This is a genomic window from Pseudomonas sp. SbOxS1, assembly GCF_013416725.1.
Taxonomy (GTDB): Bacteria; Pseudomonadota; Gammaproteobacteria; order Pseudomonadales; family Pseudomonadaceae; genus Aquipseudomonas.
Genome location: NZ_JAAVXC010000046.1, coordinates 1 through 57,125, shown reverse-complemented (window position 1 = coordinate 57,125; position 57,125 = coordinate 1). Strand labels below are relative to the sequence as shown.

Here is a 57,125-nt window from a genome sequence, read left to right as displayed (position 1 = left end):
CCGGTATTGCCGGGCCGACCGCCGGGATCGATGCGATAACCGAAGAAGAATGGCAGCGCACCATCGACATCAACCTCACTGCCCAGTACCGCTTTGCCCATCACGCGGTGCCACTGCTCAAAGCGTCACCCAACGCGCACCTGATCCACATCGCGTCGGTGGCCGGCCGCCTGGGTTATGCCTGGCGCACGCCGTACGCCGCGACCAAGTGGGCCATCGTCGGCTTGATGAAATCCCTGGCATCCGAGCTTGGCGAAAGCGACATCCGCGTCAACGCCTTGCTGCCCGGCATCGTCGAAGGGCCGCGCATGGACGGTGTGATCCGCGCCCGTGCCGAGCAGATGAACGTGCCTGAAGCCGAGATGCGTGAGGAGTACCTGAAAAAGATCTCGCTCAAGCGCATGGTCACCGCCGAGGACGTTGCCGCCATGGCACTGTTCCTGTGTTCACCCGCCGCACGCAACGTGACCGGCCAGGCCATCAGCGTGGATGGCAACGTCGAGTACCTGTAAGCACCTCGACCCCGATCGCAACAACGGCCGGACAAACGTCCGCGTCGAGTGACCCCAATAACTTTCTCGCCAAGAACAAGAACGGAGAACACTCATGTCCAAAAATCGCCCGATCATCATCACCTGCGCCGTCACAGGCGCCATCCATACGCCCTCGATGTCGCCGCACTTGCCGATCACGCCGCAGGAAATCGCCGACGCCGCCATCGGTGCCGCCGAAGCTGGCGCATCGATCGTTCACCTGCATGCCCGCGACCCTATCGATGGCCGGCCCAGCCAGGATGTCGACCTGTTCCGTCAGTTCCTGCCGCAAATCAAGGCCAAGAGTGACGTGGTGATCAACATCACCACCGGCGGCGCGCCGACCATGGGCGTGGAGGAACGCCTGCAGCCGGTGGCGCAACTCAAGCCGGAGCTGGCGTCCTTGAACATGGGTTCGATGAACTTCGGGTTGTACGAAATGCTCGACCGCTTCACCGAGTTCAAGCACGACTGGGAGCGCCCCTATCTGGCCGAGAGCGATGACCGGATCTTCCGCAATACCTTCCGCGACATCGCCCACATCCTCAACGCCTGTGCCGAAAACCGTACGCGCTTTGAAATCGAATGCTACGACATCGGCCACCTGTACACCGCCGCGCACTTCCTGCAGCGCGGGTTGCTCAAGGCGCCGATTTTCATCCAGTCGGTGTTCGGTCTGCGCGGCGGCATCGGTGGACATCCTGAAGACCTGGCGCACATGCGCCGCACGGCCGACCGTCTGTTCGGCGACGCTTACCAATGGTCGATCCTGGGGGCTGGGCGCAATCAGATTCCGCTGGGCACCATGGGCCTGTCGATGGGCAGTCATGTGCGCGTCGGCCTTGAGGATTCGCTGTGGGACGGGCCGGGTAAACTGGCCGCGTCCAATGCCGATCAGGTCAAGCGCATTCGCACGGTGATCGAAGCCCTGGGCGGGCGCGTGGCGACCCCGGATGAGGCGCGGGAAATGCTCGACCTCAAGGGCAAGGACCAGGTCGACTTTTAAGATCGCACCGCTCTGGCTCGGCTTCCAGTCTTGAGCGCTCGCGCTCGAGACTGGCTCATGACAACTCGAAAAGGTTAGTCCGATGACAATAATAAATAAAACCGACGCGCTTTCCGAACCTCGCGACTCCGCGACGTTGAACAGGTTGATGTTTGTAAAACTCATGCCGTTGCTGATTGCGGCCTACGTGCTGAGCTTTCTCGACCGGACCAACATCGCGTTGGCCAAGCATCACCTGGATGTCGACCTGGGCATTTCCGCTGCCGCCTACGGGCTGGGCGCCGGGCTGTTCTTTCTCACCTACGCACTGTCGGAAGTGCCCAGCAACCTGATCATGCACAAGGTCGGCGCGCGGTTCTGGATTGCGCGCATCATGGTCACCTGGGGCTTGCTCTCGGCGGCGATGGCGTTTGTCCAGGGCGAAACGTCGTTCTACGTGCTGCGCTTGTTGCTGGGCATCGCCGAAGCGGGCCTGTTCCCCGGCGTCATGCTGTACCTGACGTACTGGTTCGGCCGCGAACAACGGGCCCGGGCGACGGGTTACTTCCTGTTAGGTGTGTGTTTCGCCAACATCATTGGCGGGCCACTGGGTGCCGTGCTCATGCAGCTGGACGGTGTGTGGGGCTGGCGTGGCTGGCAGTGGATGTTCATGCTCGAAGGCTTGCCGGCGGTGTTCTTCGCCATGGTGGTGTGGAAAAAACTGCCGGACCGTCCAAGCAAGGCGCCCTGGCTGAGTGCCGCTGAAGCCGAGCAGATCGAACAGCGCTTGGCAGCGGAATCGGAGGAGGGCGCTGGCAAAGGTGGGCACTCGTTCAAACAATGCCTGACACCGCAGATCCTCTTGGCCATCCTGGTCTACTTCTGCCACCAGATCACGATCTACACGGTGATCTTTTTCCTGCCCGGCATCATCGGCAAGTACGGCGACCTGAGTACATTGCAGGTTGGATTGCTCACATCCCTGCCTTGGTTGGCGGCGGCAGCGGGCGCCATTGCATTGCCCCGATTCGCCACCACGCCGGCGCGTTCCCGGCAAATGCTGGTAGCGGGTTTGCTGACCATGGCCGCGGGACTGGCGATCGCCTCGCTGGCGGGGCCGGTGATCAGCCTGCTGGGCTTCTGCGTGTCGGCGGTGATGTTCTTCGTCGTGCAGTCGATCATCTTTCTCTACCCTGCGTCGCGACTCAAGGGCGCAGCGCTCGCTGGAGGGTTGGGGTTCGTCAACTCGTGCGGCCTGCTGGGCGGTTTTGTCGGCCCGTCGGTCATGGGCTTGATCGAGCAAAGTACCGGCAATGCCATGAATGGCATGAAGATCGTGGCGGTTATCCTGGTCGTCGCGGCATTGGCTGCATTGCGTCTGCGCCAGGGCCATGAGCAACAGGTGGGTAAACAACGGCTGCAAGGCCGGCGACAGCCTGTATGAGTGCGCGCTGACAAAAAATGCTGTGCCTTCGGGTGGAAAGGTCGTGGTATCCAAGACCTTTCCATCCGTTTCTAGTTTTCCTCGATGTTATCGATGTGCTTGAAGCGTTCGATCAAAAAGTCGATCAGGCAACGCACTCTCGCCGATAAATGCAGCTGTTGCGGATAGACCGCATACACGTCGGCGCGGGTCGGTGTCTGGTCTTCCAGCACCAGGCGCAAGCGGCCACTGCGCACATAACGTGCGATGTCCCATTCGGCCCGCAGCAATATGCCAAAGCCATCCAGCGCCCAGTTCAGCGCCACCTCGCCATCGTTGCAACCCAAGGCGCCATGCACCTTGATGTTGTCCTTGCGCCCGCCGTTGTTGAAGCTCCAGACGCCATAGGGTGACTCATTCTGGCGGATGAAAATGCAGTTGTGATCCTGCAACTCGGCGAGTTTTTTGGGCGTGCCGTATTTGTCCAGGTAGAGCGGCGAGGCACACAACAGGCGGCGGTTGGAGGCGATCTTGCGCGCATGGAAGGCGGCGTCCGGAAGGGTGCCGAAACGTATGCCCAAATCAAATCCGTGGGTCGCCAGATCCAGCGGGTGGTCGCTGATTTCCAGCTGTATTTCCACCTCCGGGTATTGCGCGAAGAACGCCGCCAGGGCAGGGCCGATGTAGCGTCGGCCAAAGCCCAGGGAGGCATTGACCCGGATCAGCCCCTTGGGGGTGGCGCGGCTGCTGCTGACCAACTGCTCAAGCTCGTTGATCTGGGTGAGGATCCGCGCGGCGTGGGAGAAATACAGCTCGCCTTCCGACGTCAGGCTCATCGACCGCGTGGTGCGATTGACCAGGCGTGTGCCGAGCCGTGCTTCCAGGGCGGTCAGGCGTTTGCTCACGGCCGGCGGCGTCACGCCCAGCTCTCGAGCCGTTGCTGCCAGGCTGCCTTTGTTGGCCAGCAGGTAGAAAAAAGACAAATCCAGGGTCTGGTCCATTCGTAACTCTAATTCATCTATGTAGTTATTTTGGGTAACTCACGCTCATTTACTCACTACATATACTCCGCTCACCCCCTGATTGAACACCCCGTTCAACAGGCACAACAAAAACATGAAGAGAGTGGAGTTGATGATGAGCGCATACAAAATTGCTGCGGTTCCAGGTGACGGCATCGGTGTTGAAGTAATCGAGGCGGGTGTCGAGGTGCTGCAGGCCCTGTCAAAAAAATCCGGCTTCGAACTGGATTTCAAGCACTTCGACTGGAACTCGGACAACTACCTGAAAAACGGTTACTACATCCCCGAAGGCGGGCTGGAAGAACTGAAAACCTTCGACGCGATTTTCTTCGGCGCCGTCGGTGCGCTCAACGTACCTGACCATATTTCCCTGTGGGGCCTGCGCCTGCCGATCTGCCAGGGCTTCGATCAATACGCCAACGTGCGTCCGGCCCGCGTGCTGCCCGGGGTGAAAAGCCCGCTGCACAACGGCGACCAGATCGACTGGGTGGTGGTGCGTGAAAACTCCGAGGGCGAATACTCCGGCAACGGCGGTCGCGTGCACCGGGGCTTGCCGGAGGAGGTCGCCACCGAGGTCTCGGTATTCACCCGTGCCGGGGTGGAGCGCATCCATCGTTTCGCATTCGAACTGGCGCAAAGCCGGCCACGCAAGCACCTGACCATGGTCACCAAGTCCAACGCCCAGCGGCATGGCATGGTGTTGTGGGACGAGATTTTCTATGAAGTCGCCAAGGACTTCCCAGACGTGAAGATCGACAAGGAACTGGTCGACGCCGTGACCACGCGCATGGTGCTCAAACCGTCGACACTGGACGTGATTGTCGCCACCAACCTGCACGCCGATATCCTCTCCGACCTGGCCGCTGCCTTGTCCGGCAGCCTGGGCATCGCGCCGACCGCCAACCTCAACCCGTCGCGCAAATTCCCGTCGATGTTCGAACCGATCCACGGCTCGGCCTTCGACATCACCGGCAAAGGTGTCGCCAACCCGATCGCGACATTCTGGACGGCGGCGATGATGCTCGAACACCTGGGCGAACCCGCTGCGGCCAAGCAGCTGATGTCGGCCATCGAAGCCGTGACTGAAAGCGGCCTGCATACCCCGGATCTGGGCGGTGCCGCCACCACCCGACAGATCACCGAGGCCATCATCGCCTTGATCAACCGCTGATATTTTCCAGCGATTCAAAGAGTACTGCGGCACAACGCCGAGGGGCGGACCACTGGGTCCGACTCCTCGGCATTTCCTGACAACAATAAAAAATCAGGGCCCTGTCATGAAAAGAATATTTGGCAAACTCTACGTACAAGTGCTCATCGCCGTCATTCTCGGCGCCATCGTCGGGGTGTTCATTCCCGAGACCGGCACTGCGCTCAAGCCCTTGGGCGACGCGTTCATCAAACTGATCAAGATGCTCCTGGCCCCGGTGATCTTCCTGACCGTGGTCACCGGCATCGCCAAGATGGAGAACATGAAGGAGCTGGGTCGCGTCGGGTTTCGCGCCTTGATTTATTTCGAGGTGGTTTCCACCCTGGCCCTGGTGGTCGGGTTGGTGGTGGTCGATGTCTTCAAGCCTGGCGCCGGCATGAACATCGATGTCGCCACCCTCGATACCTCAAGCCTCGCCACCTATACCACCGCGGTCAAGCACGCCTCGTTCATGGACTTCATCATGAACATCATCCCCGACACCATTGTCGACGCCTTTGCCAAGGGCAATGTCCTGCAGATCCTGCTGTTCTCGATACTGCTCGGTGTCGCGCTGGCGTATGTGGGGCCACGCGGAAAAGTCTTCGTCGACACCCTCGATAGCCTGATGCAGGGCATGTTCCGCATCGTCAACATGGTAATGCGCCTGGCGCCCATCGGTGCATTCGGCGCCATCGCGTTCACCATCGGCAAGTACGGCTTCGGCTCGCTGTTCTCCCTTGGCAAACTGATGGCCTGCGTCTACCTGACCTGCGCGGTGTTCGTGATCTTTGTGCTGGGGCCGATCTGCCGCTACAGCGGTTTCAGCCTGTGGAAGTTCCTCAAGTTCATCAAGGAAGAACTGTTCACCGTGCTCGGCACCAGCTCTTCGGAATCGGTGTTGCCGCAGATGATCGCCAAGATGGAAAAGGCCGGTGTTTCCAAGCCCGTGGCCGGGATGATCATTCCCTCGGGCTTGACCTTCAACCCGGACGGCCAGGCGATTTACTACACCATCGCCGCGATCTTCATCGCCCAGGCCACCAACACCCCACTGACCCTGACCGATCAGTTGATCGTGCTGGCGGTGTTGATGTTTACCTCCAAGGGCTCGGCGGGCGTCACCGGCTCAGGCTTCATCATCCTGGCGGCCACGCTCTCGTCACTCGGCACCATTCCTGTAGCGGGCATGGTATTGCTGCTGGGTGTCGACCGGTTCATGTCGGAAGCGCGGGCGATCACCAACACCATCGGCAATGGCGTGGGCACCATGGCCATCGCCAAATGGGTCGGAGCGCTGGATACGCTAAAAATGCACAAGGCCCTCAATGGCGACGCCGAAGACCGAGCGCCCGAGGCAGCGCCGGTAGAGAGTGCCGCCGTGGCGCCATCGTTAGCCATCAACCCTTTGCGCGCGAATATGGAGAAAGCCACGAGGGCGTAAGGGGCAGCGGGGCGCTCAAGCCCGAATGAATGCTGCAATCGCGAAGATCGCCCCGCGATGGACCCTGTACCGGACCATCGCGGGGCGATTTTTTACAGGTAAAGACGATGGATGACCTGGCGGCTGTCCTGGGGATCATTGTACGTCTCGAAGTGCAGCACTTTGGCCAGGTCGCGCATGGGAGTATTGCTGGCGGCATCCACCGAATACATCTGGCGGTAACCGTTGCGGCGGGCGGCCTTGATCAAATGCGCCATCAGCAATAGGCCCAGGCCCAGATGCGTCCAGTCATCGGCGACCGTGACGGCGCATTCACATTCATGTTCTCCGGTGGCCGCGTAACGACTGACGCCGATCTCGACCAGCTCACCGTTGTCGTGGGCCAGGGCGATGAAGGCCACGCGCTGTTGGTTGTCGGTGTCCATCAACTGGTCGAGCAGCGCAGCGCCAGGCTCGTTGACCTGCGCGAGAAAGCGCATGTGCCGGGATTCGGGAGACAGGCGCTTGATGAAAGCATACTCACGCTCACGATCCTTTTGCGCCAGCGGCCGGATCAGCACATGGCGGCCATCCTTGAGCGCTTCGATCCAGTAGTGGCCGTCGACGGCGGCGTAGGCGGCCGCGGCCCGATCATTGTGGTCTTTGACGGTGAGCATGGGGTATTCCTCCAGTGCGGTTTGAAGGGTGCCAAGCGGAAAAAAACGACCGTGTTTGATTCCTTTCTACGCCGCTGTCTGCACTGGAGTTTGATCCAGATCAATTCGCACGAGGTACAAGAGCGCAATGTTGAAGCATGCCGGCAGGTGATGACCGGGATCGAACGGAGGTGTGTGATGGGCCAATATCAACGGTTGTTGCTGATCGCCGATCAAAGCCTGCGGCAGTCCCCCGCCATGCAGCGTGCCGTCGCCCTGGCCAAGGCCGCCGGGGCTGCGCTGGATGTGCGGGCTTTTGTCGAACCGGCGCCAGTGGCGCGTTTGTGGGAGGAAAAAGTCGACGACGCAGAGCAGCAGCGCTATTGGCGTCGTTACCGCCGCTGGGAGGCCGAAGAGTTCGATCGACTCAGCGACCTGGATCTGGAGGTGACGGTCAAGGTCGTCTTCACCACCCATCCGCTGTTGGACATCTTGAAGACGGTGGAAGACCTGAAGCCCGACCTGCTGATCAAGGATGTGACCCTTGAACCCGCGTTGAAGCGGGTGTTCATCACGCCACTCGATTGTCACTTGTTGCGCGAAAGCCCGGTTGCCGTGCACCTGGTCAACCACGTCCGCTATAGCTTGCCCCACCGAATCGTGGCAGCAGTGGACCCGTACGATTCGACGGCGCAAATCAGCGGGTTGAATGACACCATCATCCAGACGGCCAATGCCCTGGCGCTGCAATGCGATGCGCCGTTACACCTGTTGTACGCCTATGACTTGTCGCCCATGTTCAACAGCGACGCGTCAATGGCCGGGGGCGGTTGGGGCGTGGACTGCGTCGAGGAGATGCGCCAATCCTTGCACCAGGCGTTTATCACACTGGCGGAGCGCTACGACGTGCCGCCAGAGCGACGCCATTTCGTCATGGGGCTGCCGGTGCCGGTGATCAGTGAATTCGTCGAGGAGTTCCTGGCCGATGTGGTGGTGATGGGCACTGTGCACCGGGTGGGGCTCGAACGGCTGATCGGCAGCAATACGGAGCGGGCACTGTACTCGGTGCCGGGAAGCCTGCTGGCGGTCAGGCAGCGTGCCAGCTTTGAATAATGATCTGACTGGAGACCTGTCATGAGCCAATATCAGCGGTTACTGCTTATCATCAACCCGGCCCTGCGCCATCCCTCAGCCATTAACAGTGCTGCAGAGCTGGCCAAGGCCAGTGGCGCGAGCCTGCATGTTGCGGCGCTGATTCCCTCATTCAAATGGCTATCGCTGCTTGAAGAAGGCGATCGAAAACTGGCTCGGGAGCGTTATCTGCAGGACCATCGCGACTGGCTTGAGGCCCAGGCAAAACATCTGCGGGGCGCAGGTATCGATGTGACCACCGAGGTAGTTTGGGCCGAGGATATGAAACAGGACATCCTTGATCACGTCGCAGAGCTGCAACCCGACCTGTTGGTCAAGGAAATTGAGCATGAATCGGCGCTAAAAAGGGCCTTTTTCACGCCTTTGGACTGGCATCTGTTGCGCCATTGTCCAGTACCGGTGTTTCTGCTGCGTCGCAGTGGCGCCGTATTGCCACGCAGGGTGGTGGCAGCCGTCGAGGTGTCGGACAGTGAGTCAGCCGACAACGCACTGAATGAGCGGATCATCAAGCAGGCCGCAAGCCTTGCCCTGCAGTGTGAAGCCGAGTTGCATCTGTTGTACGCCTGCGATATCGCGGCTGATTACCTGGCGGACATGGGCGGTCTGGCGCTCGGCGACCTCACCAGGACGCTACGCAAAGATCTGGAAAAGTCCTTCCTGAGGTTGGCCGGCCACTTCGGTGTTCCCTCTGATCGTCGACATTTCATCCAGGGGCATCCGGTTTCGGCGCTTAGCGAGTTCGCCAATGAGCATGACGTGGATGTCATCGTGATGGGCAGGGTCCAGTCCCATGGGGTGGGCAAACTTCTGGGTAGCACCACCGAGCATATCCTGTATCAAGTGCCGTGCTGCGTTCTTGCGGTTTAGATCGAATGGAGGCGTGAATTGATCGCACAGTGCCTGCTACGCCTGGCAAACGTGATTATTTGCGCTTCCAGTACTTCTGCATTTCCAGAAAGAGGAAGGACGCGGTCCACGTAATCAGTACCAGCCCGGTCAGGGCCTCAAGCCCGGTCAGGTACTTGAGGTCGCCCAGCGGTGAAATATCGCCGAAGCCAATGGTCGTGTACGTGGTGAAGGAAAAGTACACGCAGTCCATCAGCGAACCGTCGAAGTTGCCCGTCAGGCTGCCCCATTTGCCGGAGTGCACCATCAGGTAATAGACCAACGCGAAGCACCAGACCTCTATCGCGTGGGCCAGCAGGGCACCGAATACCCCGACGACAATCCTGAAGCGGCTCCACAGCTTGAGCCGGGGCAGCCAGTCGTTGAGACGCAGCAGGCATTCGTAGTGGATCACGACGGCGAGGATCACCACCAGTGCATTGATCAGCGTGACAGCCAGCATGGCCAATCTCCCGGGGGCCGATCCAATTGGAGCCGGCAGCTGATAAAAATCAACCGGCCTTGAGCCAAGCGTAGCGATCAATAGCCTCTTCACCTTCAGACTTCGTTAAGAAATCCCTTTGATACTGCTCCCCAATTGATCCGGGGGAGGGGTTTTCCAATGTCCGAATTCAACTGGAATGTACAGTTGCCGCTGTATTTCGGCCAAGCCGAAACACCGCCCATGAGCCTGCTCAGGGCCTTGCCCGGCGACGCGCAGCGGACCGTTTTCGAAAGCTTCATCCAGCAGCGTTTTCGCAAGGCCCACGGCGCCGACATCCGTCATTTCATGCCAGAACTGTTTGGCATGAGCGATGCGTCCGGTGCCTTGTGTGCGGTGGCCGGGGTGCGACTGGCAGGCACGCAACCGCTGTTTCTGGAGGGCTATCTGGACGAGCCGATCGAGCCGCTGATCAGCGCCGCAGCGGACCGGACCGTAGAGCGCTGCGCCATCGTCGAAGTCGGCAATCTGGCGGCCGCCGACACGGGCAGCGCGCGCATGAGCATCATCGCGATGACCTACGTGCTGGCCATGGGCGGTCTGGAGTGGGTGGCGTTCACCGGCAATATTGGCCTGGTAAACAGTTTCCATCGCCTGGGTTTGAAGCCGGTGACACTGTGTGCCGCCGATCCTGCGCGCCTGGGCGAGGACCGCCATGCCTGGGGCAGTTACTACGAAAGCAAACCCTGGGTTCACGTTGGCAATATCCGCAGCGGGTTCGTTCATTTACGCAACATAGGCCTGTTCAGTCGACTGGGTTTGCCTTCGTCCATCGAGGGTTGCTGCCATGTCGCCTGAAGTCGAGGGTTTCAAACAGACGCTGCGCGAACACGCCGCACGCAAGGGCAATGGCATTGCCTTGTGGGGCGATCAGTTGAAACTGGACTACACCACCCTGTACGCCGAAGTGATCGACCGCCAGCAACGACTGCGTGATGAGCACATCAAGGTGCTTGCCCTGGCGTTGGACAATGGCGTCGAGGCGATGCTCTGGGACCTGGCCGCGCTGTTCGAAGGCTTGACCTGTGTCGCGCTGCCGTCTTTCTTCAGCCCGGCGCAGCGCCGTCATTGCCTGGAACAAAGCCAGGCCGAGAGGGTGATCGCCGAACCGCAACTGGCGGCGCAGCTGCAAGCGGCCGGCTATGACTATGAAAATACCGCTGGATTCTGGCGCCGCACCTTCAGTGACTCGAAGCGCATGCCCGAAGGCACCGCCAAGCTGACGTTCACCTCCGGCACCACGGGGACACCCAAAGGCGTGTGCTTGAGCGCCGAGAGCATTCTGCGGGTCGCCCGCGAACTGGATCAGGCCAGTCGAAGCGCCAACCCGCAGCATCATCTGGCGCTGCTGCCGCTCGCCATTTTGCTGGAGAACATCGGTTGTTACGCCGCGTTGTATGCCGGCGCGACCTTGAGCCTGCCCAGCCAGGAAACCCTGGGAATCCAGGGCGCCAGTGGGGTGGATGTGCCGCAACTACTGGGGTGCCTGGCCAAGCGATCGCCCCAGAGCCTGATCCTGGTGCCGCAGTTGCTGCTGATGCTGGTCAGCGCGGCGGAGCAGAAAGCCTTCGATCCAGAACATCTACGGTTTGCCGCCGTGGGCGGTGCGCGGGTTAGCCTGGATTTGCTGCATCGTGCGCAACGCGCAGGCGTGCCGGTCTACGAAGGGTATGGATTGTCGGAGTGTGCGTCGGTGGTGTGCCTCAATACGCCGCAAGCCTGCCGCCCTGGCAGTGTCGGCCGGCCCTTGCCCCATGCGCAGGTTCGCCTGGCCGACGACGGCGAAGTGCTGATCAAGGGTTCGACCCTGCTGGGTTATCTGGGGGAGGCGCCGCAGGCTGATGAGTGGTGGTCCAGCGGTGATCTCGGCGAGTTCGACAGGGAGGGATTTCTCTACCTCAAGGGCCGCAAGAAACATCAGTTCGTTACGAGCTTCGGGCGCAACGTCAACCCCGAGTGGGTCGAAGCCGAACTGACCCAGCGCCGTCATATCGCCCAGGCCTTTGTCCATGGCGAAGCCCTGCCGGGTAACCATGCATTGCTCTGGCCGCACCGTGCGGACTGCCCGGACGAGCAATTGGCCGCCGCCGTGGCCGAGGTCAACGAGGCCTTGCCCGATTACGCCCGGGTCCGGCACTGGACCCGCCTGGACCAACCCTTCACCGCTGCAAATGGCCTGTTGACGGCCAACGGTCGACCGCGCCGCGACGCCATCGTCGAGCGCTACCGGACGCAGCTGACTGAGTCGGTACTTTTCGAGGAACCCGCATCATGAGCTTTTTCGACACGCTGCAAGAGGCCACCCACCAGGAGCGCAGTACGCTGTTCAATCTGCCGATCATCGTCGATGCCCTCGAAGGCAAGGTCAGCCTGGAGAGCTACCGGGCCTTTTTGGCCCAGGCCTACTACCACGTGCGCCACACCGTACCGCTGATGATGGCCTGCGGTGCACGCTTGCCGTCGCGTCTGGAGTGGCTGCGTGAAGCCGTGTGTGAGTACATCGAGGATGAGTACGGCCACGAACAATGGGTACTCGATGACATCCAGGCCTGTGGCGGTGACAAGGAAGCGGTGCGCGACGGCCAGCCTTCGCTGGCCATCGAGCTGATGGTCAGCTTTCTCTACGACCTGATTGCCCGGGGCAACCCGGTGGGGCTGTTCGGCATGGTCAATGTGCTGGAAGGCACCAGCATCGCCCTGGCCACCCATGCCGCCGGCAGCATTCGCGAGCGTCTCGGGCTGCCGCAAAGCGCCTTCAGCTACCTCGATTCCCACGGCTCGCTGGACATCGAGCATATGCAAACCTACCGCCGACTCATGAACAAACTGCACGACCCGGGCGATCAGGCCGCCGTCATCCACGCCTCCAAAGTGGTTTACCAGCTTTACGCCGACATGTTCCGTGGCCTGCCACGGGACGGGGAGAACCCGCATGCGCCTGTCTGAGGCTCGCGTGGTACTGACCGGCGCCAGCGGCGGCATTGGCCTGGCGATCGCCACCGCCCTGTGCGCCAGTGGCGCCACGGTGTTGGCTGTGGCCCGGCATCGGGAGGTGCTGGAACCCTTGCTCGAACGCTATCGGGACAGGTTGTTCTGGGTGGGCGCCGACCTGACAGTGCAGGCCGACCGGCGCAAGGTGCTGGCCGCCGCCGAAGTATTGGGCGCGATTAACCTGCTGATCAATGCGGCCGGGGTCAACCACTTCGCCATGCTCGAACAACTCGATGACAGCGAAATCAACGCGATGCTGGCGGTGAACATCAGCGCGCCGGTGTGCCTGACCAAAACCTTGCTGCCACTGCTCAAGCAGGCCGACAGCGCCATGGTGGTGAACGTCGGTTCCACCTACGGCTCGATTGGCTATGCCGGTTACGCCAGTTATTGCGCCAGCAAATTTGCCCTGCGCGGGTTTTCCGAAGCCCTGCGCCGGGAATTGGCGGACACCCGGGTCGGTGTGTTGTACGTCGCACCGCGCGCCACCCGCACGAGCATGAACAGCCCGGCGGCGCAGGCCTTGAATGACGCACTCAAATCCAGCGTCGACGACCCCCAGACAGTCGCCTCGGCGGTCATCCACGCCATTGCCGGCGACCGCCGCGACTTGTACCTGGGCTGGCCGGAGCGCTTTTTCGTGCGCCTCAACAGCCTGTTGCCCAACCTGGTGGATCGGGGGTTGCGCAAGCAATTGCCGCTGATTCGCCGCCTGAGTCAAAAGCCAGACAACGAGAACCTCGAGCCATGAAAAAATTTGCCGCGTGTTTACTGCTGGGCATCTTGAGCCAGAGCGTGTGGGCCCTGGACGCCGCCGATCAGCAACGTCTCAATGGCATCCAGCAGAGCTGGGCGCATATTCAGTACGAATTGCCCGAGGGGCAACGCACCGCCGCCTTCGAAAAGCTCGCCACCCAGGCAGCCGCGTTTACCCAGGAACGCCAGTCGGTGGCCGAGGCCTGGATCTGGTCCGGCATCGTCACCAGCAGCTGGGCCGGGGCCCAAGGGGGCCTCGGGGCCCTGGGCAAGGTCAAGGACGCGAAGGCGTATCTGGAAAAAGCCCTGACCCTGGACCCCAAGGCCCTGCAAGGTTCTGCCTACACCAGCCTCGGTGCGTTGTACGACCGCGTGCCAGGCTGGCCGATCGGTTTCGGTGACGCCGACAAAGCCGAGCAACTGCTCAAGGTCGCCTTGCAGATGAACCCCAATGGCATCGACAGCCTGTACTTCTGGGGGGACCACCTCTACCGTCAAAAGCGCTACGCTGAGGCCAGGGCCGCGTTGCAAAAAGCCCTGCTGGCAGCCCCGCGTCCCGGGCGGGAAACCGCCGATGCCGGGCGTCGCAAAGAGATCGAAACGCTGCTGGTGGACGTGAACAAGAAACTTGGCTGACAGGAATCCGCGTGCGCTTACTACTGATTGAAGATGATGTGGCCCTCGGCGAAGGCATTCATCAAGCCCTGGGTCGCGAAGGCTATACCGTCGACTGGTTGCAAGACGGCAGCAGCGCCCTGCATGCACTGCTCAGCGAAACCTTTGACCTGGCGGTGCTTGACCTTGGCCTGCCGCGCATGGACGGGCTCGAAGTGCTGCGGCGCCTGCGCGACAGCGGCTCGAACCTGCCGGTGCTGATTCTCACGGCCCGGGATGCCACCGAAGACCGCATTGCCGGGCTCGACGCCGGGGCTGACGATTACTTGATCAAGCCGTTCGACCTGGCCGAGTTCAAGGCGCGCCTGCGGGCCCTGTTGCGGCGCAGCGCCGGGCGCGCGCAGGTGTTGATCGAGCACGCTGGCATCAGGCTCAACCCTGGCACCCAGCAAGTCAGCTACCAGGGCGAGCCGGTGGCGCTCACGCCCAAGGAGTATCAGCTGTTGCACGAACTGCTTTCGCCGCCGGGCCGGGTCATGACCCGCGACCATCTGATGCAATTGCTCTACGGCTGGAACGAGGAGGCTGAAAGCAACACCCTGGAAGTGCACATCCATCACCTGCGCAAGAAGTTCTCCACCGACCTGATCCGCACCATTCGCGGCGTCGGTTATCTGGTGGAGGAGCGTCGGTGACGTCGATCCGTCGTCGTACCCTGACGCTGATCATCGGCCTGATGCTCGCGGGTCTCGGTGTGATCAGCGCCTTGAACCTGTACGACAGCCATCACGAAATTGCCGAAGTCTACGACGCCCAACTCGCGCAAAACGCGCGATTGCTGCAAGGCGTGCTGCGCATGCCATTGGCCAGCAAGGAGCACGCCGAGTTGTATGAGGCGTTCAACAAAGCCTTGAGCGAAGCGGTGCCCAGGGGTGACGGCCACCCCTATGAAAGGAAGATTGCCTTTCAGGTCTTCAATCCCCAGGGCGAAGTGCTGGTGCACACCGCCAGCGCTCCCTCTTTCACTGTTGCCCCCTCCATGCCCGGCTTCAGCGATGTGATGGACCTGAACAACCGCCACTGGCGCGCGTTCCTGCTGGAAGACAAGCAAAATCACCTGCGGATCTGGGTCGGTGAACGGGACGACGTACGGGCGGACCTGGTCGACCGGATCGTGCGCCATACCCTTTGGCCTAACGTGTTGGGCAGCCTGATGCTCGCGGTGATGGTCTGGCTGGCCATCGGCTGGGGTCTCAAGCCGCTGGCGAACATGGCGGCGACCTTGCGTGCACGGCACAGCGGCTCACTGGAGCCGTTGCACCTGTCGCCACTGCCCAACGAGCTGGAGCCCATGCAAGCGGCGCTCAACCGCGTGCTCGCGCAGATTCAGGAAGTACTGGGGCGTGAGCGACGTTTTATCGCCGATGCCGCCCACGAAATGCGCACGCCGCTGGCGGTGCTCAGGGTGCATGCGCAGAACCTGATGGAGGCGGGGAGCGAGGAGGAGCGTCGCGCATCGCTGGAACACCTGATCGCCGGTGTGGACCGTACCAGCCGACTGGTCAACCAATTGCTCACGATGGCGCGCATCGAACCCCAGGCAGGCATTCGACCGCCTGAATACATTGACCTGGAAGCCACGGTTCGTGACAGCCTGATTCAGCTGACCCCTTGGTTGTTGGGCAAAAACCTGGAACTGGTGTTCGATGTCAGCGGCGAAGTCGGCCAGGTAAAAGTCGATCCCGCTGCCATTGATATTGCGTTGAACAATCTGGTGACCAATGCGGCGAATTTTTCCCCTGCGCATGGGCTGATCACTGTCAGGCTGGCCAAAACGGAACAGGGCTATGAACTGTCCGTGGAGGACGAGGGGCCGGGGATCAAGGAAGAGGACCGCGAGCGGCTGTTCGAGCGATTCTACAGCCGGGCAAATGACCAGGGAGCAGGCTTGGGGCTGACCATCGTTCGGGCCATTGCCGATCGTCTGGGCGGGCAGGTCAGGCTGGAGAACCGCTTAGAGGGAGGATTGCGCGCTTCGTTGGAAATCCGGCGCTTTTGACCTTGCCATTTACATGACGCAAAGTGCCCAGGTTACTCAGAAGAGCAACCACGCCGTCAAACAGGAATGACCGATGTCCCAACGCCGCTCAACATGGATTGCTCTATTGGTAGCCGTCACGTTCTTCATGGAGAACCTCGACGCCACGGTGATTGCTACCGCGTTGCCTGACATGGCCAGGACGTTTGGCGTCGCGGCGGTGGACCTGAACATTGGCATGAGCGCCTACATGCTCGCCGTGGCGGTGTCCATTCCCATCAGCGGCTGGCTGGCTGATCGTTTCGGCTCGCGCCGGGTCTTCAGTTCGGCGATCGTCCTGTTCACCCTGTCTTCGTTGATGTGCGGGTTGAGTGACAGCCTCGAAACCTTTGTCGCCGCTCGCGTGCTGCAAGGCATCAGCGGCGCGATGATGGTACCGGTGGGGCGCCTGGCGGTGCTGCGCAGCACCGAGAAGAAGGACCTGGTGCGCGCTATTTCCTTCATTACCTGGCCCGGCCTGGTCGCTCCGGTACTCGGGCCTCCCGTGGGTGGTTTCATCGTCACCCACGCTTCCTGGCCGTGGATTTTCTACCTCAATCTGCCATTGGGCGTGCTGGCCCTGATTGCCGCGCTGGCCTTGCTGCCCAAACGGGACGACGCCAGTGCGAGGACGTTCGATTTCACTGGCTTTCTGTTGGTGGGGATCGCTAGCGCTGCCTTGCTGTATGGCGTGGAGATGCTCGGGCAAAGCCGTGACGATGTGCTGCAAGGCCTGGCACTGAGTGGCACCGGTGTGGTTCTCGGTATTTTCGCCTGGCGCCATATGCGTCGGCATGCGCAACCCCTGCTGGCGCTGGGTGTAACCGCTATTCGTACCTTCAACGTCTGCCTGTGCGGGGGCTCGATTTTCCGGATTGCCATCAGCACCTTGCCGTTTCTCCTGCCGCTGATGTTTCAACTGGCTTTCGGACTTTCCGCGTTCGATGCGGGGCTGCTGGTATTGGCGGTGTTTGCCGGCAACCTGGCGATGAAACCCTTCACCACCTGGGTGATGCAGCGTTGGGGATTTCGTCCGGTGCTGATGGTCAACGGTATCCTTGGCGTCCTGGCGATCGCGGCGTGTGCGTTGCTGGATGAGCGCATGAGTCCGGCGCTGATCCTGTTCATCCTGTTCGTCGGTGGCCTGTCACGCTCCATGCAGTTCACCGTGTTCAACACATTGGCCTTTGCCGAAGTCCCCAAGGAGCAGATGAGCGACGCCTCAACCCTGTTCAGCATGTTCTTCCAGTTGAGCATGGCGATGGGGGTGGCCATCGGCGCGTTGCTGCTACGCCTGGCCATGAACATCCACGGCACCGCAGGGCACGCCGAGACGGTCGACTTCCAGCTGACATTCCTGTGTGTGGCGGTGATTGCGGCCCTCGCGTTGCTGGACAACCTGCGACTGCCGCCCCAGGCGGGGGAGGCGGTGTTGCAGCGTGCACGGGCCAAGGACTAGTGCGGTGCGATGGCTCGCGCGTCCTGGACCCGGAAACTCAAGTGCACCGATGTTCCCTGTTTTTCATGGATTGTCAGGCGCGCGTCGCCGCCGAAACATTCCATGATCTGCTTCACCATGATGAAGCCAATACCCAGCCTGCCTTGTCGGGTGGTGTAGAAAGATTTGAAGGCCATCATTTGCTGGTGCCGGGAAGATCCACCCCCGGTGTCGTCAATGGTCAGGTTCAGCCATTGTTGGGCATCATCCAGGCGAGCCTCGATGTTCAGGTTTCCTGCGCTCGGCATCGCCTCGATGGCATTGGCAATGACGCTTCTTAAAATCTGCGAGAGCAACAGCGGATTGCTGATAACCCGGGGCGTGGATTCATTTTTGAACGCCACCTGGATTTTTGATGCACTCAGTTGTGCGCTGAAGCTGTCGAGTGCGACCTGTACCATCTCCATCGGATCCACCAGCTCTGCCTCGCCGCGGATCGGGCCCAGGCACAGGAGCAGTTCCTGTACCCACCGCGCCATCCGGTCCACCTGACCGACAATATCGTCGATGTGCTTCCTTGCAGGCTGGCCGTCCATGTCATTTGCCAACTCTGCGCTTGAGCGGATGCAGGCCAGTGGGTTACGCAGGCTATGGGCAATGGCCGTGGACACTTCGCCCAAGCCAACGTAGGTTTTGTTGGCAACGACTTGAGCTTCTTTTGACGCCAGCTGGATCGATGTTCGTCGGGCAATCCAGTAAATCCCGAAATAAACCAGCAGACCGCCCATGGTGGACAACCAGATTATCCAGTGCCCGTGGTTGAGGCGCTCAATCAGGTCGACCGGCTCCCTGTAGATTTCAACCACCGCCAGAATTTTCCCCTGGTCATCGACAATCGGGATGTAGCTTTCGATGAAGAATTCTTTCGGGGGGTGCAGGAATTTCTGTTCGCTGCGATCTGCATCGACATTGCTGTATTTGGTGGATATCCGTTCCTTGGAACTGAATGCCTGCTCAAGCTCGTCATTCAGGAATGCTCGCCCAACCAGCTTCTTGTTGGTTGACCAGACCACTGTTCGAAGTGGGGAATAGATATTGATCAGGAGCGAGTTCGGGAGCTGCGCAAGATAGTCCAGGAACTCGAAGCTGATGGGCTGTGTGATCGGCTTCATGTCTTGCGGCATCGTCTTCTGTTGGGTGAATGCCAGCAACTCCTGGATCTGCATACCCGCCAGTCCGTTATGGCGTATGTCACCTTTTGCGATGGTCTGGATGAACTGTGCTGACGTCAGGGCATCGCGCTCAAGGCTTTCCGCGACCAGGAAACTCGTCGACAAAGAGCCCAGCCCAAATGCAATCACACTGACGAGAAGGAAGCTGGCAATCGAAAACCAGCGCAGGAGATTGAATTGTTGAGTGGGTGCAATCGAGTCAACTGTTCCAGGGCGAAAACATTTATACAGCACGTCGATTGCAGGCATAGGGAGTACTCCAGGGTATGCTGCATTCCAGCAGCTTCAACCACTCAACCAAGCCCTGGGTGAACAGCAGTATCCATGCCAATGCAATGCCGCGCTTGCGCGGTGCGCCTGGCAACTGTCTCGCCAGGGAAACACCGGGCCCGAAGCGGGTACTAAAACCCATATGTGGGGGCAGTTTCCCCTGAGCGTCGGACAGCGGTTGCGCGCCCCGCGCAGTCAGACAGGCTGCACCACCTTTCGATGCAACCACCGGGCTTCGCCTTGCAGTTCCAGCACGTGCCGATGGAAGCGTTCCAGTGAGGCATTGTGGCCGACGCTGATCAGGATCGTCCCGGGCAGTGTCTGTTTGAGCAACTGATAGCAGCGCGTTTCGTTCGCATGATCAAGCGCCGAACTGCTCTCGTCCAAAAACAGCACGGAGGGGCGGACCATCAGTGCCCGTACGAAGGCACAACGTTGTTGTTCGCCGACGCTCAGGGTCTGGGCCCAGTCCTGTTCCTCATCCAGTTGTTCGCCCAGGTGTTGCAGGCCGACTTGCTGCATGGCCAGGCGCAGTTCGACGTCGTGATCGCGATGGGTTGGCAGGGGATACCAGAGCGCATCGCGCAAGCTGCCCAGGGGCAGATAAGGTTTTTGCGAGAGGGTCAGGGTGCGCGCCCGGTCGTAACGGGTCGAACCGCGAGCATGGGGCCAAAGCCCCGTTAGCGCACGAATCAGTGTCGACTTGCCGTGGCCTGACGGCGCGCTGATCAGCAGGCTGTCACCGGGTTCAAGTGACAGGTTGAAACCTTGGAGCAAGGTCCGGCCGTTCGGCAGCCAGATGTCCAGGTCCTTGATATGCAGGCCATCGGACTGCTGGCTCAGGCTGACCCCCGATTTGACGTCGACCTTGTCCAGGCGCTCCTGGAAACCGATCAGCCGGTCGATCACCGATTTCCAGGCCGACAGTTCCGGGAACACCTCGACAAGGTAGGCAATGGCCGCATGCACTTCGCCGAAGGCGGCGCTGATCTGGGTCAGGCGACCCAGAGGAAACGCACCGGCAAAAAACTGTGGCGCCATGATGAACATCGGGATAACCGTGGCGCTGCGCAAGTAGAAGGTCGAGTAGCCCATGACCAGCTTCTGCTTTTTCACCAGCGCCCAGAAGTTCTCCAGCGCCGCTTCCAGGCGTTGTTTGAACCGGGCATTTTCCATGGCTTCGCCGCGGTAATGGGCGACTGAGTCGGCGTTTTCCCGCAAGCGCATCAAGGAAAAGCGAAAGTCGGCTTCGCGCCGCTGCTGCATGAAATTGAGCCGTGGCAATGCGCGCCCCAGCCAGAACGCCAGGCCCGTGCCCAATAGCGCGTAGACCAGGGCGATCCACACCAGCAACCCCGGGATGACCACGGATTGGCCAGCGAACGGCACGCTGACCAGGCTGGAAGCCTGCCAGAGGATATGCAGGAAGGAAAACAGCGACACCACTGACGTCAGCAACCCCAGGCTCAACTTGAGCGACTTGACGATGAACAGGTCGATGTCCTCGGCGATCCGCTGATCAGGGTTGTCGACGTCGGTCTCGGTCAGCTTCAGCTTCTGGTAACGCTGGTGGCCCAGCCATTGACCGAGCATGTTGCGGGTCGCCCAACGGCGCCAGCGCAACGTCAGCTTTTGCTGGAAGTGAAACGCGGCGACCGTAAACGCCGCGGTGCCTACCTGCAGCAGGAGGAACTGCACGCCGCCGAGGAGGAAGCCTTCGTAGTCCTTGTCCTGCAGGGCGTTGTAGAAGTGCAGGTTCCAGAAGTTGGTGAGGATATTGACCCCCACCAGGCACAGGGTCATCAGCACCGTGCCCAGTAATAGCAGCAAGGCCGGGTACTTTTGTTCGGATGCCCAGAAAGGCCTTGCCAGACGCCAGAAGTTGCGGAGTGTTTGCATGAGGTCTTTGTGAGCCCGGTCGCTGATGACGTTGAGTTTGCGGGAGAGGACGGATAGGATCGGCCAATGCTAATCGTTTGCATTAAACAGGGATAGTCACGGGAGTCCCGTTATCGAATTTCCAGAATGGCTGACCCAGGCCTGGCCGCCGATTCAGCGGGTCATCTGCAATGAGCCGGGTGATCAGCCTGCATTGGCCTTGAGCCGGGTTGCCGACCCCGCCGTGCTGCAACCCTTGCTGACCCGGTTCGCCCTGCTTTATCCGGGGGTGAACCGTGCTGCCGTGGTTTCGCAGTGGTCGATGAACTACATGGGCATCGTTCTGCCGGCTGCATTCGCCTGTGTCCTTACCCGCCAGGGCGGGATCGATTTCTGGGAAGGGCAGGCGGTGCTGTTGCACGATGAGGGTCAACCCCAGGCCGTGGGACTGGCTGTCCAGCCAGCGAAACTGGCCCCGCAAGACCGCGCGGCCTATTGGTCGCGCTTGATCCACGAGCACCTGGCGCCGCTGTTCGTCACCCTGGCCGCCGCCGGAGGCCTGGCCCCGAAAATCCTGTGGGGCAACATGGTCGCCATCTGGGACGGCGCCTTCGCCAGAATGGATGCCGACTTGTCGAGGGACGGGTTCGCCGAGGCGCACCAGTGGCTGGAGCAGGCGATCGTCAATGATGGCCGCCTGAAGTTGCGGGGCCTGCAACGCATGGTCGAATCACCGGCACCGCAGATTGTCCCTCGATTGCCTTTGCGTCGGCATTGCTGCCTGCATTACCAGTTGCATGCCCCTGTGGAAGGCGAGCCGCCGGTGCTGTGCGAATCCTGCCCCAAGCTGCATCGCCTGCCGGTGGCGGAGCAGGTGAGCTACCTGCACTACATCTATCAGGACGGTTGAGCACCTCCCTGTGCACACAGAAAATTCCCTGTGGGAGCGGGCTTGCCCGCGAAGGGGGCGGCACATTCAACATTTATAGAAACTGACACACCGCCTTCGCGAGCAAGCCCGCTCCCACATTTGATTTCTGCCGCACTCAAATCCTGTGTTCACTGAAGATTCCCTGTGGGAGCGGGCTTGCCCGCGAAGAGGCCGGCACATTCAACATCCAAGGCGACTGACACACCGCCTTCGCGAGCAGGCTCGCTCCCACATTTGGAATGCATTCCCAACACTCGCTACACGATTGCATCGACAATCACATGGCTGGCCTGCTGGCTGCATTTTTCGATGCGTGCTTTCACGTTGTAGACGTCGCGCAGCATGTCGACCGTGATGATCTCCTCGCAAGGACCGCTGCCTTGCGCTGTGCCGTCGGCAATCACCAGCACCTGGTCGGCAAAGCGCATGGCCTGGTTCAGGTCGTGGATGGCGATGAATACGATGGCTTGTTTTTTTTTGGCCACCGAGCGCATGAAGTCGAGCACCTGGATCTGGCGACGCATGTCCAGGGCGCTGGTGGGTTCGTCCATCAGCAACACCTCCGGTTCGCGGACCAGGGTCTGGGCGATTGACACCAGCTGTTGTTGGCCGCCGCTCAGCTCCCCGAGGTTGCTGAACGCCAGTTCGGTGATGCCCAGTGAGTGCAGGATGTCGTCGACCAGACTCAACTCCGCGTCATGTACGGCCCAGCCCGGTGTCGATTGCTTGCTGGCCAAAAGGATCGATTCGTAGACGGTCAGGCGCGCATTGGCGTTGATATTCTGCGGCATGTAGCAAATGCCTTGGCGACCCTTTGTCGAGCCCTCCAGCACCACCTCGCCAGGCCCGGCGATGAGCCCGGCCATGCGTTTGAACAGGGTCGACTTGCCGGCGGCATTGGGGCCGATCACCGCCACCACCTGACCGCCGTAGAACGCCCCGGTGCTGATATTTGAAATGATCTCGCGCTTGCCATAGCGAGCGCCGAGCCCCTCCAGCCGTAAGGTCACCATGGGTTCTTTTTCCCGCCGAGAATCAAGGAAATGAAGAAGGGCACGCCGATCAGCGAGGTCACCACACCAATCGGAAAGATCGCGCCCGGAATCAGGGTTTTGCTGATCACCGAACTCAACGACAGGATCAGCGCGCCGGTCAGCAACGAAGCCGGCAGAAAGAATCGCTGGTCCTCGCCGATCACCATGCGTGCGATGTGCGGCCCGACCAGGCCGATAAAGCCGATGGTGCCGACGAAGGCGACCGGGAACGAGGCGAGCAGGCTGACCATGATCAGCGTCTGCAAGCGCAGGCGCGGAACATTGACACCGAAACTCGCGGCCTTGTCGTCACCCAGGCGCAGGGCGGTCATAGCCCAGGCACGCCGTACGAAGATCGGCAGCGTGATGAGGATCACCACCGTCACCACGGCCAATTTCGGCCAGGTGGCCTTGGTGAGACTGCCCATGGTCCAGAACACCACCGCCGCCACCGCCTGTTCGGTGGCGAAGTACTGCACCAGGGCGAGCAGGGCGTTGAAGGTGAACACCAGCGCAATGCCCAGCAGCACGATGGTCTCGGCGGTGACCCCGCGACGCAGGCTCAACAGGTGAATCAGCCCGGCCGAAAGCATGGCCATGATGAATGCGTTGAGCGGCACCATGTACTGCGCGATGACCGGGAACAGCGCGACACCGAAGGCCAGGCCCAGCGCCGCGCCAAAACTGGCGGCAGCACTGATCCCCAGGGTAAAGGGGCTGGCCAGGGGGTTGTTGAGGATCGTCTGCATCTGTGCGCCGGCCAGCGACAGCGCGGCGCCCACCACTACAGCCATCAGGGCCACCGGCAGGCGAATCTCCCACATCACCACGCGTACTTGCGCGGGAGCCGTATCGGGTGAAAAAAGTGCCTGCAATACTTCACCGATGCTGTAGTTCGCCGGGCCAAGGGCCAGGTCGAGCAACAGGCTCATCAGCAACAACACACCAAAACCACTCAGGATCAGGCGTTTGCGCAACACCAGGCCACGGTAGCGGTGGCGTTGTCCCACCTCGTTCAGATCGACTGCGCTCATGGCCGAACCTCGGTCTTGTCCAGGCTCAGGAAATAACCCGGCTCATAGGGAACGGGCAGGAAGCGTTCATGCAGTTCGCGAAAGGCGGCATCCGGGTCAAGATCGGCGAAGAGCTCCGGATGGAACCACTTGGCCAACTGCTGGATCGCCGCGAACTGGTAAGGACTGTTGTAGAACTGGTGCCAGATGGCATGAAACGCCTGGTCTTGCTGCGCCCTGATGCCGGAATAGGCGGGACGCTGGGTGTAGGGCACGAGCTTGCGCCTCGCCTCGATCAAGTCCGCCCCGGGCCCTACGCCGATCCAGCTGCCTTGAGGGGCAAATGCCTCCCAGTTGGCGCTGGTGATCACCACCTGATCGGGGTTGGAGACCAGCACCTGTTCCTGATTCAACTGGCCGAACGTGCCACGGATAATGCCCTTGGCCACGTTATCGCCCCCGGCCAGCTCGACGAATTTACCGAAGTTCTCATTGCCGAAACTCAAGCAGCAATCCTGGGTGTAGCCCCCGATGCGCTCGATGAATACCTTGGGTCGCGGCGGGTTGTGCGCCGCGATGACATCGGTTACCCGGGCGATCTGCCGGGCGCGAAAATCGATGAATTCCTCGGCCCGGGCTTCCTTGCCGAACAGCTTGCCGAACAGGCGCATGGTCGCTTCGGTGTTTTCCATCGGGTTGTTGCGAAAGTCGACGTAGACTACCGGAATGCCCAGCGCCCCCAGCTTTTCGATGTATCGCGCGTCTTCGGTGGCGTGCTGCGCTTCGATGTTGAGGATGATGACGTCCGGCTGTTGCGATATCGCCTGCTCGATGTCGAAGGTGCCGTCTTCAAAACCGCCGAAGGTGGGAATGCGGGCAATCTCCGGAAATTTGCGCAGGTAGGCCGACCAGGTATCCGGATCGGACTGAATCAGATCCTTGCGCCAGCCCACGATGCGTTGCATCGGGTTTTGCGTATCCAGCGCGGCCACCAGATACAGCTGCCTGCCTTCCCCCAGGATCACGCGCCGCACCGGCACGTGAACCTGGACCTGGCGACCAAGCAGGTCGGTCACTGTTGTTGTCGCCGGCTGCTGATCTGCGGCGACAGCGCCACGGGGCAGCAACGCCAGTAGCGCCATGCCCGCCATGGTTGCGAACAGGAGGGCAAAGCAGGCAGCGCTCAAACGACGCTGAAAAGCCATAGTCGAATCTCTATCGTTGAACAGGGGGGATAACGCTCAGGCCAGCACTGCCGGCATCAGAAATCGACCGTGGCCGACAGCTGCAGTGTGCGCGGATAACCCGGCGAGAACGCGCCATACGACGCCACGCCCGACCAGTACTCGCGATCGAACACGTTCTGTACCGTGGCGCGGAAAGTCGTGGGGTGGCCTTCGATTTTGGTGGCGTAGCGAGCGCCGGCATCGAAGCGCGTCCAGGCGTCCAGCTCCTGGGTGTTGGCCTGATTGACGTACTGGCTGCCGGTATAGATCGCACCGCCCGTGAGGGTGAATCCTTCCATCCACGGGGTGTCCCATTCAGCCCAGAGATTGGCCTGGACGTCGGGCACGCCTACCGGTTCATTGCCACGGTTCGCCGCCGTGGCCGAGTCGGTGAGCTCGCCATCGAGGAAGGTCACGCCCCCCATCAATCGAGTGCCCGGTGCCACTTCGCCGAACATGCTCAACTCGACACCGCGATTGCGCTGTTCGGCCTGGACCGAGAACAGGTTGCCGGCGCCCACTTCTCCGCTGGGTTTCTCGATCTGGAACAGTGCCAGGGTACTGATGAACGTGCCGTGCTCGACCTTGACCCCGAGCTCGTGTTGCTTGGTCTCGTAGGGCGCGAACGCCTCGCCGGAGTTGGCGGCAGTCGCCGGGGCGATGTCGCCCTTGCTCAAGCCTTCGACGTAGTTGTAGTAGAACGAGACGTTCTCCCACGGCTTGACGACCACACCGACTACCGGTGTCGTGGCGCTGTCATCGTATTTGGAACTCACCGAACCGGTAGCGCTGTAGTTGCGCGTCTCGATGTCCTGCCGGCGCACACCCAGGGTCAGTTGCAGGCGGTCGTCCAGCACCGACATCGTGTCGGTCAGCGCCACGCCAGACAGCTCAGATTCGGAAATTCGCAGCACCTTCGGCGCGTTGATGTACTGCTTGGGCACGTCCACCGGGTGGTAGATGTTCGAATTGATGGCCGTGCCGTTGTTGATGCCCCGGGACAACTCGTCCTGGTATTGGGTCGCCATCAGCGTGGTGATGTGGGTGACAGGACCGGTGGCGAACGTGCCGCGCATGCCTACGTCAGCGGTGGAGCGATCGACGTTGAATTTGTAGTAGCCCGGGATATTGGTGGTGTCGCCGGCGTCGTTGAGGATTCGCGGCACCTGGTCCGACATGCGCTTGACGTCGGACCTGCCGCCACCGGCATGGGCGAACACCGTGACCGCGTCGTTCAGGTCATATTCGCCGCCCAGCAAGGCCGATTGCTCCTTGGTGTCCGACCAGCCCCAGTCCTGTGGCAGATTGGTACGGCCATTGGGCGCGGAAGGTACATCGATGCCGGGCGCGATGGTGAAGGGGCGCGATGCGGCGTCGAAGCTTTCTTTCTGGCTGATGAAGTCAAGGTTCAAACGCAGCCGTTCACCCTGGTAATCGAGGGCGATGGCCCCGATATCCACCGCTCTTTCCTGATTGTCGATGGCGGTATCGCCACCCTGCAGGCTGCCGTTGAAACGCACGCCGAACTGGTTTTCGTCGCCGAAGCGACGGCTGATATCCAGATGCCCGCCCACTTGGGAGTCCGAGGCGTAGCTGGCGGTGAAGCGGGTCAGGTCCTCGCTGAGCGGGCGTTTGGGAACGATGTTGATCACGCCGCCGACGCCGCTGTTGGGCGAGATGCCGTACATCAAGGCACCGGGTCCCTTGAGGACTTCAACGCGTTCGGCGTATTCGGTGAACACACGGTAGTTGGGGGCCACGCCGTACACGCCGTCGAAGGCCAGCTCGCCGAGGTTGCCTTCACCTACGGGAAAGCCACGGATGAAAAACGAGTCGACGATCCCGCCGGTCTGGCCAGTGGAACGCACGGAAGGATCGCGCTCCAGGGCATCGGCAACGGTTACCGTCTGCAGGTCGGCAAGGGTCTTGGCGGTGTAGCTGGTCACACTGAAAGGTGTGTCCATCACATCCTTGTTGCCCAGCATGCCCAGGCGCGCACCACGGGCAACCTGGCCGCCGGCCAGGACTTCCGGCAGCGCGGTAGGGCCGCTGTTGTAGGCGTTGATATTGGTCGCGGCCAGCGTCAGGCCGTCGACGCTGCCTGCCGGACGAGGCGCCAGTGTGTAACTGCCGTCTTCACGTTCGACCAGCTCCAGCCCGCTGCCCTTGAGCAGTTGCGCAACCCCGTCGCGACCCGACCAGGTGCCTGTCAGGCCCGGGCTGACCAGGCCTTCGGTCAACGCAGGATCGAACGACAAGGCAATGCCCGAGTCCATGGCAAAGGTGGACAGTGCGCGCCCCAAAGGTCCCGCCGAAATGTCATAGGCCCTGGTTTCGACGGCATCCAGTTGCCTGGGCGTGGCGGCCCAGGTATTGGCGCTTCCTGCGGCAAACATAAAACTCAGCATGGCGGCACGGATGGCCAGTGTTAACACGCGCTCACCGCAAGGTCGACTCGCAACAGACATGACAGAGGGGTCCTTTTGACTAAGGTTGATGGGTTCTCTGTCTTGTTAGCCAAATGAGACGCAAAAAAGTATCAGCCTCAGGCTGATATTTTTTTGCGGGCCGGATATTCAACGAGAGGCGAGTGACACCCAGTAGCCATTCAGGCGGCTGGTGGCGGTCAGCGGGTAGGTCTGCACCAACATGTTCAATGCGCGTCGGGGATCGTCGACCGGATAGGTGCCGGATATCAGCATGTCGGCAATCGCCGGTTCGTAGCGGATGAAGCCCCGGCGATAGCGACCCAGTTCGGCGATGAAGTCCGCCAGCCTCATTTTGTCCGCCAGCAGCATGCCTTGAGTCCAGGCGGTGGCGGTCTTGTCGACCGGCGCGACAGCACTGACGGCATTGGCGTTGAAGTCGGTTTTCTGCCCGGCCTGCACCACCAGCGGCTGCATGTTCCTGCCGTTGACGGGTTCGATCCGGACCGCGCCTTCGAGCACGGCCAGGTACGTACGGCCCGATGTCTCGCGAACGGAGAAACGCGTGCCGAGGGCTTGCATCAGGCCCTCTTGGGTAACGACACGCAGGGGGCGTGAAGGCACTATGTTATCGGGCGCGGTCTGCACCAGGATCTCTCCGCGAATCAGATGGATGAGGCGCTGGTTGGCATCGAAGCGCACATCGATGGCCGAATCGGTATTCAGGAAGATTTGCGTGCCGTCGGCCAGCGTCAATTCGCGACATTCGCCCACGGAGGAGAGGTAGTCCGCTGTCCAACCCTGTTGCTCGGTGAGTTTCCAGCCGGTCCAGCCTAGCGGTGCCAGCGCGAGTATCGCCGCCAGTTTGGCCACCGCGGCACGACGGCTCGGGCTGGCGGGGCGATCCAGGGTGTGCATCGCCAGGGTGGGCGGTACGGCACCGAGCTTGCCCATCACCCGCTCGGCGCGGCACCAGGCCTGATTGCGCTCGGGGCTGCTGTGGCGCCAGAGCGCCCAGGCCGCCCGATCCTCATCGCTGACATCGGTTGCGCTCAAACACATCAGCCATTCGGCCGCTTCTTCGAGGGCAACGGGATCTATCGCGGCGGTACGCCTGGCTTGATCCATCATTCCACCAACGTCAGGCATTGCAGGAAGGCCTGCTTCATGTAGCGCTTGACGGTGATCAGCGATACGTCGATTTGCCGGGCGATGTCTTCGTATTTCATGCCGCTGATCTGCGACAGCAGGAAGGCGCGCTTGACCAGGGGCGGCAGGGTATCGAGCATGGCATCGATTTCATGCAGGGTTTCCAGCACCAGGTAGCGCAGTTCCGGTGAAGGGACTTCGGGTTCGGGCAAGTGTTCCAGGGCGGCCAGATAGGAACGCTCAAGGGCCTTGCGCTGGCACCAGGTGGCGAGTATCCCCCCGGCGATACAACTCAAATAGGCCCGCGGCTCTTCAACCACGCCAACATTCGAGGCCAGGATTCGAGTGAAGGTATCGTGTGCAAGGTCTGCCGCATCCATCGCGTTGCCCAGCTTTCTACGCAACCTTGCGTAAAGCCAGCTGTGGTGGCCGCTGTACAGGGACTCGACTGTGCGCAGGTGGGTGTCGTGGGCGGACAGGGCTTCGCTCATGGGGCAGGGTATTTTATTAATTGAGAATTATTTGCAGATGGTATTGGAAACCATCGCCTGCCTGCAAGCCCGTCTGGCGGGTATTACCGGACGCATTATCCTGTAGGAGCGAGCCTGCTCGCGAAGAACGTCCGGACAACGCAATCATTCAGGCAGCACGCGTTATCGTTGACGTCCATCGCGAGCAGGCTCGCTCCTACAATGGATCGTGGTTGGCACCAGAACCCTGATTACTCGGCCGGCGGTGAGTCACCCGTCAACACAACAGGCGCTCGATACCGCATGGCAACCAGGACCACCAGCGCGACGACATAAGCCCCAGCCACGAAAAGATAGGTGTATTGCAAGCCATAGACCTGGCTGAGCAAACCCCCGGCGGATATGCCCGCGATGGAGGCAAACTGCGAAGTGCCTTGGGCGATGCCCAGGACATGGCCCTGTGTGGAACTGTCAGCGGTCCGGGAAACAAGCGCCATCAGCACCGGCGTCGTGGCTCCCAGCAGTGCACCCCAGAGGAAATAGGTCATCACGAAGATCACCGGGTTGCGGGTTGTGCCCGCCAGCACGGTCAAGCCAATGCAGGCGATCACGATGCCGGTCATTCGCTGGAGGGTTTGCGCCTCGTTGCGCCGTTCGAAATACCTGGCCCAAGCCGTGGCCGACAGTATGAAACCCAGCGCCAGCAGCCCGTAGCAGAGTCCCACCACGGCGTTGCTGACCCCGAAGACCGTGCCGACATACAGCGAGAACGAAGTTTGCGGCAGCATCCGCGCCAGCAAGAGGATGCCCATGATGGTCAGCAGCGGCAGCAGTGGCGAGTTGCGCCACGGGCTGGCGCTCTTGCGCGCATCAGTGTGCGGATGAGCCGTTGAAGACGGTTTTTTTACCGGCGGGACATCCGGCAGCGTGAGTGCCGCGACCAGGGTGCATAGTGCGCATAAGGCAGCGGCTACGATGTTGATCCAGAAGAAGGTGGCCAGGTCGAGAATCAAGCCACCGACAACGGCGCCGAGCAACGACCCCACGTTGGTGGAGATCTGCAGGATGGCAAACAACCGCGCACGCCGGGAGGGCGCTTCGATGCTCACCCCGTAAGCCTGGGCAGGGGCAATGTAGCCGGCACAGGCCCCCTGCAGGAAACGCAGCAGCAGGATCAGCCAGATATCATTGGCAAATGCCAGGGCGAACTGAGTCAACGCCAAGCCAGCCAGGGCGCGGATCATCATCAGCTTGTGGCCATATCGATCGCCGATCCGTCCCCAGAACGCGCTGGTCAGCAAAATGCCCAGCATCGGGCCGACATACACCGCGATGCTGGCAAAACTGAACAGCGAATCGGACGAGGTCAACTGGCGCAAATGGACCGGCCAGAAAGGGCCGCTCATTTCCATGGCACCCATTGAAATGAGCTGGATCGTGAACAGCAGGTAAATCAAGACGCTGACGGGCGAATGCCTGGCGATACCCGAGGGAAAACCCTTGATCATCGGCAGACCTCGGCCAGAGGTGTATCCGCCCGGGGCGTGATATCGCCGAGCATGCCATTTTCGATGCGAATCAGTCGGTCGGCCAGGCCGAAGTAGGTATCGTCATGGGAAATGACGATCACCAGTTTGCCGCGCTCGCGCAGGTCCGCCAGGATCCTGCTGTAGAAAAACTGCTTGAACACCGGGTCTTGATCGGCCGCCCATTCATCGAACAGATAGCAGGGGCGATCATCCAGGTAGGCACTGAGCAGCGCCAGGCGCTTGCGTTGCCCGGTGGACAGCGCCAACGTCGTAAACCGGCCTTCCTCGATCTGCACCTTGTGGTCCAGTTGCAGGTGGCTCAGGTATTCCTGAGCTTGCTGCAACCGTTGCGGGTCTTCGCCATCCAACAGGTTTTCGAACAGGCAAAAGTCAGTGAAGATCGCCGAGAAGTGCTGGCGGTAACGGTGATTGTCGCCAGCCGAGGACACGTTCTCGTCGAGCACGATGTCACCACTCTCCGGCTGGTAAAGGCCGGTCAGCAACAACCCCAGGGTGGTCTTGCCGCTGCCGTTGCCGCCGGTGATGAACACCACTTCCCCGGCATCGAGGGCGAGGTCGATGGGGCCCAGGGTGAAATGACCGTCCTCGCGTTCGCGGTAGTAAGTGTGGGTGACCTGCTGGCACACCAGGCGGCGAACCCGGGTCGCAGTGCTCGTGTCGAGGGTCTCGCTGGCACCTTGCAGTTGGCCTTCCAGTGCGGGGATCTTGTTCAGTGCCACGCTGGCGCGGCCCAGGGTGGGCAGGGCATGCATCAGCTCCGACAGGGGGGTAATCATGTAGAGGATGGCCAGGATGTAGCCGGTGACCAGGCTGGCGCTCAGCTCGATGAAGTGCGGCGCGGCGAACAACACCATGCCGATCAGCACATAGAACACCGCATTGCCCCAGTTGAGCACCACGGCATAGAGACTCATGCCATGCACGAAATCACGACGGTACTGCTGGCTCACGGGGAGCAGCAGGCGAGTGAAGAAGTGTTGCCGGCGCGGGTGGTTGAGCTGCAATTCCTTGCTGCCGTCGGTGAGCAGGCGGTAGTGATCGAACAACTGATCCTTGAGTTCGCGAGCCTGGGCGATCGAGGTCAGTGCCCGCCGTTGCGGCCAGTTGAAACTGAGGCTGCCCAGGGCGATCAGCAACAGCGTCAAACCCAGCAGCGGCAGGCTGAGCCAGCCCAGGTAACCCAGGCAAGCGGCAATGATGCCGGCATTGACCAGCAGGATCGGCACCCACTCTACCGCCTGGCTGATGGCCTGCGTGTCCTCGGTCAGCATGGCCAGCAGGCGGTGTTTGCCCAGGCGCTGCAATTGCGCGTAAGGGGTATCGACCAGCCTGGCACTCAGGTGCAGGCGCATATCGTGAACCGCGCCTTGTCCCAGGCGCAGCAGGCTGATGTCGGAGATCACCCGTGTGACCGCCACCAGCACCACCAGGCCGGCGAAGTACAGGCCGTCTGCGGGTCGCAGTTGGTCGAACACCGTCAGGCTGTGGTTGATGTTGGCGATCAGTCCCGCCGCTGCAAGGCCGCAGGCCAGTCCCGTCAGGATCGCGATCGATAAAGCGCGCCACGAACGTCTGGCCATGAGTAACAACAAATCCATTTCACGCGGCTCCGTCAGTGGGGCGTCATCGAGGCGGGCAACCCGTTGCTGCTGCAAGGTAGCGGTCAGCTTAACCGTTGTGAATGCAAGGCTGCCAACCCTGGAAACAACGCATGAGGGGGGCGAGCGAAATGTATTCGATCAGTTACGAAGTGGCACTTTAAATACAAATGAGATGTTTTATCAATAGTGTTTGTTTAAGCATTACTTTAGATTAAACTCCCGCGGGCTGTAGGAAAACGGCGTTCTGGACGTAAGAAAAAACACAAAATATCTGTCGCAGGGGAGCGGGGCGTGAATTTCAAAAAAACTACAATGGCGTTGGCAGTGGGCTCGGCGGTCTGTCTGTCCAACGGCGTATGGGCGGCCGAACCATCGGGCTCACTGGAAATTGCGCCCATCACGGTGACGGGTGAAAAAATCAACCGCACCCTAGAGCAGACCCAGTCGAGTGTCGCCGTGGTGACCGACAAGCAGCTGCGCGAGAAGGAAGACCATAGCCTGGTCGATGTCTTCGCCCGCACCCCGGGTGTCTACAACACGTCCGGCAACGAAAACTGGGGTATCCGTGGCGTGCCGGTCTCCGGCTACGATGACCAGGGCCCGGCTGCACTCAATGGTGCGGTCTCGGTATTCGTCGACGGCGCCGTGCAGCCGAACCGCGCACTGACCCTGAGCCCGATGCCGCTGTGGGACGTCGAGCAGGTCGAAGTATTCCTCGGCCCGCAATCCACCACCCAGGGCCACAACTCCCTGGCCGGTGCCGTGGTCATCCAGACCAAAAATCCAACCTTCGAACCGAGCCTTTCGGCGATGGCCAACGGCGGTACCTACGGTGAGCGCGGCGGCGCGCTGGCCGGTGGCGGCGCGATCGTCGACGACAAGATCGCCGGCCGTATCGCCGTGGATTACCAGGAAGGTGACGGTTACATCGACAACCTCTTCAACGGCAACGACGCCAACCAGACCCGCACCGCGAACTACCGTGGCAAGCTGTTGATCCTGCCGAACGATGATCTTGATGTGCTGCTGACCTATGCCCATGCTGAAAACCGCAAGGGCGATAACGCGGTCGTTCGCCAAGGCGACAGGATCCGTTATTACAAAATCGACTCCAACACCGACGCCTACGACAAACTCAAACAGGACACCGTCAGTGCCAAGGTCGACTACCGCCTCAATGACGACTGGTCCATCACCAGCCTCACGGCCAACACCGACTCCGACTATGACGCCCGCCTGGACTTCGACCAGACCTCCGTCGACAACCAGGTGGTGCTGCGCAAGCAGTATGGCGACCTGTTCAGCCAGGAACTGCGCCTGAACTACGACTCGGACACGGTGAAGAGTTTTGCCGGCCTCTACTACGGCCACAACACCAACAATTTCCACGACCGCTTGTTCTTCGAAGGCGATCCGTTCGGCACGGTCAAGGGCGATACGACGATCGAGAACAAGGCCGTGTTCGGTGAGGTCAACTGGACCTTCGCCCCGCGCTGGACCTTGATCACCGGCCTGCGCTACGACCACGAGACCAACGACACCGACGTCAAGGAAGATGATTTCTCGCAGCCCGGCAAAGACAAGCAGACCTCCGATGCCGTCCTGCCCAAACTCGGACTCGACTACGAGCTGGCTGCCAACCAATACCTGGGCTTCATGGTGCAGCGAGGTTATCGCGGTGGCGGCGTCAACGTCCGTGCCGGCAGCGGTCACGAATCCTACGATCCGGAATTCACCACCAACTACGAGCTGTCCTACCGCGCCTCGTTCATGGACCAGACCCTGCGTACCCGCGCCAACCTGTACTACACCGACTGGAAAGACCAGCAGGTCAGTGTGCTGAATCCACAAACCGAGTTTCTTGACGTATTCAATGCCGGTAGCAGTTATATCAAGGGCCTGGAAGTCTCCGTTGAAAAAGACTTCGGGCAACAGCTGACGCTGAATGCCGGTGCCTCGGTGACCGATGGCAAGTACAAGGACTTCGTCACCAGCGACGGCCGGGACATGAGCGGCGAGGACTTCCTCTTTTCGCCCAAGTACAAGATGGCGCTGGGTGCGACCTATCGCTGGAATGACCGTGTGACCCTCAACACCGATGTCGTCTGGCAGAGCACGTCCCCGTCGGAGTACGAGTTCGATGACGCGGGCCAGGTTACCGGCGAGCGCAAGGCCGACAACTACTGGCTGGCCAACTTCAACGCCGAATACAAGATCACTAAAAACATCGCGGTATCCGGCTACGTGAAGAACGCCTTCGACAAGGAATACGTCACCAACAACCGCAGTGGCGACATCATCGATGTCGGTGCCCCGCGCACCGCGGGCCTGATCCTGCGCTACGACATGTAAAGCGACGCCCCATGGACGCGGGAAAAGGATTGCCCGCATCCGGTTTCATGGCTGTCATGACCTGAAACGTTACAGGTGTCGATGCAGGGTTCGGTGTGTCATTTGCTTTGCTCTGTACAAACTTCGCGGCCGCCATGGCTTTAGTCGGATCAATCACTTTGCGGGCGTTCGCCGGTTATCAGTCCGCGAATGGCGTTGATGGCGCGTTCGCGGGCGCTTTCCAGCAGTTGTGGAGAAAGCATTGGTGGCTGCAAGGTCCCTTGTGACAAGGGCATGACGCCCAGTGCGATATGCGCCTGCTCGAACTGTCGTTCCCGCCTTATCAGTCCGCCCGACACGAGTTTGAAATAGAATCGGCTGAAGCCTTCCTGTTGCTTGGGTGTGCCACGTGCCCCCGTTGTCCGGTCAATGACCCCCAGTCGTTGCTCCAGTGCATGGCGAAGCCGGGCTTTGCCCTTGCGTTGGATGGGCAACGGAAATACCGCCACCGGACGCCCGGTCATGCAGGCCTCTGTCAGCATTGAAAGACTGTCGCCGGTGACAATGAATCCATCCGCCAGCGCGAGAAAAGCAGGATAAGGGTTGTCTTGCGCCTCACCGAATCGATACGCCCAGCATGGAACGTCAATGGCGGACAGCAACGTATCGGTGGTCGTTGCAGATGAGCGCGGGCTGGTTGATAACAGAATCGAGCCACCCAGGGCCTTGACTGCCGCATTGGCTTCACGGCCGAGCCGAACCTCTGCGTCGGCGTCCATGCAATAAGGAGCGGCGCTTGCGCCCACGAGGACGGCGATCCAGGGGCGAGGCAGCGAAGTGAAGCGTTCTCGCCATAGCTCCAGTTGCGCCTGGTCCAGCGTGCGCGGGTTCATGTACGGGGCAGGGAGGTCCACTACGTTGTCCGCCAGGGCAAGCCCATATTGCGGCGTCGACAACACCAGGTCGAAGCGCCACAAGGGGAGCTGGGCACGTCCCACATGGACCAGTCGTGTCGTGCCCTTGGAGCGATGCTTGATCCACTGGGCAACCTGGGCGCAGCGCCGTCCCGCACTCAAGACCATGTCTGGCCAGGGCGCGGTCAGGCCCGGTACTGGCCGTCTGGGCAACCAGGTGCCCAGCAGGGCGTCGAGCATATAAGGGCGGGGGGGGATGGTGATGCGTTTGCATTCGTAAGGCCAGCCCAATGCGTCGGCCATGGCGATCAGCTGGGCATTGTCACCTGCATGATTGCTCAGCAGCACCCAGACCTTGGGGCTGTCGGCCGTCTTGCGCCGCAATGCATGGTCCGCGACAAAGCGCTGCGTGCGACCCTTCTCATCCTCGCAATCGAGTTGCCAACAACGATCCGGATAGCGCCGCGCGATGCGCCGCAGGAGTCGGCGCCAGCCGCTGACAGAGCTGATCATCGAACCATCGCCACTGAGTCTTGCCTGGATGTAAAGCAATCGGCTGGCCAGGCTGAACAGGCGATCGAGGACCCAGGGCAGGTCTTGCGGCGCCAGCTTTTCAAGACCATGGGCCGCGATGAAATCCTGAGGCGGTAAGTCGACCTGGCGAAGCTGCTCAATATCGAACGGCCTGACCGCCATGCCATCTGCCTCGGTTTGTTGCCATGGCCCGATCAGCCCGAGCTTCGCACATTGCAGCTTGCGGCTGAGCAGTTTGACATCTTCCGGGATAAGCGAAGGTTTCGAGGTGACCTCCCGACTGGCGTGGACGAATCGGGGGCTGGGCTGTACGGCCGTGTAGAGCTCATACCCGGCAGCGTCTGCCGCCTCCTCAAGGCTGAGAAAAATTTCGCCGTAGGGGTGAATCTGATAGCTGTATTGCGCGGGCAGTGGTCTCCAGGGCTGTAGATGCAGCGTCGTGTAATGCAACAACCGGGACTCGCCGTGTTTGTATTCCAGATCCCGTGCGTGCCAGATGGCATCCAGTATCCCGAAGCAGCCCGGTATCTCGGCTGCAAGCGCGTGCAGTTTCTTTTTGCTGGTCGTGGTGGCGGCTTTCATATTCCAGCAGCGGTGCATCCGCTCGCAGTCGATGAGCATGACAGCGGTCTCTCTGGGCGCGAGCGCCAGATAGCCGTGCTCGCCCATCGGTTGGTCGAACAGCGGGGCCGGGTCGGCGGTGTAGATCTGATCGACGTCGTTATAGAGCGCGCGACCGTGGCGCCCCGCCAGGTCCGGGATAGCGAAGCGGTAATTGGTGAAACCAGTACGCCAGCCCGCCTGGTCGAAGCCGGGCAGGCCCGTCATCCGGTAAATCTCATAGCGGCGGTCCGGGTTTCGCACCTGCTCCAGCGCATAGACAAACATGCGCTCGGCACGGTACTGCGCAGGTTCGGTACCCAGGAAGATGCGCACGGCGGGTGCCTGCGAGTCACCCGCTCGGGCGGCCAGGACTATCGGCTCGATGCGGGGGATCGCCACCTGGTCCCCAGTGTTCGCGTCGGCGACGGGGTCGCAGGTATCGATGCTTGAGGATGACTGTGCTGAACCCTCCAGGCGCATGGGCATGTCCTCGGAAAATTAACCACCCAAGCATAGAGTGAAATACGAGCGTCGAGGATAAAGTTTCCGAATGGTGTTTTTTTCAGTCGAGGCGATGGGCGGGTGTCGAAAGGTTTAACTGAACGAATGGATTGTTCTAGTCTACCAAGCAAGTCTTTAAATGACCGCAGGTCCTGCTAGTTCAAATCCTTAAATAGGAGCCCGGGAGAAATGGGTCTATTCGAACAACGCACCCGTACTGCAGCAATCTTGTTGAGCGCCGGACAAGGACGACGGCTTCTTCCCTATACGACGAACAGCCCCAAGTGCCTGATCGAGGTGGGTGGGCAGCGGGTCATAGAATGGCAGATTGATGCGCTGATGGCCGCCGGTATAAGCCGGATAACCGCGGTGATCGGTTATGGTGCAGAGCAGGTCGAACGGGTGTTGAACGAACGTTACGGACCAGGTGTCATTTCTACGATTTATAACCCGTTCTTTGAAGTTGCCGATAATCTGGCCAGTTGCTGGATGGCTCGCCAAATCATGCACGACGATTTCATCCTGCTAAATGGCGATACATTATTCGACCAGCCAGTCCTGGAACGACTACTTGATGCACCTGCCAGGGCAATTACACTCGCGGTCGACAGGAAACCGGCTTACGACAGCGACGATATGAAAGTCCAACTCGTCGGTGATCGAATCAGCGCCATCAGTAAACAGATCCCGCTCGATTATGTCGACGGGGAGTCTATTGGCATGATGCATTTCCAGACGGGAGGAGGGCCGCTGTTTCGAAGTGCGCTGGAAGAAAGCATGCGCCGTCCTGAAGCCCTGCAAATGTGGTACTTGAGCATCATCGATCATCTTGCAGGGACAACTGGGCAGGTTTTCGCGCAGTCAATCGAAGGGTTGGGCTGGGTTGAGTTGGACTATCCTGCCGACCTCAGGGCAGCACAAGTGCTCGTCAAGCCCTGGGTAGACCGCAAGCGTGGCACAGAAACCTGCTGTGTTGAGGACGAGAGCGGGCGCTCCTGACGTGGGAACTCCAAGCCCCTTCAACCGATTGGGCTCACACCCGCAGACAGCACACAGTCACAATGAGATTCGACCCCACGCTCAAACGCGCCGCTGGAGGCAGAATACTCCCAGCGTTCGATGGTGACTTGCCGGGTTCGTTTGTCCAGATTGATTCGATTGAACGAATTGGGGGCATTGCCGCGTAGACGTGACGAGAGCGTAGTTCCCGCCTGAACCCCCCAGATTTCCTTGGACAGTCCGGCATATTGCGTGCTGAGTGCCAGCACATAGGGAAGATGTATGTGCCCCCCCATCACCAGATCGAGCCCTGCCGAGGCCCAGCGTTCCAGTGCAGCCCTGGCGCCGATCTGCAGGTTGCGTCGGTCGCTGGCGACGATTGAACCGAACGGTTGATGCGCGACGACGATGCGCAGCTTTTGCGGGTCGCATTTCTGTAGCCGCTCAGCCACTTCCTCGACTTGCCGGGCGGTGACCTTGCCTGCTTTGCGGCGTTTAGGGTGTGTGGTGTTCAAGCAGATGATCAGGGCATCGTCATTCTCGAAGATGGGCGCGAGATTGCTGTCGATGTACCGGTGATAATTCCCATAGGGTGAAAAAATGCGCGCGAACAGGTTGTACATGGGAATATCGTGGTTGCCGGGTATCGTCAGGACTTGCGGTACTCCGTAGTCCTTGATGCGCTTGATGAATGCCTGCGCCGAGGCGAATTGCTCACGCCTGGCGCGCTGCGTGATGTCCCCTGAGAAAAGGACCAGATCGGCACCGTGAGCCTTGACGTGCGTTTCGAAGGCTTGCATGACGGGGGGCTGTTCCGTGCCGAAATGCGTATCGGAAATATGCAGGAGACGGGTCATCGTGGCTGGTAATCCTCTATACCCGACAGGGCTCGGCTGCGCAGGATGATTTTTTCCAGACGCTTGATGATCCACAACCCGAGCGCCACGCTGGGCCGTTGCTTGCGCTTTGGAAATCGGGCGCTGGGGCGATCTTCACCTCTGTTCATGGGTTGCCTCTGTGGTTCGCGTTGGCAAGGAGCGACTTCATCAGCGTAACCGGCGGTTTTTCAGCAGTCGCCAGAGCAATGGCCAGCCGAAGATCAGGGGAAAACGGCGCAATCTGTGGGTCACGACGATGGACTCACCCAAGTGGCGCTCCAGCTTCCAGATCAGGTAGTCGACACCGTTTTCGAAGGTGAAGAAGGATTTGACCAGCCGTGCTACGTTCAAGGTTCTCCCCTGAATCCGCCTTAATCGCCACACTCGCTCATTATCTCGGCGCGTTGCGGCTGGGCTAAGGTTGCGATAACTATCCTCTTCGCCCGCACAGGTTGCCAAGTGCTTCACAGCAGGCGCGGCGGCTCGGGTAATGCGCGAATAATAGGTCCTGTCATGCCGGACGAGCTGCCCGGGGCGATCGGCTGATTCGGGGCGCAGCTCGGCGCCGTATGTCAGTGACAGTGCCCTGACCCATAGTGTGTAGCTGTCGAATCGATCCGGTAGAGTGGCGACGCAGTGGCTCATCAGCGTCATGACGGCTTGAGCCAATGCGAGATGGATACGCCTGCGCGTATCCTCGTCCTTGAAATAAACGAGTCGGCAGGGCTGGGCGAAACGGGCCCAGAGGTAGCTTTGAAACCACGAACGGGTACCCACCTCGAAGTCCTGCAGCGACAGGAGGGCGCATTTGGCAAGGAGTATTCGTCCATCGGTCGCAGGCGTCCTGACGAGGATCACGGTGGGGGGGAGCCATGCATTGGCGAGTTGCTGCACGCGCTTTGGATGAGCGTGAGCGTAGCTGTCGACCAGCGCATAAAAGTCGACAATGCCATCGGTGAGGTCGCCGTTGCGCAGGCATGAACCGTAGACCAGCAGCGCCACCAATGCGTCACCCAGGCGTATGTGCAACGCCTGGACAATCCTGTCCAGCTCGCCGGGCATCGGCTGCGTGCATTGCTCCCTGACCCGTTCGAGCAGGTCCGCTGGGGGCGGCGCAGAATCAGAGGCTCGCATGGGATCTCAATTGTCCTAAAAGGTCATGAAGCGGATCGGGGCCGTGGCGGCGAGCGTGATCGTGCCCTGTGCTGCAAAAATTTCCCCGTCCAGCACGTACTCGTCGGCACCACCGAGATCCATCCGGGTGAAATTGTGGCTGAAGTAACCATCCTGCTCTTTGATCATCGAGCAGGCCCGCCCCCGGAGCAGGAACGGCAGGATGAGGGCCAGTCGCCTGGGTCGATGCGCAATGGCGGTTAAATGAATGGGCTGTTGTTCGGTGCCCCAATAAGGCCTGCTCCCGGCCAGGAGCCTGTTCAGGGTCGTGGCAAACACCAACAGCCAGTCGCCTTCCCAGACGCCGCGATGGGTGCCCAGGCGAGCAGGTAATGCCGGGAACAGATCGTGTGGCAAGTTTTTCAGCGCTGAGAGCAGCATTCGGCCGAAGGCCAGCGACGGTCCCAGAGCCCCGGGTACGCGCTTGGGCCGAAGCTCCCGATGGTAGTAGCGCACGCCGTTAACCACAGCACCAATGGCGAAGAACATTCCGAATCGCGGCCCTTGGTACGGCGGCCCATCCACCCGAAGCGCCGCGCGCGATACGATTTTTGGCGCGGCGCAATTCCCGGCGAGCCAGGCGGATAAACTCGTCAGGGCCTTTTCGGCGCTCAGGCGCGCGCCCAGATCGATCGCACTCATGTTCGTGGTGCCGCCCGGAATAACCAGAACGGTGGGTAGGCCTGCGGGCTCGCGACTCAGCAGAATGGAGAGGGCGGCTTGCAGGGTTCCGTCGCCGCCCAGAATCACCAACAGGTCACTTTCCCTCAGCTGGAAGTGGCACACGGCGTCGGCGATCTCCTGGGCCGTGGTCGCTTCGAGCACCATCGCACCGGGTACGTTGCGAGCGAGCAGGCGGAACCTGGGCAAGGCGCGTCGCAGGGTGCCGCTGCAAGGATTGAGCACAATCGCGACTTTCCCGGGCCGCGCGCAGGCTTCATGCATCATTGAGGCCCGAGCGGGGCGCGAACATCCGCACGATCAAGCGGTCGCGTTCGGCGGCCATGTCGATGCGGCTAAGCCAGGGCTGGGGTGGCTGCCCCCGCTGCTTCAAGACAATGGCGGACACCGAGCGAACCCCCAGGATCAGTGTCGAGAGGCAGGTCCAGACGGCTACCCAAATCAACGCCGTGTCATGGGCATCCATCGCCCACAAGCAGGTCAATATGAGCAAATTGGGGTTACGCCGCGCGGTGACCAGCCTGTTGAGCGAGTCGAACGGGCGCCAGAGAAACAGCGAGAAAGGCGCGGCGAACTTGAACGCAGCTTCGCACAGTCGACCTGCGACGTAGCCCAGGCAAATGGCCCAGAGCACTGGGTCGAGGGGTATATCCGAGTCCCAGGTCGCCTCATAGCCCAATCCCCATGCGATATACCAGAGGGGCGGGTGAATCAGGTCCAGGCCATGGTCGAAGATGTTTCCAAAGCGCGTGGAGGTCACCGTGACGCGTGCAAGCTTGCCATCCACCGTATCCAGAAACGTCATCAACCAGCCGGCCAGCAGGCCCGCGCCAAATAGCCCATGCCAGAACAGAAAGCCTGCCGCGATGGCCAGGACATAACTTGCCGCAGTCACCTGATTGGGACTGAGACCCAGCCGCACGCACCAGACGGTGGCCCAGCGAGCCGGGACAGGCCAGATCGCCCGGGTGATGAAGTCGGTGACGCCTTTGTAGGAACCGTTGAACAGCGACTTCTCAAGATGCGCCTGATTGGTGGCGGTGATTTGCGCGACCCACGGCGGATCGAATTTGCGCAGTTGTGTCTGCATCGCGGTGGCCACGGTACCGGGAACCACTTTGCGCAATCCGGCGACGGCATCAGTGTCCAGGCTGGGCGAGTGTGCGAGCCGTTCGACATCGGTGTGGGCCGCGACGATGGTGCCGGTTCGCGGGTCCTGTAGCGCGATTTCAGGCGTTGCCAGCAGCCCCTGGAGCACGCGGTCATCGTAAAGGTAATCCTCGCGCAGCAGGACGACCTCGCCCTGGGCGGGCAACGGATCGTCCGGGTTGCAGAGATAGGCGTTGGGAAACTTTGCGAGCATACGGCCCACTCGCTCCCTGGAAGTCAGGCCCCACAGCCGCACCGGGCAACTACAGATCAGGTAAACGGGAGTCTTCATGGTTGCGCCTGCGCCAAATCACGTTGATTGAAGGAGCGGGCGCCAACGCCCTGTCCATTGAACAGCATGATGTTTCAACGGCTGCCCCGGTCGAGGTATCCCACCATCAGGATCGCCACTGCGAGCAAGGCCAGTGCCGGCCCCAAAGTGGTGACCAGAATGTTCATTTTTAGCAGTAGACCGAGGTTTACGATGATCTGATTACTGACATAGACCATTAATCCGACCAGCGCACCCAAGGCCAGCCGTGCACCCAGGTTGGGCGAGCGCGGTTGTGCAAAGGCAAACGGGATGGCGAACAGGATCATCGCCAGGGTCAGGATCGGTCGCCCGAGCTTTTGCCACATCGCCATTTCGTATTGTGCCGAGGGCTGGCCGGAGCCCTTGAGGTAGGCGATGTAACGATAGAGCTGGCGAGCCGACAGGCTTTCGGTCGGCAGCGTGATGTCGCCCAGTCGGGCTCCGCCAAAAATCGAGAGCCAGGGCATATGATCGAGTTGTTGCGTCGTTGCAGTGCCCTGGTCCCACTGTTTCACCTGGACATTGTTCAAGCGCCACTGGCCGGCCTCCAGTATGTCCGCCGACTCTGCAAAGATGTAGGAAACCAGTGAGCGGTCATTGTCGAACCTGAAAATCTCGATATTGACCGGCAACCGTTTGTGCGCAAGATTGCCAATACGGACGATCTGATCGTCCTGTCGAGCCCATACACTTCCTTGATCGTTGCTGGCTTGCGCACCGGCGGCGATGGCTTCGTTGCGCAGTTCCAGGCCATTTTGCTGCAGGGGCGAAGCCACCCATTCATCCAGTGCCGCCCATGCCAGCGCCAGCAAAAGACCGGCCACCGTCGCCGTGAGCCCGATCCGGGCAATCGACAGCCCGGTGGCGCGCATGACCGTCAGTTCCCGGGTGGCTGCCAATTGACCCAGCGCGGCAATGCCGCCAAGCAGGGCGATAAAGGGGCCAAGCTCGACCACACGGCGTGGCAGCGTCAGGAACACGACTTCGATGGCCTGGCTCAACCGGTACCCGCCAGGCGCCACGTCGTCAAGTTCACCCACCAGGTCGAGCGTACTGAACAACGGTAGCAGCAGCGCTGCCGCCGCCGCGAAACCGAAGAACACATGGCGGGTAATGTAGCGATCGAGGATTTTCATCGGTAGCCGAACCGAAAATTTGCCAGGTCGCGCGCCAGGAAAACCAGCAGGGCCAGGCTCATCAGCAACGGTACGGTCCACAAACCCGGATACAAGGGCAGGGTGCTGTTGCCCACCATCGTCTTGCAGATGTCCGCTGCGTAGTAGATCAAGGCGAAGACCGCGGTCACGGGCAGCAGGGTCGCGAATCGTCCCTGCCTGGGCCGGGTGCGGCTCAACGGAATGGCGAGCAACGCAAGTACCGTAGCGCTTACCCCCCGCGTCTGGCGCCATTGCAATTCGGCCTTGTCCGAAGGCGCGCTGGAAGCCTCCAACACTTCGTTGGGAGTGGCCTTGCGCTTACCTTCGGCGGCCCGTTCGATGGGTAGCAAGTGCAGCCGCATGTGCTCGAACGTTTCCGAAATGTCCCGCGAAGCATTGTGTTTGAGCAGATAGGAATGGCCTTGCGTCAGCTCCACGATCGGATCGTCGGGATTCGGATCGAGGATCCGCGCTTGCCCGGAGCGAAATATACGGCTTTTCGAGTCACCCGGATCATAGATCAGTACATCGTGGAGCCGGCCATCAGTGCGGTCGATGCGTTCCGCCAGAATCATCCTGCCGTTTTCGTTGTTCAGGTTGAACCGTTGCGCCTGCAGATGATTGACGTCCAGGTCTGTTCGCGATTGCTGTTCCAGTACATAGGCTTGCGTATAAGCCCAGGGGCGCCCGTAGAGCGAAAGCATTGCCACCGCCAGCGAGATCGGAATGGCCAGCAGCAGGACAGCCCGGTAGATCCGTAGCGGGCTTGCCCCCGAGGCGGCTATCGCAATGATTTCGGAGTCATGGCACAGGCGTCCCACCGCAAGCGTCACCGAGGCATACAAAGCCACCGGCACCAGCATTTCCAGGGCAATCAGTACCTTGTAGAACACCATCTGCAGCACTGCCTGCAATGCGAGCGTGCCCTCGACGGCGTCAGCGAGGTACCGTTCTGCCGAATAACTGGCAAAGATGAACACCAGGATGCTGACCATCACGATCACTGGCCGGCGGATCTCGGCGATCACGTAGCGTTCGATCAGGAACATGCCCTGGATCCTGACCTTGCGCCGTGCCCGGACCGCGCTCGCGCGATCGGGCATTCTTGCCGCCCAGATCCATCAGCTATCGTTCGGTATCGATTGATTTCTCTGGGCATGAAGCCTCTCCACCATTTGATAATCGAGCGGCGAATCGACATCGATAGCGGCCTCCGCGAAGGGCATGATCACCGCCCCGAGGCTCACTCCGAACCTGTCGGAAAGCTGTTGCAGCGCTTGTTCCAGGGTTAACCGACCCAACAGATAGCGCAGTATTCCCGCAAAGCCCAGCGCGCCGGCGACGACTCGCCTGGGATGCTTGCGATCGTTTTCGACCCGTTGCCAGAAGCTGGCGAGGCGTCGAGCATCGTCTGTCATGAAGGCGAACAGGTTGCTGCCGCAATACGGGCCGCCGCGCAGCCGGATGCCGGTGCGGCGGGTGCCTGGAAAACGAGCCAGCACCGTGTCCAGTGGTGTCACCGCCACCACGAAGTCATGGCCGCTTGCAGTCGCTTGTTGAAGAAAATAGTCGACCATCTCCCGGCAGAGCAGCGCGTGGTCCGCTGTAGTCACCAACACGGGGCTGTCTGCCGGTTGACGCGCCAGCGCCAGCGCCGCGCTGGTACTGGGGGAGCTGGCGGGTTCCAGCCAACTGACGGTGGCGGTGTCCAGCAGTTGCGTCATCGAGGCATCTTGCGCCAGTAAATGTCGCGCCGGACCCACGAGTACGATTCGGTCGATCCGCTCACTGGCCTGCAACGCCTCGACTACGTGGCGAACCATGGGTACCCCAGCCACCGGCGCCAGTGCCTTGCAGCAAGTCCCGGCCATGGCGGCAACGGGATCGGCCGGCCCCCTGTCGGCAGCCAGGACCAAAGCAGTGAACCGTCGAACCTCAAATTCGCTTTTCATAGATCCGGTAGCGCTTGTAGGAAGTGGCGCCGATTTGATCGAGAATCTTGCGCATGACCGCATTCGATTCCAGGATCCACGACATTTCCAGGGCTTCTATGCCGCGTTTGACGAAGGGTGGCTTGAGCGCTTCGATCAGTAACAAGGCGAGTGCAGGGCCCAATCGGCTGAACTGGTACGTTTGCTTGACGCCCATCAGGGGCACGCGTGCGGTCCGCGGGCCCTTGACATAGAGCCGCCACAGCAGCCGCAGCCAGCCAAAGGGCAGCAAGCGCCCGTTGAGCGAGGCGATCGCCTCGTTGATGTTCGGCATGGCCACGATAAACGCGCAGGGTTCGCCGTCGACTTCGGCGATGTATAGCAGGTCTTTGGGAACCAGCAGCCGCAATTGGCTGCCAAGCTCGTAGAATTCGGATTCGGTGAAGGGTACGTAACCCCAGTTGTGGCTCCAGGCGTCGTTGAAAATTTCTCGCAGAATGCGCATGTCTCGCCGGAACTGACGGGGGGCCAGGGGCCTGATCACCACGCGCTTGCGCTCGCGCGCCATCATCGCCGACAAGGCCGGCGGGAAATGCAGTTGGTCGGTGCGCATCCAATAGGCGAGCAAATCCTTGGCTTGCCGGTAGCCCAGGGCGGTGAGCCTTTGGTCATAAAAACGCTGTCCGTGCCCCATCATGGCGGACGGGGGATGATCGAATCCCTCCACCAGCAGCCCGCTTTCCTGGTTGATGGTCAGGTTGAAGGGGCCTGTGATGCGTGCAGCGCCACGTTCACGCAGCCAGGCCTCTGCCGCCGCGAACAGGCTGTCGAAAACAGCGGGGTCGTCCACGGCTTCCAGCATCCCGAAGTGCCCCGAATCGTCGCCGTGCAATTGCCGGTGAAGGGTGTCGACCTGTGCGGTGATACGCCCCACGACTTCAGTTCCCGACCAGGCCAGCCACGCCTGCCATGTCAGGTGAGGGGATGCCGGATTCTTTGCAGAAAGGAGTTCATGGCGCTCGTAATGGATAGGTTCGATCCAGCAAGGATCGTTGCGATACAGGGTCCCCGGGAAACTGATGAATGTCTCGAGATCCAGGCGTGAGAGGACAGGGCGCGTAATGATTGGCAACTTCTTATTGATCATCGTTGGCCACAAAAGTCCGTAGCAGTTGAACTCGCATCTCTTTCTTAGTGCCTGGGAGAGCGTAGCTGAAGTATCGGCGCAGGGCGCGCGTGCAGCAAATATAGGTGCCAGTGCTTCAGTAAGCGCTTAGTAATCAACGCACTTTGCGACAAACGTCGTGTTTGAGAACGAGGTGCTATTGCTACAGTCGAAACTCGCCGGTCGTCGCTCACCCGGGAAAAAATTTGCGCTCACCCAGATGCCGATTAGTATTGCGTTAGGCTTTGTAATTAATTGAAAAGGCTGAGCCGGATATCCTGGGGCCAAGACTCCATGGAAACGGTTTTGAGGGCAGTAGAACGGCACGTGTTTTACTGGCGCAGGTGATCAATCCGCTATTTGACTTGTCCTTACTTGGCTAAATGGATGGGTGTTTTGTTATGTCTGCGACCCTTTCAAACCAGGCACTCACCCAACGTCTAGCGGACTTTTCCACGCTGGTGGAAGCACTCGATTATGCCGCTTCAGGTCATACCGGCTTGAACTTCTACGACAGGCATTGCCACTTGGATGCAGCGCTCGAATACGCGACGCTCAGAAGTAATGCGGTTGCGATTGCGCAGCGGCTACTTGGGCTCAAGTTGAAGAAAGGCGACCGGGTCGCGCTGATCGCCGATACGCACCCCAGCTTTATCGAGTCCTTTTTCGCTTGCCAATACGCCGGCCTGATCGCCGTTCCGCTTCTGGTTCCTTCCAGCCTTGGAAGTCATCGTTCTTACGTGGACAAGTTGAAAGGGCTGTTCGCCAACTGCGCGCCGGCGGCCGTTTTAGGGTTGGAGGAATGGCTGCCCTATATCCGCGAAGCGCTGGGGGACAACCACCAGGTGTTCGTCGGGTCTGTTGAGAAATTGGGCGAATTGCCTGCGGTGCAGGCGCTTCCCAGCGTCTTGCCGGAGGACATCGCCTACTTGCAATACACGTCCGGCAGTACCCGCTTTCCTCGTGGCGTGATCATTACCCAGCGTGCGGTGATGGCCAACATCAGGGGCATCGTCGTGGACGGTGTCGGTGTACGCGCAGGGGACCGATGCGCCTCCTGGTTGCCCTTTTATCATGACATGGGGCTGGTGGGTTTTGTCCTGGCGCCGATGGCCGCGCAACTGACTGTCGACTACTTGCACACCCGGGATTTCGCCACCCGGCCCGGGCAATGGCTCAAGCTTATCAGCCAGAATCGGGTAACGGTCTCGGTATCCCCGCCGTTTGGCTATGACCTGTGTACCCGGCGAGTCCGGGAGCCGGACAAAACTGCGCTGGATCTCTCCTGCTGGCGTGTCGCGGGGATCGGCGCGGAACCGATTCGGGCATCGGTGCTAAGCCGTTTCGCCGATTGCTTTCTAGATACCGGATTCGATCCGGCCGCCTTCACGCCTTGCTACGGCCTGGCGGAAAGCACACTCGCCGTCAGCTTTGCCCGCCGCGGGGTAGGGGTGCAGGTGGATCATGTGGTTCGCCAGGTATTGGAGCATCAGTTCAGGGCGCAGGTGTGCACGGCCGATGATTCGGCAAGCTGCACCTTTACCAACTGTGGCGCGCCTTTACCCGGCCATTGTGTGGAAATCCGCAATGCTGCGGGGCTGGTGCTGGCGGAGCGGGAAGTGGGGCATATATTCGTTCAGGGTCCCAGCGTAATGTCAGGCTATTTCAATGACCCGCCAAGCACGCAGATGGCCTTGAAAGCCGACTGGCTGGACACCGGCGACCTGGGGTACCTGTCCCGAGGCGAACTCCATATCACCGGACGGCGCAAGGATTTGCTGATTGTCCGCGGTAGAAACATCTGGCCGCAGGATATCGAATACCTGGTGGAGTCCGAAGCCGAACTGAGGCCGGGCGATGCCATCGTATTTGTCGTGCCCGGCGATGATGAGCCCCAAGTGGTGGTCCAGGTTCAATGCCGCATCCGTGAACCGGAAAATCGCGAACGCCTGGTCCGGACCCTGGTTGCGAAGATCATCAGTGAGTTCGGTCTTGTGACCGACGTGCACCTTGTACCGCCTCACTCGCTGCCTCGAACCTCCTCGGGCAAACCTTCCCGTGCCGAAGCCCTGGAACGATTCATGGCCCAGGCGAACACCGACCTTCCTTATCCAGCGCTGGAGGAGACGTGAGTGCCCGCGTTGTTTCGCTCACCGGCGCGACGGGCTTCATCGGCAGTGTCCTACGCGAACGACTCGTCACCCGTGGTGTGGAGGTCCGTGCCTTGGCTCGTAACAGGGGCGGAACGGCAGCGGATGGAACAACGTGGATCAGGGGAACACTGGAAGACCGGCAGGCCCTCGCCGAACTCACCAGGGGTGCGGATGCCGTCATTCATTGCGCAGGCAAGGTCCGGGGCCGGGATGCCCGAGACTTCGACGCGGTCAATGTGCTGGGCAGCAAGCGCTTGATGGAGGCGACGCGGCTGGGTGGCAGTTGCGAGCGTTTCCTGCTGATCTCGTCCCTTGCCGCCAGGCATCCGACATTGTCCTGGTACGCCGCTTCCAAATTCGAAGGTGAACGGCAGGTCAGGGCCGCTGCCGGGGCGATCCCCGTGTGTATTTTCAGGCCGACCGCCGTGTATGGACCGGGCGATCGCGAGTTGCGTCCGGTGTTCGAGTGGCTTCTACGCGGCTGGCTGGTGACCCTCGGTCGCGGCGATTCACAGTTCAGCTTTCTCCACGTGGACGATTTGGTCAGTGCCGTCATGCAGTGGCTGGATGCACCTGTCGTGCAATCGCAGACCTTTGAGTTATGTGACGGCCAGGCGCAGGGGTACGACTGGGCAAGCCTGGCCAGCATCGCCACCGACATCCGCAATGCGCCGGTACGGCAAGCGGTAGTGCCTGCCTGGCTATTGAAAGCAATCGCACGGGCTAACCTGGTGCTGTCTCGTTTCACCCGGCAGGCGCCCATGTTGACCCCCGGTAAAGTCAATGAACTGATGCACCCTGACTGGACTTGCAGCAATGCCCGCATTAGCGCGACATTGGGCTGGGAGCCCCGGATCCTGTTACCGCAAGCGTTGCGCAATCACCTGTTCTGAACGCGCCAAGAGCCACTGAACCCAAGGAGACCCTCGATGATCACACAAGAAACGATACTCGAAAGGGTGATGATGCTCATCGTGCGGTTCGCACCTCCCGGAACGCCAATCAACCCCAATACCGACCTGGCCCAGGACCTGGGAATGGAATCGATCAAGGTGATGGACATGCTGATGGAACTGGAAGACGAGTTCGACATCTCGATCCATCTCAATATCCTGATGGATGTGCGCACACCTGCGCAGTTGGCTCACGCCATTCTCAATTTGATGGAGCACGCCAATGGGACTATTTGACAAGTTCGGCAAGCTGGCCGCCGAGCGCGCCAGTCTCTGTGACTCACAGATCCATCCTTTTGGAATTCGCATCGATGAGATGTATTCCCCGACCGAGGGCTGTATCCAGGGGCAAAGGGTCATTCTGGCCGGCACCAATAATTATCTCGGGCTGACGTTCGACCCCGATAGCATCAAGGCGGCGCAGCGCTCACTGGAGCTTGAAGGCACCGGCACCACCGGCTCTCGCATGGCCAACGGCAGTTACGCCGGGCACAGCGCGCTGGAGGAAGAGCTGGTTGATTTCCTGGGGCGGCGTTCCGTCATTGTGTTCTCGACCGGGTATGTCGCCAACCTGGGCGTCATCGGAACGCTGGCGGGGGCGCGCGAGGTGGTTCTGCTTGACGCCGACTGCCACGCGAGCATCTACGACGCCTGCAAGCTGGGAGGTGCGGAGATCATCCGTTTTCGCCATAACGATGTCGCTGACCTGGAACGGCGCATGGTCCGCCTCGGCGACCGCGCGCGGGAAGCGATCATCCTGGTGGAAGGGATCTACAGCATGCTGGGTGACCAGGCTCCGCTCAGGGAAATAGTCGAGGTCAAGCGTCGCCTCGGCGGTTACCTGCTGGTTGACGAGGCGCATTCCTTTGGTGTCCTGGGCGCCAACGGGCGAGGGCTGGCCGAGGAGTTGGGCGTGGACTCCGAGGTGGACATCCTGTTGGGCACGTTCAGCAAGAGCCTGGGCGCCGTCGGCGGATTCGCCGCCTGTCACGACGGGCAAATGGACCTGCTTCGCTACGCCAGCAGACCCTATATTTTTACTGCGTCACCCGCGCCCTCGGCGATTGCCTCGGTAAGGTCGGCGCTCGCGGCCATCAAGGAACGCCCGGAGCTGCGGCGTCAACTGTGGTCGAACGCCCGGCGGCTTTATCAAGGTTTGGCAGAGTCAGGCTACCAGTTGGGGCCGCAGGCAAGCCCCGTGATTGCCGTCATGCTGAAGTCGCCTCACGAGGGCCTGGCCGTCTGGCGGGGGCTGATAGAGAAGGGCGTCTATGTCAATCTGGTCCTTCCGCCCGCGACACCCGGCGCCGTCACCCTGGTGCGTTGCAGCGTCAGTGCGGCCCATACAACTGAACAAATCGACCAGATCATCGAGGCCTTCGCTTCATTGCGTGGCCCGATCGGCCTGGTCACAGCGGGCGCTTGATGAGTGTCGCGAGCTGTCGGTGAGCTAATCTTTACCTACGTCATAGTGAACGACAGTCATGCGGATTATTTTTGCCTTTGGCCGCTCCTATCCGGCCCGCACCGTGCTGATGCTCCTGAGTCTGCTGTTGGCAGGGGTGGTTGAAAGCGTCAGCCTGAGCGCAATGCTGCCCCTGATATCGGCCGTGCTTGAGGACCAGCCCCATTCAAAGCTGGCGATCCAGGTCTTCGCGATCATGGACTCGATAGGCCTGGAACCCACGATCGCGAACATGCTGGTGATCATCGTCGTGGGCATGACGCTGAGTAACCTGCTGATATTGCTGGGCAATCGACAGGTCGGCTACACCGTGGCGCATGTGGCAACCGACCTGCGTATTGACCTGATCAAGGCGTCGTTGGGCAGCCGCTGGGAATATTATCTACGCCAACCCGCCGGAGCGCTGGCCAACGCCGTGGCAACCGAAGCCTACCGCGCTTCCACTGCCTATGAGCACGCGGCCAATATGCTGGCGCTGGGTATCCAGGCCGCGGCCTACGCGATCATTGCGCTTTTTGTCTCCTGGCAGGCGGCGATCCTGTCATTGCTGATCGGCTTTGTTCTACTGGTGGCCGTGCGGGGACTGGTAAAGACATCGCGGCGCGTGGGCAAAAGCCAGACCCGGCTGATGCGCGAGCTGTTGGTTTACCTGACGGACACGCTTGCTTCGGTGAAACCGCTCAAAGCCATGGCCCGGGATGACATCGCCGACTCTTTGCTGCGCGGTCACGCCGGTGAGCTCAACACGGCATTGGAACGCGAAGTGATGAGCCGCGAAACACTGAGGGCCTTGCAGGAACCCATGCTTGCGATCCTTGCCGCGGCGGGTCTCTACGCGGGGCTGGTCATCGGCGGTATGCCGCTGTCTTCGGTGATGGTGCTGATCTTCGTCGTGGTGCGCATGCTGGGGCTGTTGCACAAGGCGCAGCAGCGCTATCACCGGATGGCCGCGCAAGAGAGCGCCTACTGGGCCATCAACGAGTCGATCGACAACGCTATCGCCGATGCCGAACCTGTCGGAGGGACTTGCACGCCTTCCCTGAAGCGGCAAATCGTTTTCGACAATGTCAGCTTTGGCTACGGGGGGCGGCAGGTTCTTGACAGCGTGTCGCTGAACTTTCCGGTCGGTTCATTCACCACCATGATCGGTCCTTCCGGTGCAGGCAAGACCACCGTGCTCGACCTGATTTGTACGCTGCTCGCGCCACAATCCGGACGCATCAGGGTAGACGACTGTGACTTGCATGACCTGGACAGGAGGGCCTGGCGCCGAATGATCGGCTATGTCACACAGGAAACCTTGCTGCTGCACGATAGCATCCTGGCCAACGTCACGTTGGGCGACAAGGCCTTGAATGCCGCCGACGCCGAACGCGCGCTCCGCCAGGCCGGTGCATGGCAGTTTGTGCAGGAGTGTCCTGGCGGGCTGCAATCGATCGTAGGCGAGCGCGGTGCCAAACTCTCAGGCGGTCAAAGGCAGCGTATCGTCATCGCGCGTGCCCTGGCCCATCGCCCCAGGCTGCTGATCCTGGACGAAGCCACCAGTGCACTCGACCCGGAATCGGAGGCCGAGATATGCCAGGTGCTGAAGAACCTGACCCCTGGCATCACTGTCATCGCGGTATCCCATCGCCCTGCCATGATCCGCATTGCCGATCAGATTCTCGAGGTGCGAGAGGGCAAGGTGTTGGCCATACACAATGCCGTCGATCCGGACGGCACGCGGACTGATGAGGCGAAAGCCTGAAGCCTGGGCATGTACGCCAGAAACCTGGTTTGAACAAAAGAGCAGGGGGGGGCGTCACCCCCATCCACTTGAGGGGGAGAGTGGACAGGCAGTAATGGGTAGGCTGTTGGCAGGACACATTCGAGGGACATTGAATGACAGCGCCAACGGGTTTACCCGCAGGAAAAAGACGCAAGAACACCCAGCAAGTCTGGACTCGGGTCATCGGCATGCCGCACGTGCGTCGAGCGGATCGCCCCGATCGCGATGCCCGGGCTTTTCTGCGCATGCTCAACATGGCGACGCGCCTGCGCCCGGTCGAGCACTATTCGCTGCGCGCATTGCGTGAAGTCTGGCGCCTGACCTCTTTGGCCCTGGGGCAACAGCCCCCGGTAGCCACGGTGATCGAGACGCTCATCGACGGCCCGGGCGGGCCCATCGAGCTGCGTATTTTCAAGCCGCATCAAACCGATCAACTGCTGCCGGCGTTCCTTTGGTGCCACGGCGGCGGGTTTGTGGTCGGTGGGCTGGATACCTGCGAATCGATTTGCCGCAGTACCACCCGCAACGCCAACTGCATCAGCATCGCCGTGCGCTATCGACTGGCGCCAGAGCATGATTTGGCAGCGGGGCGCGAGGATTGTCTTGCCGCGCTGCGATGGGTGGCCGAGAACGGCGCGACGCTGGGTATCGATACCTCGCGACTGGCCATCGGCGGCGATTCGGCAGGTGGCAATATCTGCGCGGCCGTGGCCCAGCAATCGTTGCGTAGCGGGGGACCGGCGCTCTGCCTGCAGGTGCTGGCTTATCCGGCGACCGACCTGGTGCAGGAGTTTCCTTCATTCGCAGAGAATGCCGAAGGCTTCATGATCACGGACAGGCTGCTGGCGCAGATCAACCAGACCGTTGCCGGCTCGTTGCATTCGCTCAATCCCGAAGAGCCTTGGCTGTCCCCGCGTCGCAACCAGGATATGCGCGGCCTGCCACCGGCGCTGGTCATCAGTGCGGGATTCGACCCGATCCGCGATGACGGGTTGGACTATACCGCGCGCTTGCGCGCAGCCGGGGTGCCGGTGGAGCTTTTGCATTACGCGGGCCAGTTCCATGGCTTCCTGAACTTCGACGCGGTCATCGGTGCCGGCGCTGACGCCTTGCGGCGTATCGGCGAGTCACTGGCGGGTGCCTTTCGCACCGAGCCCGCGCCGGATCGCACGGTGGAAATTGCCGACAGGGTATCCGCGCCGCCATCACACCTGTGCGCGACGATGGGAGAACTGTCGACGTCGGGCCTGATGGTTTCGGTCGCAACCGAACGCTGGACCGGCACGCTCCTGCGCCAGGTTTCCCCGGCTTGCGCCAGCACCCTGCGGGTGGCGCTGCGGCCCTGGAGCGCGCCCTTGTCCCTGATGCGTCGCCGGCTGAGCGCACGGCTCGATCGGCGGATCGCGCACCAGACCTATCCACACGCGTAAAGCTGAGCTGGAGTATTGCCATGGGCATTCTTGATCCATTTCATATCTGGCGTGAAGCAATCGGCCTGATCGAGGGCGAAATCAACTCGCTGGCTGCGCGCAAGCTCGAGTCGGCCGAGGTCGCCCAGGCCGTCAACCAGTTTTCCAAGGTATCGCTGGGTGTCCAGCATGTGTTCGACCGCTCGTTCGCCAGTGCCTTGCGCCGCCTGGAACTGCCCAGCCGGTCTGAAGTCGATGCGCTGGCAACCGCTGTGCAGCGCATCGAAGACAAGCTCGATCGACTGCTGCCAGCGCCCGTCAATGACGCGCTTGTTCCTCGGCCCTCACGCGCCCGTCAGCCGTCACCGCCGGCTGCGCCGAAAACCGTGAAGCGGACCCTTAAACCGGCAACCAGGCGCGGGCCCAAAGAGGATTGAATGATGGCTGCAACGCAACCGCATCAAGGTCACGTCCGCGCTCTTGCGGGCCGGCTCTGCACCGAGGTCGACCGGATGGTCCAGCGTCGGCTCAAGGGGCTCGAGTTCCTCGGGTCACCCGGCCCCGCAATGGGCAAGACGCCCAGGACGTTATTGCACCGGCGGGGCACGCTGGGCCTGTATCGGTATCACCCGACCTGCCAGGACGTGTATCGGGTGCCATTGCTGTTGGTGATGGCCCCCACCAACAAGGCCTACATCTTCGACCTTGCCGAGCGCCAGAGCCTGATCGAGTTTCTCCTTGATCGCGGTTACGACGTCTATGTGATGGACTGGAATGCACCGACCCAGGCCGAGCGCACCCTGCGGGTTGAAGATTACGTGCTGGATTTCATTCCCGACTGCATGGCCCGGGTACAGGCAGACGCCGGGGTCGATCAGGTGACATTGGCCGGTTACTGCATGGGCGGCGTGCTGTCGACCCTGTATGCGGCCCTGCATGTCGACGGCCCGCTGAAGAACCTGCTGTGCTTCACGACGCCGGTGGACTGGTCGCAGATGAGCTGGTCGCGAGGCATCGCCAATCAACGTTTTTTCGAGATCGACAAGCTGGTCGATACCGTGGGGATCATCCCCGGCGAGATGATCATGGCGGCGATCGACCTGCAGCGCCCCGCCAGCCGCATCGCCGGGCAACTGCGGCTGTGGGACAACATGTGGAACGACGCCTACGTCAGGCACCACCGGATGATGGTGGGCTGGGGCAACGACCACCTGCCGCTGGCCGGCGAATACTACCGCCAGGTCATCAAGGAATTGATGTGGAACAACAGCCTGCATGAGGGCAGCCTGCACATTGCCGGGCGCAAGATCGATCTGGCAAACATCAAGGTGCCCTTGTTGCACGTGATCGCCGAGCACGACTCGCTGGTACCTCCAGCCTGTGCCCGACCGTTGGTGGCGATGGTCGGATCATCGGACAAGCAGGAACTGGTGTTACCGGGCGGCCATGTCAGCCTGGTGGCCGGCCCCGCAGCGAAAAAACGCATGTGGCCGGCACTTGATAAATGGCTGGGCCAGCGCTCCCTGTAAGGCTTTCAACCCTCCCGACAACGAACAAACTCAACAGAGGAGAACTGCGATGAACCTTGGTGCGATGCTCAGCGGACAACGGATTTTGATCACCGGCGCGTCTTCGGGGCTGGGCAATCACTTCGCCCGATTGGCGGCCAGTTGCGGTGCCCAAGTGGTGATCGGCGCGCGGCGGACCTCACGGCTGGAGGCCCTTGCCGTCGAGCTTTCGGCGCTCGGCGCCGAGCAGGTGACGGTCGTCGAACTGGACGTTGCGTCCCAATCCTCGGTGGAGCAGGCCGTCGCTACGATTAACGCAACGGGCAAGCCCCTGGATGTGGTGGTCAACAATGCGGGCGTCGGCCATGAAGGGGCTGCGATGACCCAGCCGATCGAGGAGTTCGACGACATCATCGCCACCAATCTTCGCGGCGTCTGGCTGGTATCCACGCAAGTGGCGCGGCTATGGAAAGCCCAGGGGCAGGGCGGGATCATCGTCAATATCGCCTCGATCCAAGGGGAGCGGGTGATGCCGGGTGTCGCGGCCTATTCGGCTTCCAAGGCGGCGGTCGTGCACCTGACCAAGAGCCTGGCGCTCGAGTGGGCCCGTGATGGTATTCGGGTCAATGCGATCGCACCCGGCTATATTTCTACCGAGATGACGCAAGCCGCTTGGGATACGCCACAGGGGGAGGCTCTCATCAAGCGCATTCCCCTGCGCCGGCTTGGGACTGCGCAGGAGCTGGATGGCGCGTTATTGCTGCTGTCGACGCAGGCCTCGTCCTGGATGACGGGGTCTGTGATTACGGTGGATGGCGGGCATCTTGTTTCGGGACTCTAGCGTTTGGATTGGGTGGCCGCCCAGGGTATCGTCCTGAAGGCGGGCGCAAATCCTGTAGGAGCCCGGCTTGCCGGCGAAGGCGTCCTGACAGCCGACCAATCTCCTGCAGATGCACTTGATTTACTGTAGGAGCGAGGCTTGCCCGCGAAGGCGGTCTGACAGACGATGATTGTCTTTCTGGCGTACATATCCATTCCTGCGGTAACGGCCACCTAGGGTTTCGCTCTTACAGCGAGTCACTTGGAAAAGCCCCAAGTAACCAAGGGCTCTTG

General features: G+C 60.9%; 50 protein-coding genes (1 of these 50 running past the window's edge). 27 read left to right on the top strand and 23 right to left on the bottom strand.

All coding sequences use genetic code 11. From position 1 onward, the window contains the following. The 3 genes from HFK74_RS29535 to HFK74_RS29525 form a co-directional block, all read left to right on the top strand. Positions 1–512: the 3' portion of an SDR family oxidoreductase gene (locus HFK74_RS29535; protein ID WP_180206611.1), read on the top strand. Its footprint begins 277 nt before the window's first position; 512 of the gene's 789 nt are visible here — the last part of the coding sequence; its start codon lies beyond the left edge, outside the window; it ends in the stop codon at positions 510–512. 94 nt (positions 513–606) lie between these two features. Continuing rightward, entirely contained in the window at positions 607–1,539 is a 933-nt protein-coding gene (locus tag HFK74_RS29530) for a 3-keto-5-aminohexanoate cleavage protein (protein WP_064677006.1), read from the top strand. An 82-nt stretch (positions 1,540–1,621) separates the two neighbouring features. Further along, positions 1,622–2,962, top strand: coding sequence for an MFS transporter (locus HFK74_RS29525; RefSeq protein WP_180206610.1), 1,341 nt, complete (start codon positions 1,622–1,624; stop codon positions 2,960–2,962). A 71-nt stretch (positions 2,963–3,033) separates the two neighbouring features. Here the strand turns inward: HFK74_RS29525 and HFK74_RS29520 are convergent, their stop codons facing one another. Further along, on the bottom strand, positions 3,034–3,942 hold the full coding sequence (locus HFK74_RS29520) for a LysR family transcriptional regulator (RefSeq protein WP_180206609.1): 909 nt from the start codon (positions 3,940–3,942) through the stop codon (positions 3,034–3,036). 136 nt (positions 3,943–4,078) lie between these two features. Here HFK74_RS29520 and HFK74_RS29515 point away from each other — a divergent pair, with 136 nt between their 5' ends. Both HFK74_RS29515 and HFK74_RS29510 read left to right on the top strand, forming a co-directional pair. Continuing rightward, positions 4,079–5,134: a tartrate dehydrogenase gene (locus tag HFK74_RS29515; protein WP_180206608.1), complete on the top strand. Its 1,056-nt coding sequence runs from the start codon at positions 4,079–4,081 to the stop codon at positions 5,132–5,134. Positions 5,135–5,240: 106 nt separating this feature from the next. After that, a complete protein-coding gene (locus tag HFK74_RS29510) occupies positions 5,241–6,596 on the top strand; it encodes a dicarboxylate/amino acid:cation symporter (protein WP_180206607.1) in 1,356 nt (451 codons plus the stop codon). Between the two features lie 92 nt (positions 6,597–6,688). Here the strand turns inward: HFK74_RS29510 and HFK74_RS29505 are convergent, their stop codons facing one another. Next, a complete protein-coding gene (locus tag HFK74_RS29505) occupies positions 6,689–7,252 on the bottom strand; it encodes a GNAT family N-acetyltransferase (RefSeq protein WP_180206606.1) in 564 nt (187 codons plus the stop codon). Between the two features lie 177 nt (positions 7,253–7,429). Between HFK74_RS29505 and HFK74_RS29500 the strand changes: the two genes are divergently transcribed. Continuing rightward, positions 7,430–8,344, top strand: coding sequence for a universal stress protein (locus HFK74_RS29500; protein ID WP_180206605.1), 915 nt, complete (start codon positions 7,430–7,432; stop codon positions 8,342–8,344). Between the two features lie 21 nt (positions 8,345–8,365). Beyond that, positions 8,366–9,250 carry a universal stress protein gene (locus HFK74_RS29495; RefSeq protein WP_180206604.1) on the top strand — a complete coding sequence of 295 codons (885 nt, stop codon included), beginning with the start codon at positions 8,366–8,368 and terminating at the stop codon, positions 9,248–9,250. 55 nt (positions 9,251–9,305) lie between these two features. Here the strand turns inward: HFK74_RS29495 and HFK74_RS29490 are convergent, their stop codons facing one another. Continuing rightward, a complete protein-coding gene (locus tag HFK74_RS29490) occupies positions 9,306–9,731 on the bottom strand; it encodes a potassium channel family protein (protein WP_180206603.1) in 426 nt (141 codons plus the stop codon). 159 nt (positions 9,732–9,890) lie between these two features. On the opposite strand from HFK74_RS29490, the gene HFK74_RS29485 reads away from it, so the two are divergent. The 8 genes from HFK74_RS29485 to HFK74_RS29450 all read left to right on the top strand — a co-directional run bounded on the left by HFK74_RS29485 (position 9,891) and on the right by HFK74_RS29450 (position 17,668). After that, positions 9,891–10,568, top strand: coding sequence for a thermostable hemolysin (locus tag HFK74_RS29485; RefSeq protein WP_180206602.1), 678 nt, complete (start codon positions 9,891–9,893; stop codon positions 10,566–10,568). Continuing rightward, positions 10,558–12,045 (top strand): AMP-binding protein, encoded by a 1,488-nt coding sequence (locus HFK74_RS29480; protein ID WP_180206601.1) that lies wholly within the window; start codon positions 10,558–10,560, stop codon positions 12,043–12,045. The genes HFK74_RS29485 and HFK74_RS29480 overlap by 11 nt, the downstream gene beginning before the upstream one ends. Then, complete coding sequence (locus HFK74_RS29475; protein ID WP_180206600.1) at positions 12,042–12,716, top strand: TenA family transcriptional regulator; 675 nt, start codon at positions 12,042–12,044, stop codon at positions 12,714–12,716. Before HFK74_RS29480 ends, HFK74_RS29475 begins: the two co-directional genes overlap by 4 nt. Continuing rightward, positions 12,703–13,512, top strand: a complete 810-nt coding sequence (locus HFK74_RS29470; protein ID WP_180206599.1) for an SDR family oxidoreductase — start codon at positions 12,703–12,705, stop codon at positions 13,510–13,512. Before HFK74_RS29475 ends, HFK74_RS29470 begins: the two co-directional genes overlap by 14 nt. After that, positions 13,509–14,153: a tetratricopeptide repeat protein gene (locus HFK74_RS29465; protein WP_180206598.1), complete on the top strand. Its 645-nt coding sequence runs from the start codon at positions 13,509–13,511 to the stop codon at positions 14,151–14,153. Before HFK74_RS29470 ends, HFK74_RS29465 begins: the two co-directional genes overlap by 4 nt. An 11-nt stretch (positions 14,154–14,164) precedes the next feature. Beyond that, positions 14,165–14,827: a response regulator gene (locus HFK74_RS29460; protein ID WP_008061647.1), complete on the top strand. Its 663-nt coding sequence runs from the start codon at positions 14,165–14,167 to the stop codon at positions 14,825–14,827. Further along, the gene (locus tag HFK74_RS29455; protein WP_180206597.1) at positions 14,824–16,191 is read left to right on the top strand and encodes an ATP-binding protein; all 1,368 of its coding nucleotides are present in this window, start codon (positions 14,824–14,826) and stop codon (positions 16,189–16,191) included. The genes HFK74_RS29460 and HFK74_RS29455 overlap by 4 nt, the downstream gene beginning before the upstream one ends. Before the next feature lie 73 nt (positions 16,192–16,264). Continuing rightward, positions 16,265–17,668, top strand: coding sequence for a DHA2 family efflux MFS transporter permease subunit (locus HFK74_RS29450; RefSeq protein WP_180206596.1), 1,404 nt, complete (start codon positions 16,265–16,267; stop codon positions 17,666–17,668). Here HFK74_RS29450 and HFK74_RS29445 read toward each other — a convergent pair. Then, positions 17,665–19,128 carry a HAMP domain-containing sensor histidine kinase gene (locus tag HFK74_RS29445; protein ID WP_180206595.1) on the bottom strand — a complete coding sequence of 488 codons (1,464 nt, stop codon included), beginning with the start codon at positions 19,126–19,128 and terminating at the stop codon, positions 17,665–17,667. The two genes, HFK74_RS29450 and HFK74_RS29445, sit on opposite strands and share 4 nt — an antisense overlap. A 216-nt stretch (positions 19,129–19,344) precedes the next feature. Continuing rightward, entirely contained in the window at positions 19,345–21,048 is a 1,704-nt protein-coding gene (locus tag HFK74_RS29440) for an ABC transporter ATP-binding protein/permease (RefSeq protein WP_180206594.1), read from the bottom strand. Positions 21,049–21,247: 199 nt separating this feature from the next. Between HFK74_RS29440 and fhuF the strand changes: the two genes are divergently transcribed. Continuing rightward, on the top strand, positions 21,248–21,937 hold the full coding sequence (fhuF, locus tag HFK74_RS29435; RefSeq protein WP_180206593.1) for a siderophore-iron reductase FhuF: 690 nt from the start codon (positions 21,248–21,250) through the stop codon (positions 21,935–21,937). 278 nt (positions 21,938–22,215) lie between these two features. On the opposite strand, the gene HFK74_RS29430 is transcribed toward fhuF, so the two are convergent. From HFK74_RS29430 to HFK74_RS29395, 8 genes are all read right to left on the bottom strand, one after another. Then, complete coding sequence (locus tag HFK74_RS29430; RefSeq protein WP_180206592.1) at positions 22,216–22,971, bottom strand: ABC transporter ATP-binding protein; 756 nt, start codon at positions 22,969–22,971, stop codon at positions 22,216–22,218. Further along, entirely contained in the window at positions 22,965–24,026 is a 1,062-nt protein-coding gene (locus tag HFK74_RS29425; protein ID WP_180206591.1) for an iron ABC transporter permease, read from the bottom strand. Before HFK74_RS29425 ends, HFK74_RS29430 begins: the two co-directional genes overlap by 7 nt. After that, positions 24,023–25,210: an ABC transporter substrate-binding protein gene (locus HFK74_RS29420; protein WP_180206590.1), complete on the bottom strand. Its 1,188-nt coding sequence runs from the start codon at positions 25,208–25,210 to the stop codon at positions 24,023–24,025. Before HFK74_RS29420 ends, HFK74_RS29425 begins: the two co-directional genes overlap by 4 nt. Before the next feature lie 56 nt (positions 25,211–25,266). Further along, on the bottom strand, positions 25,267–27,699 hold the full coding sequence (locus HFK74_RS29415; protein ID WP_180206589.1) for a TonB-dependent receptor: 2,433 nt from the start codon (positions 27,697–27,699) through the stop codon (positions 25,267–25,269). Positions 27,700–27,807: 108 nt separating this feature from the next. Next, the gene (locus HFK74_RS29410; protein WP_180206588.1) at positions 27,808–28,785 is read right to left on the bottom strand and encodes a FecR domain-containing protein; all 978 of its coding nucleotides are present in this window, start codon (positions 28,783–28,785) and stop codon (positions 27,808–27,810) included. Next, positions 28,785–29,297: a sigma-70 family RNA polymerase sigma factor gene (locus HFK74_RS29405; RefSeq protein ID WP_180206587.1), complete on the bottom strand. Its 513-nt coding sequence runs from the start codon at positions 29,295–29,297 to the stop codon at positions 28,785–28,787. Before HFK74_RS29405 ends, HFK74_RS29410 begins: the two co-directional genes overlap by 1 nt. A 230-nt stretch (positions 29,298–29,527) precedes the next feature. Continuing rightward, positions 29,528–30,784, bottom strand: coding sequence for an MFS transporter (locus tag HFK74_RS29400; RefSeq protein WP_180206586.1), 1,257 nt, complete (start codon positions 30,782–30,784; stop codon positions 29,528–29,530). Then, positions 30,781–32,424, bottom strand: coding sequence for a cyclic peptide export ABC transporter (locus tag HFK74_RS29395; protein WP_180206585.1), 1,644 nt, complete (start codon positions 32,422–32,424; stop codon positions 30,781–30,783). The genes HFK74_RS29400 and HFK74_RS29395 overlap by 4 nt, the downstream gene beginning before the upstream one ends. 294 nt (positions 32,425–32,718) lie before the next feature. Here HFK74_RS29395 and HFK74_RS29390 point away from each other — a divergent pair, with 294 nt between their 5' ends. Continuing rightward, complete coding sequence (locus HFK74_RS29390; protein WP_180206584.1) at positions 32,719–34,779, top strand: TonB-dependent receptor; 2,061 nt, start codon at positions 32,719–32,721, stop codon at positions 34,777–34,779. Between the two features lie 149 nt (positions 34,780–34,928). Here the strand turns inward: HFK74_RS29390 and HFK74_RS29385 are convergent, their stop codons facing one another. After that, entirely contained in the window at positions 34,929–37,289 is a 2,361-nt protein-coding gene (locus HFK74_RS29385; protein WP_180206583.1) for an ELM1/GtrOC1 family putative glycosyltransferase, read from the bottom strand. A 210-nt stretch (positions 37,290–37,499) separates the two neighbouring features. Between HFK74_RS29385 and HFK74_RS29380 the strand changes: the two genes are divergently transcribed. Next, positions 37,500–38,309: an NTP transferase domain-containing protein gene (locus HFK74_RS29380; protein ID WP_180206582.1), complete on the top strand. Its 810-nt coding sequence runs from the start codon at positions 37,500–37,502 to the stop codon at positions 38,307–38,309. A 20-nt stretch (positions 38,310–38,329) separates the two neighbouring features. Here the strand turns inward: HFK74_RS29380 and HFK74_RS29375 are convergent, their stop codons facing one another. The 9 genes from HFK74_RS29375 to HFK74_RS29335 form a co-directional block, all read right to left on the bottom strand. Further along, complete coding sequence (locus HFK74_RS29375) at positions 38,330–39,166, bottom strand: metallophosphoesterase (protein WP_180206581.1); 837 nt, start codon at positions 39,164–39,166, stop codon at positions 38,330–38,332. Further along, positions 39,163–39,315 carry a hypothetical protein gene (locus HFK74_RS29370; protein ID WP_180206580.1) on the bottom strand — a complete coding sequence of 51 codons (153 nt, stop codon included), beginning with the start codon at positions 39,313–39,315 and terminating at the stop codon, positions 39,163–39,165. The genes HFK74_RS29375 and HFK74_RS29370 overlap by 4 nt, the downstream gene beginning before the upstream one ends. Before the next feature lie 40 nt (positions 39,316–39,355). Then, positions 39,356–40,321: a hypothetical protein gene (locus tag HFK74_RS29365; RefSeq protein ID WP_180206579.1), complete on the bottom strand. Its 966-nt coding sequence runs from the start codon at positions 40,319–40,321 to the stop codon at positions 39,356–39,358. Positions 40,322–40,336: 15 nt separating this feature from the next. Then, a complete protein-coding gene (locus HFK74_RS29360; protein ID WP_257230461.1) occupies positions 40,337–41,308 on the bottom strand; it encodes a diacylglycerol kinase family protein in 972 nt (323 codons plus the stop codon). After that, complete coding sequence (locus HFK74_RS29355; protein WP_180206578.1) at positions 41,298–42,482, bottom strand: CDP-alcohol phosphatidyltransferase family protein; 1,185 nt, start codon at positions 42,480–42,482, stop codon at positions 41,298–41,300. Before HFK74_RS29355 ends, HFK74_RS29360 begins: the two co-directional genes overlap by 11 nt. 74 nt (positions 42,483–42,556) lie before the next feature. Next, positions 42,557–43,639: an LPS export ABC transporter permease LptG gene (gene lptG, locus HFK74_RS29350; protein ID WP_180206577.1), complete on the bottom strand. Its 1,083-nt coding sequence runs from the start codon at positions 43,637–43,639 to the stop codon at positions 42,557–42,559. Next, on the bottom strand, positions 43,636–44,709 hold the full coding sequence (gene lptF / locus HFK74_RS29345; protein ID WP_180206576.1) for an LPS export ABC transporter permease LptF: 1,074 nt from the start codon (positions 44,707–44,709) through the stop codon (positions 43,636–43,638). The genes lptG and lptF overlap by 4 nt, the downstream gene beginning before the upstream one ends. A gap of 72 nt (positions 44,710–44,781) precedes the next feature. Continuing rightward, positions 44,782–45,612, bottom strand: a complete 831-nt coding sequence (locus tag HFK74_RS29340; RefSeq protein ID WP_180206575.1) for a nucleotidyltransferase family protein — start codon at positions 45,610–45,612, stop codon at positions 44,782–44,784. Continuing rightward, the gene (locus HFK74_RS29335; protein WP_180206574.1) at positions 45,596–46,738 is read right to left on the bottom strand and encodes an N-acetyltransferase; all 1,143 of its coding nucleotides are present in this window, start codon (positions 46,736–46,738) and stop codon (positions 45,596–45,598) included. Before HFK74_RS29335 ends, HFK74_RS29340 begins: the two co-directional genes overlap by 17 nt. Positions 46,739–47,157: 419 nt before the next feature. Here HFK74_RS29335 and HFK74_RS29330 point away from each other — a divergent pair, with 419 nt between their 5' ends. The 9 genes from HFK74_RS29330 (at position 47,158) to HFK74_RS29290 (ending at position 56,853) form a co-directional block, all read left to right on the top strand. Next, positions 47,158–48,888, top strand: a complete 1,731-nt coding sequence (locus HFK74_RS29330) for a fatty acyl-AMP ligase (protein WP_180206573.1) — start codon at positions 47,158–47,160, stop codon at positions 48,886–48,888. Continuing rightward, positions 48,885–49,802, top strand: coding sequence for an NAD(P)-dependent oxidoreductase (locus HFK74_RS29325; RefSeq protein WP_180206572.1), 918 nt, complete (start codon positions 48,885–48,887; stop codon positions 49,800–49,802). The genes HFK74_RS29330 and HFK74_RS29325 overlap by 4 nt, the downstream gene beginning before the upstream one ends. A gap of 36 nt (positions 49,803–49,838) precedes the next feature. Beyond that, a complete protein-coding gene (locus HFK74_RS29320) occupies positions 49,839–50,099 on the top strand; it encodes an acyl carrier protein (protein ID WP_180206571.1) in 261 nt (86 codons plus the stop codon). After that, positions 50,086–51,288 (top strand): aminotransferase class I/II-fold pyridoxal phosphate-dependent enzyme, encoded by a 1,203-nt coding sequence (locus HFK74_RS29315; protein ID WP_180206570.1) that lies wholly within the window; start codon positions 50,086–50,088, stop codon positions 51,286–51,288. The genes HFK74_RS29320 and HFK74_RS29315 overlap by 14 nt, the downstream gene beginning before the upstream one ends. A 58-nt stretch (positions 51,289–51,346) precedes the next feature. Further along, complete coding sequence (locus HFK74_RS29310) at positions 51,347–53,074, top strand: ABC transporter ATP-binding protein (protein WP_180206569.1); 1,728 nt, start codon at positions 51,347–51,349, stop codon at positions 53,072–53,074. A 134-nt stretch (positions 53,075–53,208) separates the two neighbouring features. After that, positions 53,209–54,525 carry an alpha/beta hydrolase gene (locus HFK74_RS29305; RefSeq protein ID WP_180206568.1) on the top strand — a complete coding sequence of 439 codons (1,317 nt, stop codon included), beginning with the start codon at positions 53,209–53,211 and terminating at the stop codon, positions 54,523–54,525. 20 nt (positions 54,526–54,545) lie between these two features. After that, positions 54,546–54,941, top strand: a complete 396-nt coding sequence (locus tag HFK74_RS29300) for a phasin family protein (protein ID WP_180206567.1) — start codon at positions 54,546–54,548, stop codon at positions 54,939–54,941. Further along, a complete protein-coding gene (locus HFK74_RS29295; RefSeq protein ID WP_257230460.1) occupies positions 54,942–56,033 on the top strand; it encodes an alpha/beta fold hydrolase in 1,092 nt (363 codons plus the stop codon). It abuts the gene before it with no gap. Between the two features lie 49 nt (positions 56,034–56,082). Beyond that, positions 56,083–56,853, top strand: a complete 771-nt coding sequence (locus tag HFK74_RS29290) for an SDR family NAD(P)-dependent oxidoreductase (RefSeq protein ID WP_180206566.1) — start codon at positions 56,083–56,085, stop codon at positions 56,851–56,853. The last annotated feature ends 272 nt before the right edge of the window (positions 56,854–57,125 follow it).

What these genes read in the sequence shown, in the direction of transcription:
- HFK74_RS29320 (WP_180206571.1), top strand. Translation starts at nt 49,839, where the DNA reads ATGATCACACAAGAAACGATACTCGAAAGGGTGATGATGCTCATCGTG.
- HFK74_RS29310 (WP_180206569.1), top strand. Translation starts at nt 51,347, where the DNA reads ATGCGGATTATTTTTGCCTTTGGCCGCTCCTATCCGGCCCGCACCGTG.
- lptG (WP_180206577.1), bottom strand. Translation starts at nt 43,639, where the DNA reads ATGAAAATCCTCGATCGCTACATTACCCGCCATGTGTTCTTCGGTTTC.
- HFK74_RS29505 (WP_180206606.1), bottom strand. Translation starts at nt 7,252, where the DNA reads ATGCTCACCGTCAAAGACCACAATGATCGGGCCGCGGCCGCCTACGCC.
- HFK74_RS29315 (WP_180206570.1), top strand. Translation starts at nt 50,086, where the DNA reads ATGGGACTATTTGACAAGTTCGGCAAGCTGGCCGCCGAGCGCGCCAGT.
- HFK74_RS29495 (WP_180206604.1), top strand. Translation starts at nt 8,366, where the DNA reads ATGAGCCAATATCAGCGGTTACTGCTTATCATCAACCCGGCCCTGCGC.
- HFK74_RS29380 (WP_180206582.1), top strand. Translation starts at nt 37,500, where the DNA reads ATGGGTCTATTCGAACAACGCACCCGTACTGCAGCAATCTTGTTGAGC.
- HFK74_RS29340 (WP_180206575.1), bottom strand. Translation starts at nt 45,612, where the DNA reads ATGAAAAGCGAATTTGAGGTTCGACGGTTCACTGCTTTGGTCCTGGCT.
- HFK74_RS29305 (WP_180206568.1), top strand. Translation starts at nt 53,209, where the DNA reads ATGACAGCGCCAACGGGTTTACCCGCAGGAAAAAGACGCAAGAACACC.
- HFK74_RS29385 (WP_180206583.1), bottom strand. Translation starts at nt 37,289, where the DNA reads ATGCGCCTGGAGGGTTCAGCACAGTCATCCTCAAGCATCGATACCTGC.
- HFK74_RS29440 (WP_180206594.1), bottom strand. Translation starts at nt 21,048, where the DNA reads ATGCAAACACTCCGCAACTTCTGGCGTCTGGCAAGGCCTTTCTGGGCA.
- HFK74_RS29335 (WP_180206574.1), bottom strand. Translation starts at nt 46,738, where the DNA reads ATGATCAATAAGAAGTTGCCAATCATTACGCGCCCTGTCCTCTCACGC.
- HFK74_RS29515 (WP_180206608.1), top strand. Translation starts at nt 4,079, where the DNA reads ATGAGCGCATACAAAATTGCTGCGGTTCCAGGTGACGGCATCGGTGTT.
- HFK74_RS29425 (WP_180206591.1), bottom strand. Translation starts at nt 24,026, where the DNA reads ATGAGCGCAGTCGATCTGAACGAGGTGGGACAACGCCACCGCTACCGT.
- HFK74_RS29405 (WP_180206587.1), bottom strand. Translation starts at nt 29,297, where the DNA reads ATGAGCGAAGCCCTGTCCGCCCACGACACCCACCTGCGCACAGTCGAG.
- HFK74_RS29450 (WP_180206596.1), top strand. Translation starts at nt 16,265, where the DNA reads ATGTCCCAACGCCGCTCAACATGGATTGCTCTATTGGTAGCCGTCACG.
- HFK74_RS29445 (WP_180206595.1), bottom strand. Translation starts at nt 19,128, where the DNA reads ATGCCTGCAATCGACGTGCTGTATAAATGTTTTCGCCCTGGAACAGTT.
- HFK74_RS29470 (WP_180206599.1), top strand. Translation starts at nt 12,703, where the DNA reads ATGCGCCTGTCTGAGGCTCGCGTGGTACTGACCGGCGCCAGCGGCGGC.
- HFK74_RS29520 (WP_180206609.1), bottom strand. Translation starts at nt 3,942, where the DNA reads ATGGACCAGACCCTGGATTTGTCTTTTTTCTACCTGCTGGCCAACAAA.
- HFK74_RS29420 (WP_180206590.1), bottom strand. Translation starts at nt 25,210, where the DNA reads ATGGCTTTTCAGCGTCGTTTGAGCGCTGCCTGCTTTGCCCTCCTGTTC.
- HFK74_RS29400 (WP_180206586.1), bottom strand. Translation starts at nt 30,784, where the DNA reads ATGATCAAGGGTTTTCCCTCGGGTATCGCCAGGCATTCGCCCGTCAGC.
- HFK74_RS29365 (WP_180206579.1), bottom strand. Translation starts at nt 40,321, where the DNA reads ATGCGAGCCTCTGATTCTGCGCCGCCCCCAGCGGACCTGCTCGAACGG.
- HFK74_RS29295 (WP_257230460.1), top strand. Translation starts at nt 54,942, where the DNA reads ATGATGGCTGCAACGCAACCGCATCAAGGTCACGTCCGCGCTCTTGCG.
- HFK74_RS29330 (WP_180206573.1), top strand. Translation starts at nt 47,158, where the DNA reads ATGTCTGCGACCCTTTCAAACCAGGCACTCACCCAACGTCTAGCGGAC.
- HFK74_RS29360 (WP_257230461.1), bottom strand. Translation starts at nt 41,308, where the DNA reads ATGATGCATGAAGCCTGCGCGCGGCCCGGGAAAGTCGCGATTGTGCTC.
- HFK74_RS29485 (WP_180206602.1), top strand. Translation starts at nt 9,891, where the DNA reads ATGTCCGAATTCAACTGGAATGTACAGTTGCCGCTGTATTTCGGCCAA.
- HFK74_RS29500 (WP_180206605.1), top strand. Translation starts at nt 7,430, where the DNA reads ATGGGCCAATATCAACGGTTGTTGCTGATCGCCGATCAAAGCCTGCGG.
- HFK74_RS29530 (WP_064677006.1), top strand. Translation starts at nt 607, where the DNA reads ATGTCCAAAAATCGCCCGATCATCATCACCTGCGCCGTCACAGGCGCC.
- HFK74_RS29510 (WP_180206607.1), top strand. Translation starts at nt 5,241, where the DNA reads ATGAAAAGAATATTTGGCAAACTCTACGTACAAGTGCTCATCGCCGTC.
- HFK74_RS29480 (WP_180206601.1), top strand. Translation starts at nt 10,558, where the DNA reads ATGTCGCCTGAAGTCGAGGGTTTCAAACAGACGCTGCGCGAACACGCC.
- HFK74_RS29490 (WP_180206603.1), bottom strand. Translation starts at nt 9,731, where the DNA reads ATGCTGGCTGTCACGCTGATCAATGCACTGGTGGTGATCCTCGCCGTC.
- HFK74_RS29370 (WP_180206580.1), bottom strand. Translation starts at nt 39,315, where the DNA reads ATGAACAGAGGTGAAGATCGCCCCAGCGCCCGATTTCCAAAGCGCAAG.
- HFK74_RS29465 (WP_180206598.1), top strand. Translation starts at nt 13,509, where the DNA reads ATGAAAAAATTTGCCGCGTGTTTACTGCTGGGCATCTTGAGCCAGAGC.
- HFK74_RS29475 (WP_180206600.1), top strand. Translation starts at nt 12,042, where the DNA reads ATGAGCTTTTTCGACACGCTGCAAGAGGCCACCCACCAGGAGCGCAGT.
- HFK74_RS29415 (WP_180206589.1), bottom strand. Translation starts at nt 27,699, where the DNA reads ATGTCTGTTGCGAGTCGACCTTGCGGTGAGCGCGTGTTAACACTGGCC.
- HFK74_RS29290 (WP_180206566.1), top strand. Translation starts at nt 56,083, where the DNA reads ATGAACCTTGGTGCGATGCTCAGCGGACAACGGATTTTGATCACCGGC.
- lptF (WP_180206576.1), bottom strand. Translation starts at nt 44,709, where the DNA reads ATGTTCCTGATCGAACGCTACGTGATCGCCGAGATCCGCCGGCCAGTG.
- HFK74_RS29395 (WP_180206585.1), bottom strand. Translation starts at nt 32,424, where the DNA reads ATGGATTTGTTGTTACTCATGGCCAGACGTTCGTGGCGCGCTTTATCG.
- HFK74_RS29410 (WP_180206588.1), bottom strand. Translation starts at nt 28,785, where the DNA reads ATGGATCAAGCCAGGCGTACCGCCGCGATAGATCCCGTTGCCCTCGAA.
- HFK74_RS29430 (WP_180206592.1), bottom strand. Translation starts at nt 22,971, where the DNA reads ATGGTGACCTTACGGCTGGAGGGGCTCGGCGCTCGCTATGGCAAGCGC.
- HFK74_RS29355 (WP_180206578.1), bottom strand. Translation starts at nt 42,482, where the DNA reads ATGAAGACTCCCGTTTACCTGATCTGTAGTTGCCCGGTGCGGCTGTGG.
- HFK74_RS29525 (WP_180206610.1), top strand. Translation starts at nt 1,622, where the DNA reads ATGACAATAATAAATAAAACCGACGCGCTTTCCGAACCTCGCGACTCC.
- HFK74_RS29375 (WP_180206581.1), bottom strand. Translation starts at nt 39,166, where the DNA reads ATGACCCGTCTCCTGCATATTTCCGATACGCATTTCGGCACGGAACAG.
- HFK74_RS29300 (WP_180206567.1), top strand. Translation starts at nt 54,546, where the DNA reads ATGGGCATTCTTGATCCATTTCATATCTGGCGTGAAGCAATCGGCCTG.